Here is a 55338-nt window from a genome sequence, read left to right as displayed (position 1 = left end):
CAGCCGTAGGTGAGGCCGTGGCAGGCAATGCCGTTGCCGGCGGCGGAGTCTACGGCTTTGCCAACCGCATGCTCATCCCTGCAGGGCTGCACCACATCCTGAACTCCGCCGTCTGGTTCCTGATCGGCGACTACACCGACGCCTCCGGCCAACTGGTCCGCGGCGACCTCAACCGGTTCTTTGCCGGCGACCCCAGCGCGGGCATCTTCATGACCGGGTTCTTCCCCATCATGATGTTCGGCCTTCCGGCTGCCGCCTTGGCCATCTGGCGCCACGCCAAGCCTTCGCAGAAGAAGATTGTGGGCGGCATCATGCTCTCCACCGCCCTCACGGCATTCCTGACCGGCATCACGGAACCGCTCGAGTACTCCTTTATGTTCGTTGCCTTCCCGCTCTACATCGTCCATGCTGCCCTGACCGGAACCTCCATGGCCCTGGTCAACGCGCTGGACATCCACCACGGGTTCACGTTCTCCGCCGGGCTGATCGACTTCATCCTCAACTTCGGCAAGTCGGAGAACGGCTGGCTCCTAATCCCCATCGGCCTGGGCTACGCGGTGATCTACTACTTCCTCTTCTCCATCGTCATCAAGCGCTGGAACCTGCGGACGCCCGGCCGGGAGGACGACGAGGTCACCGTGGAGACTGACGCGGCCAAGTAAGCCGCAGGCCAGCCGCCACCCAAAAGCCACAGCAACCGAAAGCACTGAACATCATGGAAATCGTCATCCTTCCCGCTCCCGCAGATGTGGCCCGCACTGCCGCAGACGCCATCGAACAGCAGGTCCGCAGCGGCCCGTCCGTCCTTGGCCTGGCCACGGGCTCAACACCGCTCGGCACCTACCAGGAACTCATTGCGCGGCACCGAAACGGCGGATTGAGTTTTGCCGGGGCGCAGGCCTTCCTCCTGGACGAGTACGTGGGCCTGCCCAGCACGCATCCCCAGTCCTACCATGCGGTGATCCGGGAGGAGTTCGTGGACAGTGTGGACTTCCCCGCGGGCGCTGTCCACGGCCTGGACGGTGTAGCGGAGGATCTCGAAGCCGAGGCAGGCCGGTACGAGGCCGCGATTGCGGCAGCAGGCGGGGTGGACATCCAGATTTTGGGCATCGGAACGGACGGGCACGTGGGTTTCAACGAGCCGATGTCCTCGCTGGGCTCGCGGACCCGGATCAAGACACTGACCCAGCAGACACGGCAGGACAACGCCCGCTTCTTCGAGGATCCGGCGGATGTTCCGGACCATGTGCTGACCCAGGGGCTGGGCACCATCCGCGAAGCCCGGCACCTTCTGCTGCTGGCCATGGGCGAGGCCAAGGCAGAGGCGATCGCGGCGGCCGTGGAAGGTCCGGTGGCGGCGGTGTGCCCTGCCTCCGCGCTCCAGCTCCACCCGCACGTCACCGTCCTGCTGGACGAGGCTGCGGCGTCCAGGCTGGCCCACCGCGAGTACTACCAGGACACGTTCGGGCGGAAACCTGCCTGGCAGGGACTTTGAGCGCGGCCCCGGGCACGCCCCGGACGCCGCAGCTCGAGCTGGCGGTGGAGAGTGCCGAGGGCGTGCGGTTAGCAGCATCGGTGGGCGCCGCGAGGGTGGAACTTTGCGCGGCCCTCACCGAAACTGACGGGATCACCCCGAGCATCGGAACCGTGGAGCAGGCGTGTGGGGTGGGTCTTCCGGTCCATGTGCTGGTCCGCCCCCGCCCGGGCAGCTTCGCCTACAACGCCGAGGAGCTTGAGGTGCTGGAGCGCGACGTCGTTGCGGCGCTGGCTGCCGGGGCCGCCGGCGTCGTGGTGGGCATGTTGGCGGACGACGGCGGACCCGACGTTGCAGCGCTTCGTCGGGTTTCAGACGTGGCACGCAACCACAGTCCAGCTGCGGAGGTGACGTTCCACCGGGCGTTCGACGCGGCTCTCGCCGCAGGCGTGGACCCTGCCGATGCACTTGCCCGGCTGCACGATGGCGGAGTCAGCCGTGTGCTGACCAGCGGCGGAAGCGCCGACTGCACGGCGGGACTGCCGATGCTGGCCCGGCTGGTGGAGCTGGGACGGGACCACGCGCCGTCGTTACAGATCATGGCTGGAGGGGGCGTCCGGCTGGAACTGATGTCCGCGCTGGTCCGCAGCGGAGTCCATGCCGTTCACACTTCGGCGCGGAACTACGACCATTCCACCGGGACCAGGGCGAATGCCGCTGATCCCTTACTCGCTGCCAGTATGGCAGCAGCGCTTGCAGCAGGAGGCTGACCACTTATGGGCGAGGAACTGATACTTCGGGGCCGGATTGTGTCCGGGAGCATGGACATCGAGGACGGCCTGGTAGCGGTGGACGGCGGGCACATCACCTACGCCGGACCGGCGTCGGGCTTCCGTGGGGAGGCTGCAGGGGACGTGGGTGCGCCCGACGGGAATGCCGCCGACGGGAGTGCCGCCGGAAAGGGTGCGGGCCACATCCTGATGCCGGGCCTGGTGGACCTGCACTGCCATGGCGCCCACGGGTCGGATTTTTCGGAAGGTTCCGTGGAGGGCGCCCGTGCTGCTGCCCGCTACCTGCATGGGCGGGGCACCACTACGCTGCTGGCCAGCCTGGTGACGGCAGCGCCCGCAGACCTGCTTCGTAGCCTCAAGGCGCTGCGGACGGTAACGGAGGAAGGGCTGGTCGCGGGGTCACACCTGGAGGGCCCCTTCCTCTCACCGGGGCAGTGCGGGGCGCATGACCCCTCGCTGCTGCTGGAACCTGATGCGGGGCTGATGGCCGAACTGCTCGAGGCGGCGGGCCCTTCCCTGGCTTCCATGACGCTGGCCCCGGAACTGCCGGGCGCCGGGGAACTGGCGGACCTGCTTTCTGGCCGCGGCGTCATTCCGTCCCTGGGGCACACCGCCGCAGATCACCCGGCCGCCGCCTCGTTTTTGGAGCGGGCTGCCGCAGGGCTTTCTTTGGCGCCCGCGCTTGCCGCAGCACCGGAGCCTTCCGTGGAGCCAGACCCTTCCGTGGAGCCAAGCCCGGAAACGGCACGCGGGGGCCGGCGCCCAACCGTCACGCACCTCTTCAACGCGATGCCCAGCCTGCACCACCGCTCCCCCGGCCCCGTCTCCGCGTGCCTCAGCGCCGCCCGCGCCGGGAACGCCGTCGTCGAACTCATTGCCGACGGCGTCCACCTGGCTCCCGATACAGTGAAGACGGTGTTCGAGCTGGTGGGAGCAAACAACATCGCGCTGGTTACCGACTCCATGGCTGCCACCGGCCTGCAGGACGGCCACTACAAGCTGGGTACGCTGACGGCAACAGTTGAGGGAGGCGTAGCGCGGGTAAACGGCACGGGCGCCATCGCCGGCGGCACGGCCACGCTCCTGGACGTTGTCCGCACCGCCGTGGCAGCCGGCGTTGCGTTAAGGGACGCCATCACATCAGCCAGTGCGGTGCCGGCGGCGGTCCTGGGATTGTCGCTGCAGGCGGGTGACCTGCGGGCAGGGATGCCAGCCGACATCGTGGTGGTCAACACCGAACTGCAGCTGGCAGGAGTCCTGCGCCGGGGCGAGTGGGTCACGGGGCTGCAGTCCTCCGTCTAGCCGCAGGCACGGTTCGGAATGTTGGAAATTTTGTCTGACTGCCCCGTTTGGCGGCTATGCACTCCTCAAAAGTCAGTGCCTGCGTAGATGACGCTGGGGTGCGGACAGGGGCAAGCGGCCGCGAGACAACCGCGGACGGACTGTTTACCGACGCGCCCACTGCACTGGTCACCCCATCAGCCGCACGCACTCAAAATGTCAGTGCCTTCGTGGATGATGTTCATATGGGACACGGCGTGGATGGGACAGCAGCAATGGAGGGCATTCAGGCCTCTGTTGATGTCCTCGATGCGCTGTTCCTTGAGGATGCGTCCTTGGAGGATGCAGCGGCAGCCGCTGCCGGGGTTGACGTGCTGCAGCGCAAGTACGAGCTCCGTTTGGACCGGTTGGCGGCCGTGGCGCGGCTGGAAGCACAGCTCGCTGCGCTCAAGGCCCGGGACGCAGCCCAGGCCGTCGACATCCAACACGCGATGACCCCGCCCGAGGCGCCCGTGCACGAGCGGACCTATGCCGAGATGTCAGCGGTGGAGGAAATCGCTGCCGTCCTGGCTATCAGCGCCCCGGCCGCCGGGGCGCTCGTCACCCAATCCCGTCAGCTCTGCTCCCTGCCGCTGGCACCGGCCCTGGACGCCCTCTCCGTCGGGACCATCTCCTGGCAGCACGCCAAGATCATCGCCGACGAAACCGACAGCCTGGGCCCCGCCGGCGCCGCGAACCTGGTCGCCCATTTCCTGGACCCGGACGCCCCCAACCCTGCCCGCGGAGCCGCCGCCGGCACACTGGTCCCCTCCCGGTTCCGGACCAAAGTCCGCAACTGGCGCGAACGCCACCACCCCGAATCCCTCGAAAAACGCCACACCAAAAGCGTCGCCGACCGGAGAGTAGAGCACAGCCCAGACCGCGACGGCATGACCTGGATCTCCGCCTGCCTCCCCGCCCACCAGGGCTTAGCCATCTGGAACAGGATCACCGCCCTCGCCCGCGGCGCCCAAAGACCGGACGAACCCCGCACCCTTACCCAACTCCGGACCGACATCCTCGCCCACCTGCTCCTCAGCGCAGCACCGGCCCTCAACCCCGCCCCGGAAACCAGCGAACACACCAACAAAAACGGCTCCGCCGACGGTCCCGACAACGCCATCGGCCTGGCATCCCTGGCCGCAACAAACACCAGCACCAACACCAAGACCAGCACCAACACCAACACCGGCACCGGCACAGGCACCAAGACCGGCACCGGCACACACGATCCCGCGGGCCCTGCCGACGACAAGGGGTACGCCGGTCACGGGCGGTACGCCGACATCGCCACAGTCCCGGTCCCGAACGCCCAGGTCCTGGTCACCGTCCCGGTGTTCGCACTGCTGGGCCTCACCGACGAACCCGCGACACTGGACGGCTACGGACCCATCCCCGCCTCGATGGCACGGCAACTCCTCGCCGACGGCGCCACCTCCTTCCACCGGGTCCTGGTGGATCCGAGGGACGGGGCACCACTGGAAATCGGACGGACCGGCTACCGTCTCACCAAAGCCATGAAGCAGGCACTACAGCTGCGGGACGGAAAATGCACTTTCCCCGGCTGCAACAACAACACCCCGGACAACCACACCGACCACCTCCACGCCTGGCACCACGGCGGAACCACCGGAATCACCAACCTGGCCCAACTCTGCCCAAAACACCACCGCCTCAAACACCACGGCACCTGGACACCCACAACAGCAACCCAACCACACCGACCACCTCCACGCCTGGCACCACGGCGGAACCACCGGAATCACCAACCTGGCCCAACTCTGCCCAAAACACCACCGCCTCAAACACCACGGCACCTGGACACCCACAACAGCAACCCAAAACGAACCACCCGGCTGGATCTCGCCCACCGGGAGACACTACAAAGCTGAACACCCCGACTGGGAACCACCAGTATGGCCACCCGGATTCCGGCAGGCTGAAAAGAGCTACTTTGAGGCGGTTCTTGTGGATTACGTAGTTAGCTAAGGGCTCTCTCGCGCTGGTGGGTGCGGGCTTATGGCGGCTGTGTCCGTTTCACGCCCAAGCAGCCCGGTTCAGCCGCACGAAGAAACTCAGTCAGCGCCGGGAAGGTTCACTTCCACCAGCCCGCCCGTGACGCGGGTTTCAAACCGCGGCTGCCTGGCAGTGGCCGGCCCTGCCTGCACCTCGCCGGACCGCAGTGAGAAGGTGCTGCCGTGCCACGGGCAGACCACGCACGGGTCGCCGTCGTCATTATTGTTGGCGCCCTTTAGCTTGCCCTCATGAAGGGGACCCGAGAGGTGGCTGCAGACGTCGGACAGCACGTTGACCGTCTGCGCCTCCCTGAAAACGAGCAACGGCAGTCCGGCCACCACCCGCTTGTGGAGCTTGCCCTGCGGCAGGTCCTCCAACGGGGCGAGGGCCTGCCACCCGCTGGGGAAGCGGTGGGGAATGTCCTCGCTGTGGTTCACACCGGCCGCCTGGCGGTAGCTGAGATGACCGCCCAGGAAGCCGCCAAAACTGACCACTCCCAAGCCCGTGTAGGCGAGCACCTTGCCTGCGCCCTGCTGGCCATTTGCCCGCGCCACCAGCGAAGCGCCGTAGAGACTAACGGCGGTAATGTTGGCTGCCGCATGGACCAGGCCCACCCGCTGCTGCTGGCTGTGCAGCTGCGACCAGTCCATAAAACCTGCCACCGCGGAAGGCACGGCAGAGGCAGTTCCGACGCCGACCAGCACCATTGCTGCCCGGTCATTGCCCGGCAGCGCATCGAGAACGGCAGCTGAAATCCACGAACCCAAGGGAACCTGAACAGCGAGTGGATGAACCGGGTGGCCGATGGGCACTCCGTGCAGGATGTCGCGGGCCCACTGCGGACGGATCGTGCGTTTTACTACTTTCCGGACCTTCTTGGCCACGGGATCGAGCCACTTGGCATCTTCCAGCCGGGCAACAAGTTCAAGTGCAGGCAGCGGTTTCATGTGAGTCCCTTACCCCGTTCGTCAAAGTCCAGTCGATTCTCCAGATCCAGCCGATTGTCAAGGTCCAGCCGATGCCCGAGAGCCTAGCTGCTGGCGCACGCGAGGGACAGGGGTGCGCGGCAGCAGCGCCACGCGATGGGCGCGGTTCAGCGCAGCGGCGACCCCAGCACGGTGAATTGGTGGCCGCCCATCTCAGCGGAGAGCAAGGGCATCGCCTCGGCGATGGCTGCCCGCACACCGTCCAGCTGAAGGGAGGACCGGTGCGCTTCCGGTGACTCCCAGAGTTCGGACACAAACACCGTGTCCGGCGCCTCGTCATTGACGCCCACCTCGTACAGCAGGCAGCCTGCCTCCTTCAGCCCGGCCATGGGCCGGAGCAGGATTGACACAACGGCGTCGCGCTGGCCGGGATTGGTTCCGAGACTTCCCACATTCGCAAAGGTCATGGAGACAGTGTGCAGCATAGGGCCGACAAGAAACGGGAAACTATCGCGCCGTCGTCGTACGTCCGCCCGCTCCCGGCTGATGTCACACCGCTGTGGTTGGATGGAGTTCTCTTATCGGGGATGGAGGCGGACATGGAAGTCTGGACGGGGAGCCCCTATCCGCTGGGCGCCACCTATGACGGCAGCGGCACGAACTTCGCGGTGTTCAGCGAGGCGGCGAGCGCCGTCCATCTGTGCCTCTTCGACGACGACGACGCGGAGCATCGGATCAGCCTGGAGGCCGTGGATGCCTTCGTCTGGCACTGCTACCTCCCGCATGTCCTGCCGGGCCAGCTGTACGGCTACCGGATGGAGGGCACCTATGATCCCGCCCGCGGCCTCCGCTTCAACCCGCACAAGCTCCTGCTCGACCCCTACGCCAAGGCAACCACCGGCGATATCACTTGGGGCCAGCCGATGTTCTCCTATAACTTCGGCGACCCCACAACCTTCAACACGGAAGACTCCGCCCCCAACACGATGAGGTCCGTGGTGATCAGCCCGTTCTTCGACTGGCAGCACGACCGCCCGCCGCGGATCCCCTACAGCGACAGCCTGATCTACGAAGCCCATGTGAAGGGCCTGACCATGAGCCATCCGGAGGTGCCGGAGCGGGAACGCGGCACTTACGCCGGCATCGCCCACCCCGCCGTCATCGAACACCTGAAGAAACTTGGCGTGACGGCGATCGAACTGATGCCTGTTCACCAGTTCGTCCAGGACAGCACGCTGAAGGACAAAGGCCTCAGCAACTACTGGGGCTACAACACCATCGGCTTCTTCGCCCCGCACGAGAGCTACAGTTCCAGCACCAGGCCGGGGCAGCAGGTGCAGGAATTCAAGGCGATGGTCCGCTCCCTGCACGCCGCCGGCATCGAGGTGATCCTCGACGTCGTTTACAACCACACCGCCGAAGGAAACCACCTGGGACCCACACTGTCCTTCAAGGGCATCGACAACCAGGCGTATTACCGGCTGGTTGACCATGAGAAGCAGCATTACCTGGACTACACGGGCACGGGCAACACCATCAATGTCAGGCACCCACACGCCCTGCAGCTGATGATGGATTCGCTGCGGTACTGGGTGCTGGAGATGCATGTGGACGGGTTTCGCTTTGACCTCGCCTCTGCCCTGGCGCGCGAGTTCTACGAGGTGGACCGGCTGTCGAGTTTCTTCGACCTCGTCCAGCAGGATCCCGTGGTGTCCCAGGTGAAGCTCATCGCCGAGCCATGGGATGTGGGCCCGGGCGGGTACCAGGTAGGCAACTTTCCGCCCCTTTGGACAGAATGGAACGGCAAATACCGCGACGCCGTCCGCGACTTTTGGCGCGGCGCACCGGCCACACTGGGTGAGTTCGCCTCCCGTCTGGCAGGTTCCTCCGACCTTTACGAAAGCTCGGGACGCCGGCCCGTGGCATCCATCAACTTCGTCACAGCCCACGACGGTTTCACTATGCGCGACCTGGTCTCCTACAACTCCAAGCACAACGAAGCTAACGGCGAAAATAACAACGACGGCGAGTCCCACAACCGCTCGTGGAACTGCGGGGTGGAAGGACCCACCGCGGACAGCGGCATCCTCGCGCTGCGGGCGCGCCAGCAGCGAAACTTCCTGGCGACGCTCCTCCTTTCCCAGGGCGTTCCCATGGTGCTGCACGGCGACGAACTGGGACGCAGCCAACTGGGGAACAACAACGCCTACTGCCAGGACTCGCCGCTCTCGTGGATCAACTGGGAGGAAGCGGACCAGCCCTTGGTGGAGTTTCTTGCCGCCGTCTCCAGGCTGCGCCGGGAGCACCCCACCTTCCGCCGCAACAGATTTTTCCAGGGCCGCCCCGTCCTGCGTGGCCTCGGCCAGCCACTGCCGGACATCGTCTGGCTCGACAAGGATGCTTCTGCCATGGTTCCCGGCGACTGGGACAACCCCCTCGCGAGGGCCCTGGGTGTGTTCTACAACGGCGCGGCGGTGGGCAAGGACCACCGCGGCCGCATGATCCGTGACCACAATTTCCTGCTGTACTGCAATTCAGGCGACGATCCGGTGGTTTTCACGCTGCCCAGCGCGGAATACTCGCCCAGCTGGGAGCAGCTCATCGACACAGCCGGTGAACACGCGGACACGGGCCTCCTCCACGCCAATGAGACCGTGGAACTGGTAGGAAAGTCCCTGCTGGTGCTTCGGGCCTACACCACCCCGCCGGAGAAACCCGACCACTCCGTCTCCGCTTCCTTAGCGCTGCTTACAACACCGGAACAGCGGGAGTCACCCAAGACGGAGGTCACTGGGCGCGGATAAATCCAGGGCGGCTCCGCCATCTGGGCGACCTGGACGAGATGGCCTTGCCGGCCCGGCAGATCCTGGCCGCCACCCTTGGCCGGACGGCGGAGCAGGTCCGACCGTATTGCTTGCGCTGACGATTGCCTTGGGCAAAACAGGCGCCCTGGAAGCACTGCGCAGGAGGCGCCAGGCCGGTACCACGGCCTGACCGTTGGAACGCCTGTCCTGGCCAAAAGCAGTCAGATCAGCGCGTGCATCCCGTGGCTTCTCGGCCGGCCGAACGAGGCGGCGCCCAGGAATTCGACGGCGACGAAGGGCTCATCCCCCACCACCCATTCGTCGTGGCCGGGAGGAAGCGCATACGTGTCGTTCGCGTGGATCATGGACCGCCCACCCTCGGCCGTTTCAATTTGCAGTTGCCCTGAGATGCAGTAGCCGAGGTGGTGGTGCTCGCAAAAAGTTGTCAGCTCGGCCGGCTTGGCGGATTCCGACCAGCGCCAGCCCGGCGCGAGGATCAGCCGCGCCACCGAGTAATCATCCACGGTCACAAGATCGAACTCCGCCTTGTCAGGGCAGCGCTTCCTGTCAGGAACATCAAACGACTTAACTGCTAGAGCTCTGATGAAATTTGCGGTCATTCGGACACAGCCTATGAATGGAGGTGGACGTCCGGCGACGAGCCGGACGATCTGTTCGGATACCGGCGAGCGGTTAAGAATGTCGAGACCAAGTAGCTGCGTGCGCCTTGCCCCCGGCGCACACCCGTTCACCAGAGCGTGCTGGCGTATCTATAACCGTAGCCCTGCGGCACCTGAAGTCAATGGTCAGCAGGTGCTGTGCGGCTGTGGGCCTAACGGCCTCAAGTTCTTTGGGGCACGGCCGGCGTGCCACGAGTGCCCAGCGAACCGCCAGTGCACTCCTTTCGTTTCAGTCCCCTTGACTCCCCCGCCCCTCCTTCCCTACACTTTTCATAAAGCAGAATCTAAATTCCACAAAGCGGAAACGGCGGCCAGGCCGGTAAGCAAGGGAAGATAGATCAAAGCCCCTCCTTGGAAGGACCTACGATGACGTACACAGTGAACTGCTCCATCCTCCTCACGGAACTGCCCCTGCTCGAGCGCCCCGCCGCAGCCAAGGCAGCAGGCTTTGACGCTGTCGAGTTCTGGTGGCCCTTCGAAAGCTCCGTCCCTTCCGACGCACAGGTCGCCGGATTCGAGAACGCCATCAAGGATGCCGGCGTCCAGCTCACCGGCCTGAACTTCAACGCCGGCAACATGCCCGGCGGCGACCGCGGCCTGGTGTCTTGGAAGGGACGCTGCTCCGAGTTCAAGGACAACATCGACGTTGTTGCGGGCATCGGTGAGCGCCTTGGCTGCAAGGCCTTCAACGCCCTTTACGGCAACCGGCAGGACGAATTCACCCCCGAGGAGCAGGACGAACTGGCTGTCAAGAACCTCGCCGCAGCTGCAGATGGCGTCGCCAGGATTGGCGGAACCGTCCTCCTCGAACCGGTCAGCGGCGCACCCAAGTACCCGCTCCTCACGGCTGACGACGCACTCAAGGTCATCGCCCGCGTGAACGCGGAGGCCGGCGTCGGCAACATCAAGCTCCTCGCCGACTTCTACCACCTGTCCGTCAACGGCGACGACGTCGAATCCGTCATCGAAAATCACGCCAAGGACTTCGGCCACATCCAGATTGCCGACAACCCCGGCCGCGGTGCCCCCGGCACCGGCACCCTCCCGCTGGGCGAGTGGATCGCTCGCAGCCGCGAACTCGGCTACGAAGGCTACATCGGCCTCGAGTACAAGGAACCGCAGGAAACCGCCTTCAGCTGGGCCATCCGCCAGCGCATCAGCCAGTAATCTTCACCCCGCCCAACTGAGTAGCGCCAACTGTCGTTTTGAAGCCTCATAACGACAGATAGCGCTACCTAGTTGGGTCCGGCTTCCCCAATCACCACTCAGACTTCCAGAAAGAGAACCATCATGAGCAACGTTGCAGTTATCGGCCTCGGAATCATGGGCCTGCCCATGGCCATCAACCTGGTCAAGGCCGGCCACAGCGTCACCGGCTTCAACCGCAGCCAGGACAAAATCGACAAGCTCGTCTCCGAAGGCGGCAAGGGCGCCACCAGCATCGCGGACGCCGTCAAGGATGCCGACGTCGTCATCACCATGGTCCCGGACTCCCCCGATGTTGAGGGCGTCGTCAGCGGCAAGGACGGCATCTTCGCCAATGCGAAGAAGGGCACCTTGTGGATCGACGCCTCGAGCATCCGCCCGGACGTCGCCAAGCGGCTCGCCGATGAAGCCCGCGAAGCCGGCATCCGCCCCTTGGATGCCCCGGTCTCCGGCGGCGAACAGGGCGCCATCGACGCCGTCCTCTCGATCATGGTCGGCGGCGACAAGGAAGACTTCGACGCCGCCTCGGACGTCCTGAACGCCGTCGGCAAAACCATCGTCCACGTCGGCCCCTCCGGCTCCGGCCAGACCGTCAAGGCAGCCAACCAGCTGATCGTCGCCGTCAACATGGAGGTCCTCGGCGAGGCCATCGCCTTCCTCGAGGCCTACGGCGTGGACACCGACGCCGCCCTCAAGGTCCTCGGCGGCGGCCTGGCCGGCTCCAAGGTCCTGGACCAGAAGGGCCAGAAGATGCTGGACCGCAACTTCGACCCCGGCTTCCGCCTCGCCCTGCACCACAAGGACCTGGGCATCGTCACCTCCGCCGCCCGCGAAGCCAACGTCGCCGTCCCCCTCGGCGCCGTCGTCGCACAGCTTGTCGCCGCCACCGTCAACCAGGGCGACGGCGGCCTGGACCACTCGGGACTCTTCAAGCAGGTCCTCCAGCTCAGCGGCCGCGAGTAACCCCGGCCGCCAGCCACCCAGCACACAAAGTTTTTGTCCAGATACGCAGGCTTTCACGTCCTCTAAGTCTGCATATCTGGACAAAACTCCCTTCAGCACACCCAAAAACAGACTTTCCCCCGAACAGACTTAAGTAGGAGCACACCATGAGCAAGATGCGTACCGTTGATGCAGCGGTGGCCATCCTGGAAAAGGAAGGCGCCATCGAGGCGTTCGGCCTGCCAGGCGCCGCGATCAACCCCTTTTATTCCGCAATGCGGGCCCACGGCGGCATCCGCCACACCCTCGCCCGCCACGTTGAAGGCGCCAGCCACATGGCCGACGGTTTCAGCCGCGCCAAGGACGGCAACATCGGCATCTGCATCGGCACCTCCGGCCCGGCCGGCACCGACATGATCACCGGCCTCTACGCCGCCTGGGCCGATTCCATCCCGATGCTCTGCATCACCGGCCAGGCCCCGGTTGCCAAGCTGCACAAGGAAGACTTCCAGGCCGTGGACATCGAGTCCATCGCCAAGCCCGTCACCAAGATGGCCATGACCATCCTGGAGCCCGGCCAGGTTCCCGGCGCCTTCCAGAAGGCCTTCCAGCTGATGCGTTCCGGCCGCCCCGGCCCCGTCCTGCTGGACCTGCCCATCGACGTACAGCTGGCCGAGATCGAATTCGACATCGATACCTACGAGCCCCTGCCCGTCGAAAAGCCCAAGGCCTCCCGCAAGCAGCTGGAAAAGGCCCTGGACATGCTCACCGTCTCCCAGCACCCGCTGATCGTGGCCGGCGGCGGCATCATCAACGCCGGCGCCTCCGCGCAGCTGGTGGAACTGGCAGAGACCCTGAACATCCCGGTCATCCCCACCCTGATGGGCTGGGGCACCATCCCGGACGACCACCAGCTCATGGCCGGCATGGTGGGCCTGCAGACCTCGCACCGCTACGGCAACGAGAACTACCTGCAGAGCGACTTCGTGATCGGCATCGGCAACCGCTGGGCCAACCGCCACACCGGCGGCCTGGAGACCTACACGGCAGGCCGGAAGTTCGTGCACATCGACATCGAACCCACGCAGATCGGCCGCGTGTTCTCGCCGGACCTGGGCATCGCGTCCGACGCCGGTGCGGCGCTGGCCGGGCTGGTTGAGCTCGCCAAGGAGCGCAAGGCAGCAGGGTCCCTGCCGGACTACAGCGCCTGGGTTGCCGAATGCCAGGAGCGCAAGGCCTCTCTGCACCGCAAGACGCACTTCGAGAACATCCCCATCAAACCCCAGCGCGTGTACGAGGAGATGAACAAGGCCTTCGGCCGCGACACCATTTACGTGTCCACCATTGGCCTGTCCCAGATCGCCGGCGCGCAGATGCTGCACGTGTTCGGCCCGCGCAAGTGGATCAACGCCGGCCAGGCAGGTCCCCTGGGCTGGACCGCTCCGGCGGCCCTCGGCGTCGTTCGCGGCAAGCCGGACGAGACTGTTGTTGCCCTCTCCGGTGACTACGACTTCCAGTTCATGATCGAGGAACTGGCCGTGGGCGCGCAGTTCAACCTCCCGTACATCCACGTTGTGGTGAACAACTCCTACCTGGGCCTGATCCGCCAGTCGCAGCGCGGCTTCAACATGGAGCAGAACGTGTCCCTGGCGTTTGACAACATCAACTCGCCGGAAACCAATGGCTACGGCGTGGACCACCTGAAAGTGGCCGAGGGCCTGGGCTGCAAGGCCGTTCGGGTGGAGGACCCCAATGACCTCGCCGCCGCGTTCGACAAGGCCAAGGCACTGATGGGTGAATTCCAGGTTCCCGTGGTGGTGGAAGTGATCCTGGAAAAGATCACCAACATCTCCATGGGCGTGGAAATCAACGCCGTGAACGAGTTCGAGGAACTGGCCGAGACCGCTGCCGACGCCCCCACCGCCATCCTGGCATTGCAGGGCTAAACATGCGCATCATCATTGCCCCGGACAAGTTCAAGGGATCCCTGTCCACGACGGAGGTCTGCAGCCACCTGGAAAAGGGGCTGCAGCGCGGGGCGGGCGGCAACCTTGACGTGGTCCGGATTCCAGTAGCCGACGGCGGTGAGGGCACCCTCGACGCCGCCGTCGGCTCCGGCTTCATCCGCCGCAGCGCGGTGGTTACCGGACCAACCGGCGAACCGGTAACGGCCGAATTCGCTGTCCGGGGCAATGAAGCGGTCATCGAAATGGCGGCGGCCTCGGGTTTGGCCCTGCTCCCCGCCGGCGCACTGGTAAACGGACGGCCAGGCTCGACGGCGGCCGCCACCGCCACCAGCCTGGGCACCGGACAGCTGATCACCGCCGCCCTTGACGCAGGCTGCAACCGCATCGTCCTGGGCGTGGGCGGCAGTGCCAACACCGACGGCGGTGCAGGCGTCCTGCAGGGGCTCGGCGCCAGGTTCCTTGATGCCAAGGGCATCGATATTCCGCCCGGGGGTGCCGCCTTGGCCAGCCTGGACCGGATCGACTTCAGCGGGTTTGAACCCCGGCTGAAGGACACACGCTTTGTGCTGGCGTCCGACGTCGACAATCCCCTGCTCGGCGCCCAAGGCGCCGCGGCGATTTTCGGCCCGCAAAAGGGCGCCACACAACAGGACGTCGACATGCTCGACGCCGCCCTGGCCAGGTTTGTCGAAGTCCTGGCCAGGGAAATCGGTCCCGACGGCCCTAATAACAGGGCCATCAAGGCAGCGGAAGCCCCGGGCGCCGGAGCGGCAGGAGGCGTTGGCTACGCCGCCATCGCCGTACTCGCCGCAACCCGCCGCCCGGGCATCGACGTCGTCCTGGAATTCACAGATTTGAAGCAGAGGCTGGCCGGCGCCGACCTGGTGATCACCGGCGAAGGCAGCCTGGACGAACAGAGCCTGCTGGGCAAGACGCCCATGGGTGTTGCCCGGGCAGCCGCAGCCCAGGGTGTCCCGGTGATCGCGGTATGCGGCCGGACCACGCTTGGACCGGGCCAGGCAACCGCTGCCGGATTCGAGGACGTTTACGCTTTGACCGAGCTTGAAAGCAATGTAGACAGGTGCATAGCAGAGGCAGCGCAGCTTCTGGAGCAGCTGGGCACCCAGATCAGCGGAAGGCTGGCGGCGAACACGCTGTCCCGTCCCGCAACCACCAAGGAGGACCTCCATGTCTGAAGAACGTTTTGACCTGGTCATCCGCGGCCAGCGCATCCTCACCACCGCCGGCCTGGCACCCCGCGAAGTGGGCGTCCGCGGCGGAAAAATCGTGGCCCTCGAACCGCTGGGCAACGGCCTGGCCGGCGCCGAGGTCATTGAACTCGCCGACGACGAAACCCTGATCCCCGGGCTGGTGGACACCCACGTCCATGTCAACGAGCCCGGCCGCACCGAGTGGGAAGGGTTCGCCTCCGCCACCCGTGCTGCCGCTGCCGGCGGGGTGACCACCATCATCGACATGCCGCTGAACTCCGTCCCGCCCACCACCACGGTGGAGAACCTCAAGCTGAAGCGCGAGGTGGCCGAGGACCAGGCGTTCGTTGATGTTGGGTTCTGGGGCGGTGCGATCCCCGGCAACAAGGGTGACCTGCGGGCCCTGCACGACGAAGGCGTCTTCGGTTTCAAGTGCTTCCTGCTGCACTCCGGTGTGGACGAGTTCCCGCACCTGGACGCGGATGAGATGGAGGAGGACATGGCCGAGCTGAAGTCCTTCGATTCCCTCATGATCGTCCACGCGGAGGACTCCCATGCCATCGACCGCGCGCCGCATCCCGGCGGCGACCACTATCAAACCTTCCTGGCCTCCCGCCCCCGCGGCGCCGAGAACAAGGCCATCGCCGAGGTCATCGAGCGGGCCCGCTGGACCGGTGCCCGTGCGCACATCCTGCACCTCTCGTCGTCGGACGCCCTGCCCATGATTGCGTCCGCCAAGCGCGACGGCGTGAAGCTGACCGTGGAGACGTGCCCTCACTACCTGACGCTGATGGCCGAGGAAATCCCCGACGGCGCCACCGCCTACAAGTGCTGCCCGCCCATCCGCGAGGCCTCCAACCGGGAGCTGCTGTGGCAGGGCCTGCAGGACGGCACCATCGACTGCATCGTCTCGGACCATTCCCCCTCCACCCTCGATCTGAAGGATCTGGAGAACGGTGACTTCGCCGTCGCCTGGGGCGGCGTCTCGTCGCTGCAGCTGGGCCTGTCCCTGATCTGGACCGAGGCACGGCACCGCGGCATTCCGCTGGAGCAGGTGGTGTCCTGGATGGGTGAGAAGCCGGCAGCGCTGGCCCGGCTCTCCAAAAAGGGCCAGCTGGCCCTGGGATACGACGCCGACTTCGCCGTGTTCGCCCCGGACGAGGCGTTCGTGGTGGACGTGTCCAAGCTCAAGCACAAGAACCCCATCACCCCCTACGACGGCAAAGCCCTCTCAGGAGTGGTCCGCAAGACGTTCCTGCGCGGCGCCGTGGTGGACGGCCAAACCCCCACGGGCAAGCTGATCCGCCGCGGCGGAGTCTAGGGACGCGCCATGGCAGTGGAAGCCCACCATCCGCGGACGGTGGCACGGCCGATGTTAGCCGTCCGGGGTGCTGCCGCGCCGGCGGCGGCTGCCCGGGGCCTCGCCGTGTGGGTGGTTCCCGGGGAAGGCACCAGCCCGGAACTCCTCGCCCGCGCCGCCGAACTGGTCCTTGCCCGGGCCCTCGAAACTGCTCCGGAGGCGGAAGTCCATTGGCCTGCCGCCGGAGCTCCCACGTCCGGGGTCTCCGCCACGGCGGAAGGAGCCGCAGACGACTCCTCTCAGCCTCCCTCCGCGGCGGAGAACCCCGGCGGTCCAGGCCAGGCACACAGCGATGACGACGGCGGCACCCGGCTGCCGCCGTCGGCCGGTCCCGTCAGCCGGGTTGCCGTGGACCTGGCTGCCGACGCCGTGCTGCTGGACGGCCGCCCCGTGCCGCTGACCGGCGTCGAGTTCAAGGTGCTCCGGTACCTGGTGACCCACCTGTCGCGCACTGTGGGCAGGGAGGAACTCCAGCAGTTCCTGGACTCGTTCGAAACCCCCGGCGCCTCGGCCCGGTCCATCGACGTGTACGTGGGCCGGATCCGGCGGAAACTCGGAAATGCACGCCATGCCGTGGCCACTGTCCGGGGCGGCGGGTACCGGTTTGTGCCGGGGCAGCGCGCAACCGTCCGCGGCCCGGCGGAATACTGCATATGACGCCGGAGTTGTATGACTGAGCGGGAAGCCGCTTCACTTGATGTTTTGCCAGTAACTGACAAAGTCTTCCAAAGGAACGCCATGAGCCAGACCCTGACCACCAAGCTTCAGCCCGGAACCCAGGCCCCTGATTTCACCCTTCAGGACGCCCAGGGCCGCGAGACTGCCTTGGCCGACTACCGTGGCAAGAACGTCATCGTGTACTTCTACCCCAAGGCCGCCACCCCCGGCTGCACCACCGAGGCCTGCGACTTCCGCGACAGCCTGGCCTCCCTGCAGGGCAAAGGCTACGAGGTCATCGGCATCTCCCCCGATGCACCGGAGGCCCTCGCAGGCTTCACCGGCGACTTCTCCCTGACATTCCCGCTGCTGTCCGACCAGGACCACGCAGTCGCCCTGGCCTACGGCGCCTGGGGCGAGAAGCTGGTCAACGGCGAAATCACCGAGGGCATCGTCCGCTCAACCGTGGTGCTGGATCCCGAAGGCAAAGTCACGCTGGCCCAGTACCAGGTCAAGGCCGACGGTCACGTTGCTGCGCTGAAGGAAGCCCTGGGAATCGAGCTCTCCCCCGGACGCTCTCTCACTTAACGCGCGTTTTCGCGGGACGCTCTCGCACTTAACGCGCATTTTCACGGGACGCTCTCGCACCTAACGCGCCTTTTCCCGGGACGCTCTCGCACTTATGGACCAGTCCATACGGCGGGAGCGTCCCGGCGTTAAGGGCACAATCGCGGCGGCAAGCCATCCTGCTGCTTTGGCGCCCTACGCGTCCGTGTCCGCCGTAGCCTTAGCCTCTGCGGCCGCCTGCTGATATTCGGCCGACACCCGCCGGTACACGGGGGTCAGGAAAGCCAGCAGCGCGGCGATGACCATAATGATCCCTGCGATAAGGAACACCAGGGCAATGCCGCGGGAGGTGCCCTCGCCCAGCAGCGGGGTCAGCTGGGCCGCGCCGTCTGCCGACCGTGCGTAGGGAATGATCCAGAACTGGGCGATCGGCGCAATCAGGAAGGACGTGATAGGCGCCGCCGCAGACTCAAACGCCATGGCGAAACCGAACACCCGGCCCTGCCGTGGCAGCGGAACCACCTGCTGGATCACCGTCTGCTCGGCGGCCTCCACAACGGGGACCAGCGTCAGGTACAGCCAGATTCCGACGACGTACAGCCATGCCCACTCCCGGAGGGTGAACACGGCGCCGAGGACTCCCATGACGACCACCGCAAGGAGCAGGGTGCGCAACGGGTTGGCCCCGAGGCCAAACTTGCCGATCAGCGCCCCGCCGATCAGGAATCCGCTGGAGCCTACAGCCAGAAAAACGCCCCAGAGTTCCACAGGGAACATCTCCAGGCCGTAGGGGTCCATGAGCGCCATGTAGACGCCGCCGATGAAGTTGTTGAACGTGGAGAACAGGATCAGGGCGAACAGGCCGGAAATGGCCAGCACCGCTGCGTAGGCGCCGCGAAGGTCGAACCCGCCGTGCGCATCGGTGGCCGCGACCTGCGTCTCCTCAGGCATGCGGAGGGTGAGCAGGTGTGCGAAGGCGAGCGCCGTGAGCATGAGGGCGACCACGATGGTCCACCCCATGCCCAGCAGCCCCACCGACAGCCCTGACAGCACGGAAGTGATGAGGAACATCAGCCCCTGCACCATCCCCACCAGGCCGTTGGCGTTGGCCCGCCGGTCCGGCTCGATCAGGATGGTGACAGTGGTGGACAGCGCGATGTTGCGCAGGTTCTCCACCACCGCCCCGATCAGGATGACCAGGGTGAACACCCAGAACCAGGGCTGGGCCAGGTCCAGCAGCGACGACGCGGGCGTCAGGAGGAACATCACCCCGGACAGCACAAACATCACCAGGGTGAAGGCGGCGGCGAAGCGCATCACGGCCAGCTTGCGGTAGCGGTCCACGAAGGTGCCGAAGCTGATGCTGGAAAGGGCAATCAGCAGCATGTATGCGCCGCCCACCACCCCGGTGGCGATTACGTTGCGCGTTTCCAGGTACACCCAGAACGTCAGTGCGAACCACAGGTAACTGGTGGTGATGTTGGCGAGAGCGGTGTTCACCAGGATCCCGGTGAAGGTGCGGGACCTTTCTGCCGGGCTGCGCACGGAGGTGTCGACGGCGTCCGGGTCCGCCAGGTGCGGGGCTTCCCCGTCCTCACCAGGAGTGGAGGCCAGGGCCACGTCCTCGCCAAGCCCTGCCCCGCCGTCGGAAGCCGCAGCAGCCCTGCCCCGGGCCGGTTCCTGCTCGGTCATGCGTCCCAGTGTAGTGAGGACTGACCGGAGCCGACAGGGTGGAAACTAAGCTCGTAAGGGAGGGCATTCAGCTCCGCGGGCCACGAAAGGACGAACCATGGCGGACGATCCGATGGAAGAAGCATTCTCCGCAGTGGGTGCAGAGCAGTCCCGGTCCGGGGTTGACCACCGCCTGGTGCTGCTGTTGACCCGGCTGTTCGCGGCCGATGACGCCACCATCGAGCTCACCGTTGTAGTTGACGGCACTGTCATCTCCGGGTCCGTCGTCTCGGAGCAGGCATGGGTGCAGCGGCAGAATGACCAAATCCGCATCGGCAGCCCTGCCATCGCTGACGCTTTCGAGGCCCTGGAGCCGAGAGTGGGGTTGACGAGGCAGGACCGGTACATCCACTTCCTTGAGCCTGTACTGCTGTCAGGGGGAGTCCACGTGCGTATGCCAGCAACCAGGGTGGACCTCCGCAAAGTCGCGGCGTGGAGCATCGGACGTGTTGCTGTGGATTAAGAGCCTCCGTTGCCCCGTCCGGGGTCCGGTGACAGGATGGCCGCATGGCGATCGAGGTCCGTCCGGCCACCGAGTTCGAGGACGTCAGGACGATGGTGGGGCCCAAGCGGCCCGACGCCAACGTCTGCTGGTGCCTGAGCTACCGGATCCCGTCCAAACAGAACCAGGCCTTGCACGGGACGGAGCGCGGGGACCTGATGAAAGAGCTGGTGGCCCAGGATCCCCCGCCGGGGGTTTTGGCGTACGACGGCGGCGAGGTAGTTGGGTGGGCAGCGGTCCACCCCCGTGCCGACACCAGTTTCGCCGGCAACCGGAAGATCCCGCACGTGGACGATCTGGAGGTGTGGTCGGTGTGGTGCATCCGGGTACGGCCGGGCCATCGGGGCAAGGGCATTTCCCACCACCTGCTGAAGGGTGCGGTCGAACTGGCGCGCAGCCATGGGGCAGCAGCCGTGGAGGGCTACCCAGTGGATAACGGAGGGCGGAAAGTCGACCTCACCATGGCCTACGTGGGCACCCGAAAGCTTTTCGAGGACGCCGGCTTCACGAAGGCCGCGGACACCGAATCAGTCCTCAACGGCTTCCCGCGGGTGTTGATGCGGCTGGACCTGACAGGTTGATGGTCCTGGATCAGCGTGTCAGGGCTTTTTCCACCATTTGCCGGGCCAGTCCTCGTCGATGGCCCACAATGCCAGAAGCAGCGCGTCGACTGTCATAAGTCCCGCGATGAGGTACGCCCAACCTGTCCACCAACCCATAACAATTTCCTGACCCGGTAACCCCCAGCCACTCGATTGCTCCCAAGTGTGGCACCTAAACCGCCGCTGCGGAACGCCCCAAATCCACACTCTTGAAAAGTGCCTCCAGCCTGTTGTGCGCCTCCGTTTCCAGCTTGAGGCGGCGCGTCAGCTTCTCCACCTGCACGGACATCTCCGCGCCGACAGGAAGCCGGTCACCCGGCCAGCTGGATGCCTCCCTCGATTCGGCCAGCGCCTGGGCCAGGGCATTGGCGGCGGCACGCACTTTCCGTGAGTGGAAGTAGACACGCAGCAGCGCCCTGCCCTTGTCCACAGCTGCCTGCAACAGGTCGCCGGGCACCGGTTCCCCTTCTGATGTCAGGGGTTTCGGTTCTGAGCCAGCCGGCACTGCTGGGGCCGGTTCAACAGCGGCCCCGCCCGCCGTCGTCTGGTTTTTCTTGTTGATGTATCCCATGGCTGCTCCGCCTTCCTGCAAGCCGTGCAGCCTCCGGACGGATCGTCTGTGACCCTCGTATTGGAAGAAGCTGCTCCCTGTCTTCGAGTGTCCCGGGCCTTCCTCAACGTCCAGGCAAGCGGGTCCCAAGATTTACGCAAGATCTCCCCGGCCGGCCCGCCCCGCGCCGCCGTCGCCGCCGGCGCCGCCGTAGCCGCCGTCGTGAGCAAGGAAACAACCGCGAATCCATCCCTGTGAAGCGCTGTGACACGGCCGCTGGCGGTTTGTAGGGTAGAAGTAGAGTTATGGTCTCTCCCTCCGAAATCCGTCGTGCCGTTGTTATTGAGGACGACCCGGACATCCGCGGCCTGCTGGTCCGCGTCCTGGTTAAGCAGGGCTTCGACGTCACCGAGGCCGACGCCGGCCTGCCCGGTGTGGAGGAAGTCCGCCGCCGCAAGCCAGATCTGGTCACTTTGGACCTGAACCTGCCGGACATCGACGGCCTGGAAGTCTGCAAGATGCTCCGCGAATTTTCGGATGCCTTCATCGTGATGCTCACGGCCCGCGCCGACGAACTGGACAAGCTGACCGGCCTGGACAACGGAGCCGATGAATACATCAGCAAGCCGTTCAGCCCCCGGGAACTGCAGTCCAGGATCAACGCGCTCTTCCGCCGCAGGCCATCCGCCGCCGCGGACTCCGCCGCCCGCGATGACCTGGAGCGCGCCACGGAGGTCCAGCAAAGCCTCCTTCCCAAGGAGGACATCCGCGTGGAGGGCTACGACGTGGCCGGCATGTTCCGCCCGTCCCGCAACGTGGGCGGCGACTTCTATGACTGGTACCAGACGCAGGACGGACTCCACCTGACCTTCGCCGACGCCATGGGCAAGGGCATGGGTGCCGCGCTCATCGCAGCAACGGTGCGCGCCGTCATGCGCTCCACCGGTCACCGGCAGGACCTGGACGGGGCATTCGCCACCGCCAGCAAGGCCATCGCCACGGACCTGGACTCCTCCAACTCCTTTGTCACCTTGTTCCACGCGAGGCTGGACGCGGCGTCCGGAACGGTCAGCTATGTCGACGCCGGGCACGGGCTTGCGCTGCACGTCCGGTCCGGCGGCACGGGTCACCGCCTCCCTTCCGGCGGCCCGCCGGTGGGCGCCTGGGAAGGGAGTTCCTGGCCGCAGTCATCACTGGAGCTCGCCCCGGGAGATTCGCTGGTGGTGGTCAGTGACGGCGTGCTGGACGTCTTCGGCTCCGTGGAGGACTTCACCGAAGCCGTGGGCCGTGCCGCCCAAAGTGGGGATTCTGCGCAGGGAGCCAGCGCCGCGATCCTGGCACTCGCCCCGGCCGAGACAGCGGAGGATGACGTCACGGTGGTTGTGGTCCGCCGGCTGCCGGAAGATGCAACCGCATGACCCGCTTCTGGACCCGCCTGGTGGTGGTCCTGACGGTCATCACCGGCGTCAACTACATTGCCTGGCGCTGGGCTGCCTCCCTCAACTGGGACGCGTGGTGGATCGCCGTGCCGCTGGTGGTCGCCGAAACCTACAGCCTGATCGATGTGATGCTCTTCGGCATGACGGTTTGGAAGCTGAAAATCCGCAAGGGCGCGCCGCCGCCCCCGCATGACGCCACCGTGGACGTCTTCATCACCACCTACAACGAAGACCTGGACATGGTGATGACCACAGCACTGGCCGCCCAGAAGATCCGGCATCCGCACAACACCTGGATCCTCGACGACGGCGCACGGCCCGAGCTGAAGGCCCTCGCCGAGCAGCACGGCCTGGGCTATGTCACCCGCAGCGAGGACTGGACCTCGAACGTCCCCCGGCACGCCAAGGCCGGCAACCTGAACAACGCCCTGATGCAAACGCACGGCGAGTTCCTCCTGATCCTGGACGCGGACCAGATCCCCGAGCCGGACATCCTCGAAAAAACGCTCGGCTACTTCAACAACCGCCGGGTGGCGCTGGTCCAGACACCGCAGTACTTCAGCAACGTGCCCGCCGATGACCCCCTCGGGAGCCAGGCACCGCTTTTCTACGGCCCCATCCAGCAGGGCAAGGACGGCTGGAACGCCGCCTTCTTCTGCGGCTCCAACGCCATCCTGCGCCGCGAGGCCTTGATGCAGCTGGGCCTGGTGGGCTACGTGAAGGAAACCCAGAAGAGCATCCGACGGGCGCTGGCCGCCTCCCGTTCCGCCATCAAGCAGGCCCGGAAGTCTGCGGACGTGGAGACGCCGCTGGTGGTCCAGGTGCTCGACGAGGTGGAGGCAGCCACGCGGGAGGCGCAGCACGAACTGGACGCCGGCCAGCCGCTCAGCGAAATCACCTACCGCGTCCGCAGGCGCGTGGACGCGGCCGTGCAGACCCTGGTGATGGCCGACGTCGAAGCCCTCCAGGCCGACCTCGAAGAAATCGCCGCCATGGAACTGGCCCATGTGGGCGAGTCCGGCGTTCCGGTGGTGGCCGACGACGCCGTGCAGCGCATGTCCGCCCGCGACTGGTCACCTCTCGGAGTCCTGGAATCCGTGCAGGCCGTCCTGGACGCGCTCTCGGTGGAACGCAACGACGAAGCCCAGCCCGTGATGCCGCTGGCCACCATCTCCGTCACCGAGGACATGGCCACGGCCATGCGCATGCACGCCATGGGCTGGGAGAGCGTCTACCACCACGAGGTCCTGGCGTACGGCCTGGCACCGGAGGACCTCAAGACCATGCTCACCCAGCGCCTCCGCTGGGCCCAGGGCACCATCCAGGTGCTGCTCCGCGAAAATCCGCTCGTCCAGAAGGGCCTGAAGCTGGGCCAGCGGCTGATGTACTTCGCCACCATGTGGACCTACCTCAGCGGCTACACGGCGGTCATCTACTTCGCCGCCCCCATCATCTACCTGCTGCTGGGCATCCTGCCGGTTACGAGCCTGAGCTGGGACTTCTTCATCCGGTTCATCCCGTTCATGGTGGTCAACCAGCTGTTGTTCGCCGTCGCCGGCCGGGGCATTCCCACCTGGCGCGGCCAGCAGTACAGCCTCGCCCTGTTCCCCACCTGGATCAAGGCGTGCTCGACGGCGGCCCGCAACGTCTGGTTCGGCCGTCCCCTCGGGTTTGCCGTCACCCCCAAGGCCCGCCAGAGCGGCGGACCCGGCTGGAGCCTGATCCAGCCACAGATCGTGGTGTCCGTGCTGCTGGCCGTGGCTGCCGTCGTCGGAATCATTCGGCTGGCGAACGGCCTTGCCGAACCGCTGGGCACCCTGGTGAACGTCGCCTGGGTCATCTTCGACCTGGTGGTCATGAGCATCCTGGTCCGCGCAGTGCTTTATAAGGGTTATGAACCGGCCGCAGAGCCGGCTGTTACAGAGAGGAATGCCGATGGAGTTTAGCTATGAGGTCAAGGACTCGTATGCGGAGGTCAAGGCGGAGGGGCGGCTGAACATGGTCTCTGCGCCCAAGCTCCGCGAGTTTGTTACCGGCGTCATCGCCGATGGATCCAACCGGATTGTGGTGAACCTGGAGAACACGGCCTTTATGGACTCCTCCGGCCTCGGCGCGCTCATCGGCTGCCTCAAGGCGGCACGGCAGGCAGGCGGGGACCTGCGGATCGCAGCGGTTCAGCCGCAGGTGAAAATGGTCCTGCAGCTGACCAGCATGGACAAGGTCCTCACTGCCTACGGATCAGCCGAAGAGGCGTTCAGCAATGACTGAGGTCCTGGCATCCCGCAGCTTCCGCGGGCTGGCCGCCGGGGACGCGATTGAGTCCGTCCACAATGATCTCGACAGCCTGTGGCTAGACGTCCCCTTCGTGCAGGACATGGACCAGATGACGTTCACGACGGCGGTGATCGAGTCGGCGTCGAACATTGTCCAGCATGCGGAGCCGGCCGGGCAGGAGCCGGTGGAGCTGGGCGTGGACATCGAAGTGCGGCCGACGCTGCTGCAGGCGCGGGTCAGTGCCTATCACGCCAAGCCACCGTTCGGCCCGATGGAACCGGCCAGGCCGGGCGAGGAGGCCGAGTCCGGCCGGGGGCTGGCGCTGATCCAGGCCCTGGTCACCACGGTCACTTTCGAGCGGCAGGACGGCACGAACACCTGGGTCCTGTCGCGGACCTCGCAGCAGGACTAGAACCCTCAGCGAGGGTGGGGCGGTGGTGGTGCTAGTTCGGGAACGTCACCGAAACGGTGGTCCCGCCGCCCGGAGTGTCACTGATGGTGAGCTCTCCACCGTGCGCCTGCGCGATCCGGCGGCACGTGGCCAGGCCCAGCCCTGTCCCGGGACCGTCGCCGGGGCGGTTCAGCCGCACCAAAGGCTCTACCGCCCGGGGGCGGTCGGCGGGGAGGATGCCCTTGCCGTTGTCGGCGACGTGGACGGTGAGTCCGCGGGGGCAGCTTGTGGCGGTGACAGCCACACGAAGGTCCCGCTGGGAGTCCCGGTAGTTCAGGGAGTTGGCGAGCAGGTTCTGCACCATGGTGCGCAGTTGCGACCGGTCGGCATACAGCTGGGCATCCTCGCACAGGATGCCGCTGCCCAGGCCGAGGCTCACACCGAGGTCCTGGGCCGCCTCTGCCGTCACAGCCAGAAGTGACACCCGTTCGCGGTTCAGCTGCCCGTTTGCCCGGGAGTAGTCCAGTACATCCTGCAGAGTGCCCAGCATCCGCTGCCCGCCGCTGCCGATGAGCTGCAGGTACTCCTTAACCGGATGGTCCTGGGGAATTTCGGGATCATCCTCGGCCAGCTCCACATAACCAAGGATGGTGGTGAGCGGAGCACGGAGGTCGTGGCTGACGCGGCCGGCAAACTCGGCCAGCATCTCATTGCTGCGCTCCAGCTCGGCCAGGGCCTCATTGAGCTGCAGGGTGCGGTGCTGCAGCTCGAGAAGCTCCACTACCTGCTGCGCCAGCACCTCCAGTACATCAATCTGCTCGCGCCTGGGAAGTTCGGCGCCCTCGGAGAACACGCACAACGAGCCGAGCACCAGCCCGCTGGCGGTCCTTAACGGCACGGAGGCGTAGAAGCGGACGTCGGCTATCTCCCCTGTCACGAACGGGTTTGCGGCAAACCGGGGGTCCTGCGAGGCATCCCGCACCACTGTGGTTCCTGGTTCAAGGAATACGCTGGCGCACATGGAGTCTTCGCGTGAGCACATGCCGGCATCGGTCCCGGAGGCGGCGATCTGCAGCTGATGGCTGGACGTGATGATGTTGACAACGCTGTAGGGCACCCCGCAGAGCGAGGCGGCCAGGCGCACCAGGTTGTTGAGGGCACCACGGGCCTGTTCGTCAACCAGTTCCGGAATCTGTCCCGCAGCGTCCGGGAGCAGCCCATAATCCCGCAGCTCAAGGTCCCGCGGATCCTGATCGGTCAGCATTTGCATAGCTGTCGCGTCCATATTCTTCTTGAGCCCCCAGCATTATCGTCGAGCCGAAAGCTCTTCCGCGATGATACCCGTCCGGCCAGACGCCTGCGGTAGTCTCTTGACACCACCCCCACGCTCAACTTCAATATTACGTATGCTGAAATAACAGTTCCATGATGCGGAAGCCTCAAGCTGGCGTTGCCGATGCTTGGGTGCCGAAGTCCGGCCTCCGCATAGCCGTCACCATGGATGCCAGCATTTGTCACCGAGGAACCAGCCAGCATGAAGCTTGCCGAATTCAATATCGCGGACCCTGCAAGGGCTGCGGAAACCCTCAGGCCCTGCATCGACGTCCAGCGCTGGGTGGACGCAGTTGCCGCCGCCCGGCCCTTCCCCACCAAGGAGGCCCTGCTCGCTTTCGCTTCCGTTGCCGCCAACCCCTTTACATCCGAAGAGGTTGAGTCCGCCATGGCGCATCACCCGCGGATCGGCGAACGGCCGACGGCGGCCACCACCGAAGCGTCCATGTCCCGTTCCGAGCAGGCAGGGGTAGATCCGGCGGACACCGCGCTGGCAGAGGCTTTGGCCCAGGGAAACAGGGAGTACGAGGAAAAGTTTGGCCGTGTCTTCCTGATCCGCGCCGCCGGCCGCACGGCCCCGGAAATCCTGCAGTCCCTGAAGGAGCGGCTGGAAAACCCCCCGGCCGAAGAAGACACCATCGTGGCCCAGCAGCTGCGCGAGATCGCCGTACTGCGGCTTGAAGGACTGATTACCGAATGAGCGTCTCCCACGTCACCACGCATATCCTCGACACAGGCGCCGGGCGCCCGGCGGCAGGGGTCGCCGTCGTGCTGTACAAAAACGACGGCGGCAGCTGGCAGGAACTGGCCGGCTCCACGACCGACGCCGATGGCCGCGCGAAGGATCTGGGCCCGGAGCGGCTGGAACCCGGACACTACAAGCTCAACTTCGCCACCGGGAGCTACTACGCCGGCCTGCAGACCGCCACGTTCTTCCCGGAGGTTGACCTGGTGTTCGAAGTCACAGGCCCCGAGCATTACCACGTCCCCCTCCTGCTGAGCCCGTTCGCATACTCCACCTACCGCGGCAGCTGACCCACCCCGTTGCCCTATCACTAATGGTCCCCAGTCCGCGGTTTTGGCAACCGTAAGTGATAGGTCAACGGCGGAAATGTAGGCTTGATGCATGCCTTCTGAACAACCCTCCGCCGAGCGCCGCGAAATCACCGTCCGCCGTGCGCCCAAGTACGTCCCGTTCCTGATTCTGGGCGCACTGGTGGGTATCGCCGCTGCGGCAGTAGTGGCCTACGGCCTGCCGGAAACGCCCAGCTTCGACGCCGGCTCGGTCTTCGGATTCTTCCTGGTGCTGTTCGCGGCCGCCGGCGCGGTCCTGGGTGCCGTAGTAGCGCTCATCCTGGACCGGCGAAGCGTCAAGCGGCAGCAGCGGGCCGTCGTGGAGTCCGTCCCGGACTCTGAACCGGATACGGATCCGCAGCCCTAGCCCCGGTCATAAACGGGCGGCCGGAAAAGTCCTACCCCATGTCGTGAGATAATCGACCAGTGGCACGCGGCGATGGAAAACTTTCCCATGATCTTCTCCCTGGCGAAAAAGGCCCGCAGGACGCCTGTGGCGTTTTCGGAGTCTGGGCACCAGGTGAAGAAGTAGCAAAACTAACCTATTACGGGCTGTATGCACTGCAGCACCGCGGTCAGGAGTCCGCTGGTATAGCCACCAGCGACGGCAACCGGATCAACGTCTACAAGGACATGGGACTCGTTTCCCAGGTCTTCGACGAGACCACCCTGAACACCCTCACCGGGCACCTGGCAGTGGGCCACTGCCGCTACTCCACCACCGGAGCCAGCCACTGGGCCAACGCCCAGCCCACCCTCGGCGCCACCAGCACCGGGACCGTGGCCCTGGCGCACAACGGCAACCTCACGAACACCGCCGAGCTCAACGCCATGATCCAGGAACGCAACGGCGGCCAGCTCACCGGCGAGATGAAGCAGGGCAACACCTCGGACACCGCCCTGGTCACCGCCCTCCTGGAGGGCGAGCCGGGCAAGTCCCTCGAAGAGACTGCCATCGAACTGCTGCCCAAGATCAGGGGCGGCTTCTGCTTCGTCTTTATGGACGAAGGCACCCTCTACGCGGCCCGCGACACCTTCGGCATCCGCCCGCTGGTCCTGGGCCGGCTGGAACGCGGCTGGGTGGTCGCGTCCGAGCAGTCCGCACTTGCCACCGTAGGCGCCAGCTTCATCCGCGAGATCGAGCCCGGCGAGTTCATCGCCATCGACGAGCAGGGCGTGCGCTCCCAGCGTTTTGCGGAGCCGACGCCGGCGGGTTGCGTTTTCGAGTACGTCTACCTTGCCCGTCCGGATGCCGCCATCGCAGGCCGCTCCGTGTACGAGTCCCGGGTGGAAATGGGCCGCCAGCTGGCCCGTGAAAACACGCAGGTAGCGGACATCGTGATTCCCGTTCCGGAATCCGGCACCCCTGCCGCCGTGGGCTACGCCGAGGAATCCGGCATCCCGTTCGCCCACGGGTTCGTCAAGAATTCCTATGTTGGACGTACCTTCATCCAGCCTTCGCAGACGCTGCGCCAGCTGGGTATCCGGCTCAAGCTCAACGCCCTCGAGTCCGTGATCCGCGGCAAGCGCGTGGTGGTGGTGGACGATTCCATCGTCCGCGGCAACACGCAGCGCGCCATCGTCCGGATGCTCCGCGAAGCCGGTGCCGCCGCAGTCCACGTCAAGATCTCCTCCCCGCCGGTGCAGTGGCCCTGCTTCTACGGCATCGACTTCGCCTCCCGCGCCGAGCTCATTGCGAATGGTGCAACCATCGAGGAGATCTCGCAGGCCATCGGCGCAGACTCGCTGGCCTACATCTCTGAAGACGGGATGATCGGCGCCACCCGGCAGCCCCGGGAGCGCCTCTGCACAGCGTGCTTCACGGGCAAATACCCCATCGAGCTTCCGGGCTCGGACAAGCTGGGCAAGAACCTGCTGGAACGCACGGACCTAGGTGGCCTGAAGCCCTCGCCGTCCGCCCTTCCGGGCCAGACTGCCGCCCTTGCCGTGGACCCTGCAGTGGATCCGGCGGAAAAGTCCGGCGCCACGGGCTGTGATCCGGGACCGGACTCGGAGTTTGAGAACCTGCTGACCGAAGCCGACCTTGTGCCAGAGATTCATCACGCAGTCACCACCCCCGACGCTGACAAGAAAGAGTCCGTATGACTTCCGCTGCCCCCGCCTCCGGCAACACCGCCGGGAACACTGCCGGCATCACCTACGCCTCCGCGGGCGTCGATGTTGAAGCCGGCGACCGCGCCGTCGAGCTGATGAAGGGTGCCATCAAGGCCACCCACAACTCCTCGGTGATCGGCGGGGTGGGCGGCTTCGCCGGCCTCTACGACGTCTCTAAGCTCCTCACTTACAAGAAGCCGCTGCTGGCAACTTCCACCGACGGCGTAGGCACCAAGGTGGCCATTGCCCAGGCCATGGACATCCATGACACCATCGGGTTCGACCTGGTGGGCATGGTGGTGGACGACATCGTCGTGGTAGGCGCGGAACCCCTCTTCATGACGGACTACATCGCCTGCGGCAAGGTGGTGCCCGAGCGCATCGCCGACATCGTCCGCGGCATCGCAGCAGCCTGCTCCGTGGCCGGCACCGCGCTGGTGGGCGGCGAAACCGCCGAGCACCCCGGCCTGCTGGGTGAGCACGAGTACGACGTCGCCGGCGCAGCCACCGGCGTCATCGAGGCCGACCACCTCCTCGGTCCGGACCGCGTCCGCGCCGGTGATGTCGTGATCGGCATGGCGTCCTCGGGCCTGCACTCCAACGGCTACTCCCTGGTGCGCCGCGTGATCAACCACGCCGGCTGGGCGCTGGACCGCCAGGTTTCCGAGCTGGGCCGCACCCTGGGTGAGGAACTCCTGGAGCCCACGCGCGTCTACGCGGCGGACTGCCTGGACCTTGCCCGCACCTTCCCCGTCACCGGTGAATCTGCGGTCCACGGCTTCAGCCACGTGACCGGTGGCGGCCTGGCCGCCAACCTGGCGCGCGTGCTCCCCCAGGGCCTGGTGGCCACGGTTGACCGCTCCACCTGGGAGCTGCCGGCCATCTTCAAGCTGGTGTCCGAACTGGGCAACGTGCCGCTGGCGGACCTGGAGCGCACCCTGAACCTGGGCGTGGGCATGGTGGCCATCGTTTCCGCCGACGTTGCTGACGCAGCCGTTTCCCGCCTGAACGACCGCGGACTGCCGTCATGGATCATGGGCACCGTCACCCAGGACTCGGATTCAATCCTGAAGTCCGGCCCGGATTACGTACAGGGCGCCAAGGGCGTGGACGGCGGCGCGGTGCGCCTGGTCAACGCCTACGCCTAGGACTGTACGGAATGCCGGCGGGTGCCTCGAGCACCCGCCGGCTTTTTTGTGCCAGGATCCCAAAATCCGCCATCACCTCCTGCAAAACATCAGGCAACCCTCCATCACCTCCTGCACAACGGCGCCGGGGCGGCAAAGCTCGGGAGGTTGGGAAAGCCGGCTGCCTCCCGCACCGCGACGGCACCGGAAACCGCAGAAATGACCTTGCTCGGGACGCCCCATCACCTCCTGCAACGTAAGCCCAGACGCACCATCAGCTCCCGCAACTTCAGCCCGGACGCCCCATCAGGTACTGGGCGGGGTTCGACGGCGGTCCTGCCGCGGGCAGTCTGGGGGCAGCGGTTTGATGCAGAACGTGATGGGGCGTTCGGTGATTTGGGGCAGAACGTGATGGGGCGTTCAGCGATGTGATGAAGAAGGTGATGGGGCGTTGTCGCGGAGCCCGTAACTTGGGCCACGGACAGCAAAAACCCGCTGCCTGCACCGTGATTCCGGTTCAGGCAGCGGGCTCAATAACTGAGTCAGCACCGATGATCCACTGAATCATGGGTGCCAAAAAAGAAGCGCTGCACTAAAAGCTGGAAACCGCAGAACTGCCTGCTGCATCCGTTCGTGCTGCGGCGTCACAGGGCTGCCCGGTTACGGCAACAGCACCTTGCGACAACTAGCCGATCCGACGGGTGTCTACCTCGTCGTCGTCTTCTTCCAAATCATCCGCGTACTTATCCACATAAGCCGAATAGTCCGGTTCAACCGGCTCATTCGCGTAATGGCTCGTGGCACGACTACCTGGACCCGTCAGCTCACGCTGAAGTGCCGAGTAGTCAGTGTTCGGGGAGTAGTACTTGATATCCCGAGCCTGCTTGGTAGCTTTTGCCTTTTGACGGCCGCGCCCCATGGCGTGACCCCCTTTTGTACTTGGACCGGAGGTGGTCACCTTGGCGTAGGTGAGGCCCCGGAATGTTTGGTCAATTTGTCGTACACCTAGATTACATGCTTTCTGCTGGCCCTGCTTGCCAGCTGCAGCGCCCTGCGGCCACGCCGGGTACTATCCCTGCCCTTCCAAGGCCAGAATACGGCTTTTTTCTTCGGTAGAGTCGACTCAGCAGCTACTGACAATGGCCGGGAATCCGGCTGCCCACGGGGAGAAAACGGCAGGAGGAGGCGCCCAGTGAACCATAGTGACGTTCCGCCCAAACCGGCTTCGCCGCCCACCGCCGGCCTGCCCACGGTTCCTGCGGCAGAGTACGGAGTTCCAGCAGCCAAACCGCCGGCAAGCAACAAGGACCAGGAGCGGGACCTGGGCGAGGCGTTCGAGCAGGACCACGCCGTTATCCCTGACGGACCCGAAGCCGGCCGCGGCAGCGTCAGCCAGCAGACCCTGTGGAAGGCGTTCTTCGTCGTCGTCCTCTTAGCCGTCATCGGCTCACTGGTCTGGCTTGGCATGTGGCTGAACAGCAACGGGAACCAGGAAGCCTCCGCAGGCTCGGTTCCCGGGATCCTCGAAACCGCTGTCACGCCCCCTGCTACCCCACTGCCGCTCCCCCGCGAGGCGGAACCTGCCGCCTACGCCTTGGGTGACTGCTTCAAGGACTTTGACCCGGAGGCGCTCAAAACCACCGTCGTGCCGTGTGACACCGGCCATTCCGCACAGCTGGTTGCCGTGTTCCACTACCCGGAGGGCGAGGACTACCCGGGCGCGGAAGCACTCAAGGCCAAAGCCCTGGAAGCATGCCAGGCGGCAAAGCTGGGCCCGGCCACCAACCAGTACACGCTGACCTTTGAGCGCAGCTTCCCCAGCTCCACAAGTTGGGGCGCCGGGGACCGCAGACTGCACTGCTACGTCACTTCCCCCGGCGGCAACAACGTTAACGCGAGCGTGCTGCCCTAGACGCTTGGGTCACTGGGGCAGCACGCTTGTGACCAACCTTCGGTCCTAGTCCTTCCGGCGGACCACCAGCCCCGTTCCAGGAACAGCGCCGCCGTTGGGCCCGGACAGAGCCTCCAGCCCTTCGATGGTGAGTTCATCCACATCGGTGGCCGTGTCCACCAGCACGGTGTCCCCGTCAGCGATCTCGCCGGACAGGATGGCTTTGGCCAGGCGGTCGCCAATCTCGCGCTGGACCAGCCGGCGAAGAGGCCGGGCACCGTAGGCCGAATCGAAGCCGGACATGGCGAGCCAGGCACGGGCACCGTCGGTGACGTCGAGGGTCAGCCGGCGCTCGTGCAGTCTCCGGCCGAGTTCGGCCACCTGCAGTTCAACGATGCGGGCGAGCTCTTCCACTGACAGCGGATCGAACAGCACCACTTCATCCAGCCGGTTCAGGAACTCCGGCTTGAAGGAGGCGTTGACGGTGGTCATCACGGCGTTCCGCTTGGCTTCGGCATCCAGCGAGGGGTCCACCAGGAACTGGCTGCCCAGGTTGGACGTCAGCACCAGGATCGCGTTGCGGAAGTCCACGGTGCGGCCCTGGCCGTCGGTGAGCCGGCCGTCGTCGAGCACCTGCAGGAGGATGTCGAAGACCTCGGGATGGGCCTTCTCCACCTCGTCCAGCAGGATCACGGAGTAGGGGCGGCGGCGGACGGCTTCGGTGAGCTGGCCGCCCTCCTCGTAGCCCACGTATCCGGGAGGCGCACCCACGAGCCGCGCGACGGAATGCTTCTCGCCGTACTCGGACATGTCGATCCGTACCATGGCGCGTTCGTCGCCGAACAGGAAGTCCGCCAAGGCTTTGGCGAGCTCCGTCTTACCGACGCCCGTGGGGCCCAGGAACAGGAACGAACCCGTAGGGCGGTTGGGATCGCTGATGCCGGCGCGGGCGCGGCGGACAGCGTCGGAGACCGCGGTGACAGCCTTCTTTTGGCCGATCAGGCGCTTCCCGAGCTCCTCCTCCATGTGCAGCAGCTTCTGGCTTTCGCCCTGCAGCATGCGGCCGGCAGGAATGCCGGTCCAGGCGGAGATAACCTCGGCGATATCGTCGGCCGTCACCTGTTCGGCCACCATCTGCGCGGACTTGTCCGTGACGGCGGCTTCGGCCTCCGCGGCAGCGTTGAGCTCGCGCTCCAAGGCAGGGATCTCGCCGTATTGGATGCGCGACGTCGTCTCCAGGTCGCCTTCACGGTAGGCCTTGTCAGCGGCGCTGCGCAGTTCGTCCAGTTTCGCCTTGAGGTCACCCACCCGGTTGAGGCCGGCCTTTTCAGCCTCCCAGCGGGCGTTCAGGGCGGCGAGTTCCTCTTCCCTGTCAGCCTTGTCCGCACGGAGGGCGGCGAGGCGCTCCACGGACGCGGCGTCAGTCTCGCCTTCCAGGGCCAGCTCCTCCATGGTGAGCCGGTCCACGGCGCGGCGGAGCTGGTCAATCTCCTCCGGAGCGGAGTCGATTTCCATGCGCAGCCGGGACGCGGCCTCATCCACGAGGTCAATGGCCTTGTCCGGCAGCTGGCGGCCAGAGATGTAGCGGTTTGAAAGCGTCGCAGCAGCCACCAAGGCAGAGTCGGCAATAGCCACCTTGTGGTGCGCCTCGTAGCGTTCCTTCAGGCCGCGGAGGATGCCGATGGTGTCCTCCACACTGGGCTCCCCCACGTACACCTGCTGGAAACGGCGCTCCAGGGCAGGGTCCTTCTCGATGTTCTCGCGGTACTCATCCAGGGTGGTGGCGCCGATGAGCCGCAGCTCGCCGCGGGCCAGCATGGGCTTGAGCATGTTCCCGGCGTCCATGGAGGACTCGCCGGTGGCACCCGCACCCACCACCGTGTGGATTTCGTCAATGAAGGTGACGATCTGGCCTTCGGAGTTCTTGATCTCCTCCAGCACAGCCTTGAGGCGTTCCTCGAACTCACCGCGGTACTTGGCGCCGGCCACCATCGAGGCAAGATCCAGTGCGATTAAGGTCTTGCCGCGCAGGCTTTCCGGCACGTCCCCTGCCACGATGCGCTGGGCCAGGCCCTCCACCACGGCGGTCTTGCCGACGCCCGGCTCACCAATGATCACGGGGTTGTTCTTGGTGCGGCGGCTCAGGACCTGGACGATCCGGCGGATCTCCGTATCGCGGCCAATTACCGGGTCCAGCTTGCCCGACCGGGCCATGGCGGTGAGGTCCGTGCCGAACTTTTCCAGGGACTGGAAGGTGTTCTCCGGGTCCGGGCTGGTGACTTTCCGGTCGCCGCGGACACCGGGCAGGGCGGCAAGCAGGGCCTCGTGGGAGGCGCCGGCGTCGCGCAACAACCGGGCCGCCGCGTCGCTTCCGGCCGAGAGCCCCAGCAGGAGCACTTCGGTGGACACAAAAGTATCGCCCAGCCGGTCGGCTTCCTCCTTGGCATTCTGGATGGCCTGAAGCGCAGGCCGGGACAGCTGGGCCTGCTGGCTGGAAGCGCCGGAGGTGGCCGGCAGCGCTTTGATGGCACTGCTCGCCTGGACGCTTACGGCGTCCGGGTCCGCGCCGGTGGCTCGGAGCAGCGCCACGGCGACGCCTTCACGCTGGTCCATCAGCGCCTTGAGCAGGTGGGCCGGCTCCACCTGCGGATTGCCGGCCGTGGAGGCGTTCATGGCTGCAGCCGAAAGAGCCTCCTGGCTCTTGGTGGTGAATTTGACGTCCAAAGAGAGCTCCTTTCAGGGTCTTTTGTTTGGGTTGAGTCTACTACGCTCAACTTTGGTGGGGGTACTTTTTATTTCCTGTTTGCCCACAGCGAAAGGAGGCAGTGCAGCGAAGCAGGACGGAGGACTCGACCGGCCGCCCCGTTTCCAAGGCTGCCAATCCGCCCTAGGATCGCCTTGTGACCGGGGAGCACTGTGCCGCCGGCGCACGGCAGACGGGACATGCAGTGAAGAAGTTTGTTGTTCTCTACATCGCAGCGCAATCGGCCCAGGCCCAAATGGCCGAAAGCTCGCCGGAGGCAGCCCAGGAGGGCATGAAGGCCTGGATGGAATGGGCTGAGCGGGCAGGTGACGGGATCGTGGACATGGGGAACCCGTTGGGCGCCGGGAAGGAAATCACGGCAACCGGCACGGCAGACAGCAGCACCGGCGTGGCCGGTTACGGCATCCTCCAGGCCGAGGACCTCGCCGGCGCCCAGGAGCTGCTGGACGGCCACCCGCACCTCATGATGCCCGGCGCGAGTATCCAGGTTTACGAATCCCTGGACCTGCCGGGGATGTAGGCGCGGCCGGTCAGGCCGGGTAGATTGCCACGGCCGTGGCTTTGACGACGAAATGCACGGGCAGGCCGGGGACCAGGCCCAGGTCTGCCGAAGCGGCGGGAGTGATGTCCGCCGCCAGGCTTCCCGCCCGCACCCGGATGAGGTCGCCGTGCGGCTCAAGGTCCGTGATGGTCACCTCGAAATAGTTGCGGGGACTGCCGTGGGCATCGTCCAGGAACACGGAAACGGCCGACGGCGGGAACACGGCCACCGCTGCCAGGTCACCCTCGCCGGCCGGGCCCGGTTCCTCCGCGTGGCCGGCCACGGTCCGGCCGTCCGAAGTCCTGAGCCCGTCACGGGTGAGGGTTCCAGGAATCAGGTTCAGTCCCGCCAGCCCGGCCGCAAAGGTGCTGCGGGGCCGCTCGAGTACCTCCCGGGTGGGGCCTTCCTCTGAGATCCGGCCCCCTTCCAGGATGACTACCCGGTCCGCCAGCATCAGCGCGTCCAGGACGTCGTGGGTGATGATGATGGCCGGCCTGTCTGCGAGGACCCGTTTCAGCAGGCGGCGGAGCAGCGGCGCGGAATGGATGTCCAGCGCTGCCATGGGTTCGTCCAGGAGGAGAAGACCCGGATCAGCGGCCAGCGCCCTGGCCACCGCGACGCGCTGGGCCTGGCCGCCGGAGAGCTCGGCAGGGCGGCGGTCTTGGAGCTCCTGCGCTTCCACCTCGGCCAGCCAGCTGACTGCGTCGGCCCTCGCCTGGCGCTTCGCCATCCCGGCGCTCCGCGGACCGAAGGCTACGTTCTCCAGGGCGTTGAGGTGGGGGAACAGCAGGGGTTCCTGGGCAAGCAGTGCTGTACCCCGGTGATGCGGCGGCGTCCATCTGCTCCTGCCGGGCGAAAGGTCGAACAGCATCCGCCCGTTGAGCTCGGCCCGGCCGCTGTCCGGCCGCAGCAGTCCCGCGATCACGGCCAGCAGCGTGGACTTGCCCGCCCCGTTCGGCCCCATCACCGCTACCGTTTCGCGCGGACCGACCGTCAGGGCCACGTCGAACCCCCGCCCGGCCACAGCTGCCTCAAATGCGAACGTCACGCGGCGTTCCTCACCGGGGCGGCCGCCGCCGTCGTCGTCCGCTGCGACACCCAGCCGGCACGCCCGCCGGGCCGCCGGTACGCGAGCGCCACCACGGCCACCGCCACGGCCACCAGCACCAGGGAGAGGGCGACGGCGGCATCGGGGTCCGTTTCACGCTGCAGGTAGATTTCCAGCGGCAGCGTCCGGGTCACCCCCTGGAGGCTGCCCGCGAACGTGAGGGTGGCGCCGAACTCGCCCAGGCTCCGGGCAAAGGAGAGCACGGCCCCCGAGGCCAGCCCGGGCAGCACCAGCGGCAGCGTCACGCGGCGGAAGACCCGTCCCGGCGAGGCGCCGAGCGTTGCGGCGACAGCTTCGTACCGTTCGCCGCCGGTCCGCAGTGCCCCCTCCAGGCTCACTACTAAAAACGGCAACGCCACGAATGTCTGCGCCAGGACAACTGCGGTGGTGGAGAAGGCAATCTGGAGGCCGAGGACTTCCAAAGTGCTGCCCAGGAGGCCTTGGCGGCCGAACGTATAAAGGAGCGCGATGCCGCCCACCACGGGCGGCAGGACGAGCGGGAGCAGCACCAGCGAACGCAGCAGGCCCTGAAGTGGGAACCTCCCCCGGGCCAGAACGAGGGCCAGCGGTACACCGAGGAGGATGCACAGGGCGGTGCTGGCAGCGGAAGTCCGGAGGCTCAGGCCCAGGGCCGACACAGCGGACTCGGAGGTGACCAGCGGCAGGAAGTTGGCCCAGTTGACCCTCGCGACCATGGCGATCAGCGGCAGGACGACCACCAGGGCGGCCAGGACCGCCACGGCATGGATCCAACGCGGAACGCCGCTGTAAGCCTGGCGGCTCACGTCGAGCCCGGTCCGAAACCGGCGTCTGCTAACACTTGCTGCCCTTCAGGGCTGGCGACCAGTTCGAGGAAGGCGCGTGCATCTGCGCTGTTCCTGCTGTTGGACAGGACGGCGGCGGGGTAGCTGTTGACGGCACCTGCTGCTTCCGGAAAGGCAACGCCCTCCACCCTGCCTGCTGCGGACTTGAGGTCGGTGATGTAGACCAGCCCGGCGTCGGCTTCCGCGGAGACGACTTTGCCCAGCACGTCCGTCACGGAGTTTTCCTCGCTGACCGGGTTCAGGTCTGTTCCGGTCTGCTGTTCGATGGCGGCCACGGCGGCACCGCAGGGAACCTGCCGGGCACATTGCACCAGACGGGTTCCAGGTTTGGCGAGGTCCGCGAAAGAACGGATTCCAGCCGGATTTCCGGGCGGGACGGCGATGGCGAGCGTGTTGGTGGCGAAAATCTGCGGTTCGCCGTCCACCAGCCCGGCCTCCTGCAGTTTTTCCATGTTCCTGGTGTCTGCGGAGGCGAAGACGTCCGCCGGCGCGCCCTGATTGATCTGGGTGGCCAAGTCTGCCGACCCGGCGAAGTTGAGGGTGACGGTGGTGCCGGGGTGCCGGGCTTCAAACATCTTTGCCAGCTCCGTGAAGCTGGTTTTGAGGGATGCGGCAGCGAAGACGGTCAGGGTCCGGCCGCTACCATTGCCTGCGGCCTCGCCCTTGCCACTGCACGCTGCGAGCGCCGCGGCCATCAGCACCGCCAGCAGCAGGGCCGTGAGCTTACGGATCCTGTTCACAGCGCCTTGCCCTGGGGCGTTTCGATGATCACTGTGGTGGCTTTGACCACGGCGGTGGCCACGGAGCCGGGCTCCAGCCCCAGCTCCGTAACTGCCTCGCTGCTCATGAGCGACACCACCCGGAACGGCCCGCACTGCAGCTCCACCTGGGCCATCACCTTGTCCGCCGTGATGCCGGTAACCAGGCCCACGAACCTGTTGCGCGCGGAACTGCCGGTACGGTGCGGATCGTCCGGAAGCTGCGCGAGTTTCCGGGCGTGCCGGGCAAGTTCCAGCCCGTCCACAGCGAGCCGGCCGCCCTCGTCCTTCACGGGAGTGAGCGATCCGTTGTCCAGCCAGCGCCGCACAGTGTCGTCGCTGACACCTAGGAAGCGGGCAGCCTCAGCAACGCGAATAATGGTCATAGGGTCAGTGTAAGGCGCAGATACGGTAAAACCGCCCCGATTTGTGCCGCATCCTCGTATATTGCCTGGACGTTTCCCGCGGCTTGTTTGGCGCGTTCCTGCTGAGCGCGCCTGCACCCGCCCCAACTAGACTTCCTCCATGGCCATCTACATCGACCCGCCGCTCTGGCCTGCCCACGGGACCCACTTCTCGCATCTGGTGTCTGACGCGTCGCTGGCGGAACTGCACGAGTTCGCCGCCGCGGCCGGCATTCCGGAGCGGGCCTTCGACGGCGACCATTACGACGTTGCCGAGCGCCGCTTCGATGAGCTGGTTGTGGCGGGGGCCATTCCCGTGGAGGCCCGGATCCTGGTCCGCAAGCTGATCGGCAGCGGCCTGCGGATCCCTGCCCGGCAACGGAACAAGTCGCTCAAGGTTCCGCTGTTCAACCGCTGGGACGCCATCATGCCCGGCCACGACGCGCTGTTCCTGGACCTCCTGGACCGCTGGAGCGAGCCGCACCGCCGGTACCACGGCTGCACCCACCTGCTGTCGGTACTGGAGGCGCTCGACCTGCTCACCGATCCCGTTGACCCGCCACGCACGGTGCTGCTGGCCGCATGGTTCCACGACGCCATCTATCGGGGCGTGGCGGGGCAGGACGAAGAAGACTCGGCCCGCCTCGCGGAGGACCGTTTGGCGGCTGCCTGCCTTTCCGAGCCGGAGGTTGCGGAGGTGGCCCGGCTGGTGCGGCTGACATCGGACCATCGGCCCGGGCCGGGGGACGACGACGGCGCCCTCCTTTGCGATGCCGACCTTTCCGTCCTGGGCGGCGAACCTGACGAGTATGCGAGGTACGTGGCCGACGTCCGCCAGGATTATGCGCACATTGGCGACGCTGACTTCGCAGCCGGGCGCGCCGCCGTCGTACGCCACCTGCTGGAACTTGACCCGCTGTTCCACACTGGCCGGGCGCAGGAGCTGTGGCTGGACGCCGCCCACCGGAACCTGAAAGGCGAACTGGCGTGAACGCACCCACTTCAAACCCCCGCCACACGCTGACGGCAAGTGCCGCCCACCGGCAACTGCCGTACACAGTGCGGCTGGAATGGGGGCTCGACGGCGCCAGGACAGTAACGTCCGGGGCGGACCTCGCCGTGGTGGTGGACGTCCTGTCCTTCAGCACCTGCGTCAGCGTCGCCCTGGACCGGGGAGCCGTCGTTTTTCCGTTTCCCTGGAAGGACACCGGCGCGGAGGATTTCGCCGCCCGCCACGGCGCCCAACTCGCTGGGCCCCGCAACGGCGGCGGGCTGAGCCTCTCCCCCGCGAGTCTCCGGGCTGCGGGGTCCTTGGAACGGGTGGTCCTGCCGTCGCCGAACGGTTCCGCTCTATGCCATGAACTGGCGGGCGAGGTCCCGCTGGTGGCTGCGGTATCGCTCCGCAATGCGGCGGCAACAGCCGATTGGGTGATGGCCACCTTCGATGAAGGTGCCGTGATCGCGGTGATCGCCGCCGGCGAACACTGGCCGGACGGCACCCTCCGCCCTGCTGCGGAGGACCAGATCGGTGCAGGCGCATTTGTGGCGGGCCTGGTGGCTGCCGGAAAGGGCGGCTACGAGGCCGAAGACGGCAGGCACGGTTACTCACCGGAAGCCGTGGCGGCGATGGCGGTGTTCGAGGCGGCGGAACCGCGGCTCCGCGAAATGCTGCACGGGTGTTCAAGCGGCCGCGAGCTGGCGGGTGCCGGCTATGCCGACGACGTGGATATCGCCGCGGAATTGGATGACAGCGGCGCCGTGGCCCTCCTGGTAAACGGGGCATTCAGCCCCCGCTAAAGGATACGGTGCCCTGTTGGTCCGGCCGGACCAAGGGAATAGTTTCCGCCAGCCGGACCTTTACGGTTCCCGTTGCGGGATGCAACACTGCTCGGATGACCCTGCGCATCCAGTCCCTTTGCATCGATTCGACCGATCCGAAAGTGCCCGCGGACTTCTGGGAGAAAGCGCTGGGGTGGCGCCGGACCTACGAGGCGGACGACGAGATTGTGCTCGAGCCGCCGGCCGGCAGCCCCGAGGACGGGGTATCCCCGGATCTGCTCTTCCTCAAGGTGCCCGAGCGCAAGGAGGTCAAGAACAGGCTTCACCTGGACCTGAGGACCGCGACGCAGAGGTGGCAAGGCTCGAAGGCCTTGGTGCCAACGCGTTTCCGTCGGCCAGGGCCCGGAGGTCACCTGGGTGGTAATGGCTGATCCGGACGGCAATGAGTTCTGCGTCCTGCGGGCGCTGCGGCCGGATGAGCTGACGGAGTAGAGGCCCGTCAGCTCATCCGGCCGGGCCCGGGCTGCTTTCGGCAGTGAGGCGGGGAGCCGGGTTACCGGTAGGCCGTGACGAACGGCGCGCTGGTGGGCACAATCTGCTTGCCCAGCGGCATCAGGGACACCGGGATGAGCTTCAGGTTCGCGATGGCCAGCGGGATGCCGATGATGGTGACGGCCATGGCAAAGGCAGTGACCACGTGGCCGATGGCAATCCAGATACCCGCCACCAGCAGCCAGATCACATTGCCCAGCAGCGGGAACACCCCGGTGCCGCCGGGCTTGTCCACCACGGTGCGTCCGAACGGCCACAGCGTGTACGCCGCAATCCTGAAGGAGGCGATGCCCCACGGGATGGTGATGATCAGCAGGCAGCAGATTATGCCGGCCAGGAAATAGCCCAGCGCAAGCCAGAATCCCCCGAAAACCAGCCAGATGATGTTGAGCAGTGTCTTCATTCATCCATTGTGCCCCGGGGGCTCTGGCAAAAGGATGGGGGTTTGCCCTGACCGGCCCCTTAACCCGGCTGCTAGGCCGGGGCAGCAGCACCCTTCGCTGCCTGCACAAAGGCACGCACCTTAGCCAGGTCCTTCACGCCCCGGGATGCCTCCACGCCGGAGGAGACATCGACGCCCCAGGCGTGGGCTGCCGTAGAGGCGGTACCGACGTTGGCGGGGTCGAGCCCGCCGGCGAGCAGCCAATGCCGTCCTTGAAGAACCGGCAGGGCGGCCACGGAAGCATAGTCCCACGCCTCCCCGGAGCCCGGCACGGCGGCGTCGATCAGCAAAAGATCCTCGCCCCAGTCTTCGAACTCCTCCGGGGCGGCATCCATGGTGACTGCCCTGATCAGCTTCATGCCGGCGTCGTGCACGGTAGCGACGTCCTCGCGGGTGCGCGGGCCGTGCAGCTGGATCCATTCCAGCCCGGCAACGCGGGCGATCGCCACGGCGTCGGCCACCGGTTCGTGGCGGAATACTCCGATGGGCGAGACTCCCTCGGGGACCTCCGCCAGCAACGAGGACGCCTGGGACGGCGAGACAACGCGGGGGCTGGCGGTGAGGACGAAACCCACGGCATCCGCCCCGGCACTTACCGCTTCACGAACGGATTCGGGCGTACTGAGACCACACACTTTTACAAACATTCCCGGCTCCTTGAGGCTGTTTTTGTGTTATCCCCCCGGAGGAGAGTAGCAGGAAGGCTGGCCGCGGGATGTACGCGGGGGAATTAGGCTGGGCAGATGGAGATCATCCGCTTTGCAGACCTAAAGCCCGAACCCTGGCGGAACGGCGGCGGAGTGACGCGCCAGCTGGCCAGCCAGCCCGGCGCAGCTTCCACGCGGGACGGGGCCTGGGACTGGCGGGTCAGCATCGCAGACGTCAGCAAGGCCGGTGACTTCTCCGCGTTCCCGGGGATGGAGCGGGTGCTGACGGTGGTCGAGGGAGAGCTCCTGCTGCTGTCCGTGGACGGCGCCGAACATCCCCTCGAGAAGTACCGGCCGTTCCGGTTTCCGGGCGGGGCCAGCACGCATGCTTCCCTTCCGACCGGCGACATCCGGGACCTCAACGTCATCACGCGGGCAGGCCGCTTCAAGGGCTTTACGTCCATCATCGAGCTCTCGAAAAAGCGAGCCAAGCCCATCTTCGAAGGGCAACTGGGGATCCTGCTCCAGGGCCAGGCCACGGCAGCCGAAGGAACCGAGGAACCCGAGGCCCTGGCGCGGTACGACGCCGTGGTGGGCTCCGACGTCGACACCCCTGACGTCCTGGGCCGCGGTTTCCTGGCCGTCGTCTCGATCGACCCGGTGGAGGATGAGTCGGTGGAGGATGAGCCCGGCTCGGAATAGGCCAGCCTCGCCTTTGGGTAGCAGAGCCTTTCCACACTGGTGGCTCCCCGCAGCCGTCCCTAGACTCGGGCTATGACCACTTCAACATTCAATGCGCTCCTGTCCACCCAGATCGCCAACGAATTCACGGCATCGCAGCAGTACATTGCCGTGGCCACCTGGTTCGCCAACCAGGACCTCCCCCAGCTGGCCAGGTACTTCTACCGCCAGTCTGTGGAGGAACGGAACCACGCCATGATGATGGTGCAGTACATGCTGGACCGGGACATCGCCTTCACCATTCCCGGCGTCCCCGCAGTCCGCAACGACTTCACCTCGGTCACCGAGCCGCTGGCCCTGGCTCTGCAGCAGGAAAAGGAAGTCACCCGCAACATCGAGGACCTGTTCCGGGCCGCCCGCGGCGAAAACGATGCACTGGGCGAGCAGTTTATGCTCTGGTTCCTGAAGGAGCAGGTGGAGGAAGTCGCGTCCATGACCACGCTGCTGAACATCGCCGAGCGTGCGGACAACCTGTTCGACATCGAGAACTTCATTGCCCGCGAAACGGTCGGCGACGGCGGCCGCGACTCCTCCGCCCCGGAAGCTGCCGGCGGCGCGCTCTAACCCCTCCCTGCCCCAAGTAGGTAGCGCGAAGTGTCGTTTTGACGCTTCATAACGACACTTCGCGCTACCCAGTTGGGCTGGCGGGACAGTGGTGAGGTTCCGCACCATCGGTGGCCACCCGGCGTCGGGCGTTGCTACGCTGGAAAGGTAGGCTCCGCAAACGGGCCTCCGGACGACGGTTCAGTACCCGGCACGCGACAAGACTGGCCAAAGGATCTGTCATGCCGTGGTTAATCCTCATTCTTTCCGGTGCCCTTGAAGCCGTGTGGGCCGCAGCCCTGCACCGCACCTTCCAGGCTTCCGGCCGGCGCCGCATCGCCCCCGCCGCCCTCTTTCTGGTCTCCGTGGCCGCCAGTACCGGCGGCCTGGCCATCGCCATGCAATCGATTTCCACCGGGACGGCCTACGCCGTGTGGGTGGGCGTTGGTGTGGTGCTGACCTCCGCCTACGCCATCGTCACCAAGGTGGAACGCCCGACGGCGGCACGCCTCCTCCTGCTGTCCGGCATCGCGGTGTGCGTGGTAGGCCTGAAGGTGGTGGCGTAATGCTGCGGCGCTCGATTCCTTGGCTGGTGCTTCTTGCCTCGGCCGTTCTCGAAGCGGTGTGGGCCACCGCTCTCGGTTTGTCCGACGGCTTTACCGAGCCCGTTCCCACCCTGGTCTTCGCGGTGACGGCGACGTTGAGCATGCTGGGCCTGGGCATGGCCATCCGGACTATTCCCCTGGGCACCGCCTATGCCGTGTGGGTGGGAATTGGTGCGGCGCTGACGGTGGGTTGGGCCATGGCAACCGGCGTCGAGGCCTTCAGCGTGGTGAAAGTGATGTTCATCGCCGGGATCGTAGGCTGTGCGGCTGGCCTCAAGGTGCTGCCCGGCGGGGCCGACGCCTCCGAGCCGGAAACTGCCTCCCCAGCCCGCCGCTGAATGTCCCCATGATTCAGGCAGGCCGACGGCGTGGCCCCCGGGATCGCCGTCGGCTGTGGCCTTCCTGGAACAAAAGGTGGGGAGATTCAGTGGGCGGTCTAGGCTTTTGCCATGGACTCCCCCGAGATCACCCAGGCGATGGCAGCCCTCCGGGCAAGGCTCGTCCCGGGAACGCGGACCGTGCTGGGCATCGCAGGGGCGCCAGGCTCCGGCAAGTCCACCTTCGCCGAGTGGATCCGGCAGCAGTTCGAGCCCGGGCAGGCCGTGGTGGTGCCCATGGACGGCTTCCACCTCGGCAACGCCATCATCGACGGCACCCCGTTGCGGGAGCGCAAGGGAGCCATGGACACGTTCGACGCCGGCGGTTACCTTTCGCTGCTGCGCCGCCTGGTGCGCCGGGATGAGCCCGTGGTTTACGCCCCGGAGTTCCGGCGCACCCTGGATGAACCCGTAGCAGCCTCCATCGCGATCCCGGCCGACGTCCCGCTGGTGATCACCGAGGGCAACTACCTGCTGATGGAGCAGGAACCCTGGAAGGACATCAGGGCCCAGCTGGACGAGGTGTGGTTTGTGGACACGCCCCCTGAGCTGCGCCTGGCGCGCCTCGTGGAACGGCACGTCTCGTTCGGCATGGAACCCGCTGCCGCCGACGCTTGGGCAACCGGCCCGGACGAAGCGAACGCGGTGCTGATCCAAGCGACCCGCCCAGCTGCCGACCGGGTCATTCCCTGGCAGTAGGACCGGCGGAATGCAGCCACCGGGAGCGGGGTTCTTGGCTTGGACGGACGTGATCGACCTCTACTACATGCACCGCCGTGACCTCCGCGTTCCGATTGTGGAAACCGTGGAGGCCATGGCGGAGCTTGTGCAGCAGGGCAAGGTCAAGCACCTGGGGCTGTCGGAGGTGACGGCCCAGGAGCTGCTCGGCCTGCCCGTCGTCCCTATCCCCGGCACCCGCAAAACTCACCGGATCGACGAAACCTGGGTGCCTTGGCCCTGAAGCTGACCCCGGCGCAACTGGACGCACTGGCCGAAGCTTCGGACGCCGTCGTCGGTTCCCGCTCGGCGGATCCCAACTGGGTGTCGCAGGGCCGCGAGTAACCGGCGCCGGAAAAGTGTGTCCCTAGACTGAAGCCTATGGACTCACTTCTGTACGACCTGCCGGCACTGACCATCAGGCGGATCTCCGTCAGCGAGATGGACAACAACGTGTACCTGCTGACCGCCAAAGCCAGCGGCGAGCAGGTGCTGATCGACGCCGCGGATGACCTGCCGGCCATCCAGCAGCTGCTGCAGGATGCGGCTGCCGATACATCCGCTGCGCCCAGGCTTGTCCTGATCGCCACCACGCACCAGCACTGGGACCACGTGCGGGCGTTGAAGGAACTGGTGGCGGCCACGGGCGCGCCCACTGCTGCAGGAAAGGACGACGCCGACGCGTTGCCAATCGCGGTGGACCGGCACCTTCAGCACGGGGATACCGTGGCCGTGGACGGCTTCGAGCTGACGGCCGTCCACCTGCGCGGGCACACCCCGGGATCGATCGCGTTTGTGTACGAGGACCCGGAAGGCCCCACGCACATCTTTTCCGGCGACTCGCTGTTCCCCGGCGGGGTGGGCAACACGCAGAACGATCCGGAGCGGTTCGCCCGGCTTCTCACCGACGTCAGCGAGCGGCTGTTCGGGACTTACCCGGACGCCGCCGTCGTGCATCCGGGCCACGGCAAGCCGACCACCCTGGGTGCCGAGCGGCCGCACCTAGAGGAGTGGCGCGCCCGCGGCTGGTGAGGAACGCGGTGGTCGAAACCCGACAGGCTCAACCACCGGAGGTTTAGCGTGGGCCCACGCCGGCAGGGTTCCCTGGCCGAGCTTGCGAGGCGAGGGTGCCGGTGGGGATTAGCGGCTGCGGCGCTCGTTAGACGCCGGAGCCGAAGCACGGCGCGGGCCGCTGCGGGCGGGACGGCCGGAACCGCCGCCGTTGCCTGAACCGTAGGATCCGCCGGAGGTTCCGCCGGTGTTCGAGGACCAGACGGCCTTGTTGCCGCCGCTGGCTGCACCTGCACCTGCGGCGCGTGAACCGCCACTGGTCCGGGCACCTGCACCGGCTGCGGCGCGCTGGCCCGTTGCCGGACGGCCGCTGCGCTGTCCGCCGGAAGCAGCCGGACGGCCTGAGGAAGCCGGACGCCCTGTGCCCCCACGGGGAGCGTCGCTGCGGGTTACGCGTGAATCAGTGCGTCCGTCCGAACCGCGGCCAGCCGCTGCACGGCCACCTGCTGCGGGGACGTCGTTGCGGTGGGTCGAAGCTGCAGTGCCGCGGCCACGGGCGTTGCGTCGGGCGGCTGCTGCTGCGACGGCGCGGTCCTCGTTCTGCTCGGCAACGCGGTCAAACGCTGCGCGGGCTTCGGTGCGGCCCTCGAACGCTGCTGCCCGACGCTCGGCACGCGGAACATCGGTACGTGTGGGCTCGGCGGAAACCCGGCCGCGTCCACCACGGCCGCCACGGCCGCCGGCAGTGGGTGCAGCCTGGCGGCGGGCCCGCTTGCGCTCGGCGTTGGCTCCCGTTGAGGTGCCGCCGCCCTGCTGTGCGGCCTTCTTGGCCAGCAGCGCTGCGCGGGTGCGCGGATCGATCTTCTCAGCCATATCGCCCACGAGCTCGGCAACGATGGGCGAGCTCGCGGTGACGCGCTCGAAGTTAACCTCGACGCCGGCGGCCTTCATCAGCTTCTTCACGTCGGTCTGCTGCTCGGGGAGGGTCAGCGTGACCACAGTGCCGTCGGAACCGGCACGGGCGGTGCGGCCTGAACGGTGCAGGTAGGCCTTGTGCTCGGTGGGCGGGTCAACGTGGATCACCAGTTCGACGTCGTCCACGTGCACGCCGCGGGCTGCGACGTCGGTGGCCACCAGGACGCGAACGTCGCCGGAGGAGAACTCGGCGAGGTTACGGTCGCGGGCGTTCTGTGAGAGGTTGCCGTGCAGGTCGACGGCGGGGATCCCGGCGTCGGTGAGGGTCTTGGCCAGCTTGCGGGCGTGGTGCTTGGTCCGCATAAAGAGGACGCGGCGGCCGGCACCGGAGGCGAGCTCCACGATCAGCTGCTTCTTGACGGTCTGGTCGTTGACCACCAGGACGTGGTGCTCCATGGTGGTCACTGCTGCCTGGGGATCGTCCACGGAGTGCGTGAGCGGGTTGGACAGGTAGCGCTGGACAATCTTGTCCACCCCGTTGTCCAGGGTTGCGGAGAAGAGCAGGCGCTGGCCCTGGCTGGGGGTCATGTCCATGAGCTTCTTCACCACGGGCAGGAAGCCGAGGTCGGCCATGTGGTCGGCCTCGTCCAGGACGGTGATTTCCACGGCCTCGAGGGTGAGGATGCGCTGGCGGATCAGGTCCTCCAGGCGGCCGGGGCAGGCGATGACGATGTCGACGCCGGCACGCAGGGCCTTTTCCTGGCGGGCCTGGGAGATGCCGCCGTAAATCACGGTGGTGTTCAGGCCGGCGGCCTTGGCCAGCGGCTCGATGGTGGCGTTGATCTGGGTGGCCAGCTCGCGGGTCGGTGCCAGGACCAGTCCCATGGGGCGGCCGGGCTTGCGGAAGTGCTTGGCTTCACGCTCGGCAAGGCGTGCCACCAGGGGGATGGCGAAGGCGATGGTCTTACCGGAGCCGGTGCGGCCGCGGCCCAGGACGTCGCGTCCTGCCAGTGTGTCAGGGAGGGTCTTGACCTGGATGGGGAACGGCTCGGTGATTCCCTGGGCGCTGAGGGTGTCGGCAAGGGCTTTGGGCGTGCCGAGGGCAGCAAAAGTAGTCAAAGTTCAAAGGTCTTTCAGGCGGTATCCGTACGGATATCGGCCCCCGACGCCGGTTGGCCCAGGGGGTTCGCCGAAGAAAAGTCAGGTGATCAACCAGCCTGCTGCCGCTTATGCAAAGCGACGGCCGGGACCAAATGGAACGCGTTCATCGACGCAGGATGTGCCTCTCACATGAAAAAAGCCCCGTCCCCTAAATGAAGGGATACATGGGCATCACTGCACATCAAGTTCCACCAGTCTAGCATCCTCCGCACACCCCGCTTCTCCACCCCTGCCCTGTCCCCTCCCAACTAGGTCGCGCTAAGTGTCGTTCTCGGCCTCCAAAACGGCACTTAGCGCTAGTCACTTGGGCGTTGCGAACGCAGCCTGTGCGGGGCAGGGTTGAGGCATGAGCGAACACACGGCCCACCAGCATGGACATGAGCCAACGCATGACGGCGGCCCCGGCCTTTCCGGGGACAGCGAGGGCCAGGGGATCCGGGACGCGGCTTCCCTGTGGGACGAGCGGTACCGCAGCAAACCCCAGATCTGGAGCGGCAAGCCAAACCCCCAACTGGTCCGGGAAGCGGGCGGGCTGCGGCCTGGACATGCGCTGGACCTTGGCTGCGGCGAAGGTGCTGACGCCATCTGGCTCGCCCAACACGGCTGGACCGTCACCGCCGTCGACGTTTCAGCCGTGGCGCTGGAACGTGCGCACGGGCACGAGAAAGCCGCGCTGGCGCGCGAGAGCGTGCATGCAGCCGAAGGCGCCATCGCCAGCCGCATTCACTGGCAGCAGGCCGACCTCGCGGAATGGCGGCCCGGGGAAACGTACGATCTCGTGACCTCACAGTTCCTCCACTCCCAGGAACTCGCCTGGCAGGGCCCCCTTTGCACGGCCGCCGCGGCAGTCAAGCCAGGGGGAACCCTGCTGGTGGTGGGGCACCATCCGCACCGGCTGCCGCCCTGGGGCGGGGCGCACACCCACGACGGGATGTTCTACACCGGGGAGCAACTGGTCCAGGAGCTGGGGCTTGACGGGCCCGAATGGCAGCTGGAAGTGCAGACCAGCCGGGAGCGGCCGGTCACGGGGCCGGACGGCCAGCACGCCACCATCGCCGACGTGGTGGTGCGCGCCAGCCGGCTCCCCTGACTGGACAAGAACTCAAAGGGTTTTGGCGGCGACCCGAGGCGCGATGGCGGCCGCGGCTACCGCGACCACGGCGGCGAGGCCAAAGACGCCCGCGAAGGATTCCGTCGTCGTAAAGGCCGCGAAAACGATGCCGGTGGTGGCCAGTGCGAGCGCGCCGCCCAGGGAGTCGGAGATGGACATGGCCGAGCTGTTGAAGCCCTCGTTGTCCTTCGTGGACAGCGCCAGGGTCATCACGCTCAGCCGCGGATAGAGCAGGCCCATGCCGCCGCCGGCAAAGATCCACCCCGCGATCGCGACGGCGGCCGGCCAGTGCAGCGCGGTGGTGGCCAGGGCAAGGACCACAGCGCCCAGAACCATCAACGAACCGATGCGGACGGCGCGGCGGTGGGACAACCGCGCACCGAGCCGCGCCTGGACTGCCGACGCACCCGCCCAGGCCAACGCTCCACCCGTAAGGGTGAGCCCGGCAAAGGTGGGCGAAAAGGCATACTGCTCAATCAGCAGGTACGGCAAATAGACTTCGGCGCCGAAGAATGCGGCAGAGGCAAGCCCGCGGACCAGGATCACGCTTGGCAGGCCGCGCCAGGCGATAAGCGTGCGCGGCGGCACCAGCGGCCGCACGGCCACCAGGGCAACCACGACGGCGGCCACCGCCAGCAGTACCGGCGCGGCGGGGAAACCGGGAAGCGTGACCTCCCGCGACAGGTTGAGCCCCAGTACGGCAAGGGCCGCCAGAGTGGCCCAGGCCAGGCGGCCGAGGGCCCACGGGGCGGGTGGTTGCCCTGACAGGGCTGCCTGTTCCTTGGCGGACGTCATCCCGCGCAGCACCGGCACGATCATCACCAGCGCCGGAATGACCAGGCCCACCACACCCAGGAACACCCAGTGCCAGCTCAACACCTGCGCCACAATTCCGGCTGCGAAGGGCCCCACCAGGGACGGGATCACCCAGGCCGCGGAGAAGGCAGCGAAAATCTTGGGGTGCAGCAACCCCGGATAGATACGGGCCACCAACACGTACAACGCAACGGTCAGGGCACCGCCGCCCAACCCCTGCACCAGCCGGCCCGCCACCAGCAGCGGCATGGAGACGGCGGTGCCCGCGATCAGCAGCCCCGCCACGAACAGCGCTACCGACGCATACAGGGGAACGGTGGGTCCCCTGCGGTCGGACCAGTTTCCTGCAGCTACCATGCCGATCACGCCTGTTGCCAGCGGGCCGGCAAACGCCAGCGCGTAGAGGCCCGCACCATTCAGCTCGCGGCTGACCACGGGCATGATGGTGGTCACCGCAAGGGATTCGAACGCCGCCAGGAACACCAGCGCGCAGGCACCGACGGTCACCCACAGGTATGGCCGCTGCAGTATGCCGGCGTGGGGATCTGCGGCTGAAAGGGTTGTCTCGCGCACGCTTCTGGCCCGATTCGTTGCTTGTCTTTCGGGCCAGCATAGCGGCCGGCAGCGACAGGGCTTGCGCTTCCTGCAGGCTCACCCGGCGCTGGCCACCGCCGCGGGGACGATGACCCGTCCCGTGGCCGTGGAATCCTGGTTCAGCATCCAGCCCACCCGTTTGACGGTACTGAGCATCACCACGCTTTCCACCAGTTCAATCCCGGGGATCCGCTGCTGCAGGGCGAGTTCCGCGTTCATCACATCAGCGAGCGACTGCAGCCACATAATGATCACGAAGTTGGTGCGGCCAGTGGTGGAGGCGCTAAGGCGGACGTTGCGGAGGCCCCGAAGCTCGACGGCGGCCGCCTCATGCCTGCCTGCCGGTACGTTGGCGAACCACTGGCACGTTACGGGGTAGCCGGAAAACTTTTGCGCAACTTCACAGCGGAAGGAGAGCACCCTGCTCGCGAGGACGCGGTTCAGCTGGCGCTGCACTGTGGCAGGATGCCTGTCCAAGGCCCGGGCGACGTCGGCCGCCGTCGCCCGCCCGTCCCTTGCCAGGAAGGGCAGCAGCGCCAGGTGGCTTTCGGGCAAAGGTTCGACGACGGACTCCGGTGGCGCAGATCCTGCCGCTTCCGGCCCGGCCTTGACCTGCAGCGCAGCAACCTGCGCCCGGTCCAGTACGTTGAGGCGCCAGGCGTAACCGCCGGAGTGCAGCCTGGTGCATAGCGACGTCTGGTACTTCAGCAGGCCATCGATGTCCTTGAGGCGGGAGGCCACCGCAGTGGTGAACTCCTCAAGGGACGGGGTCAGGACTGTCAGCATCAGGTCCCGGTTGCTGGCCGCTTCCTCGATGGTGACGATCTCCGGTACGGCAGCCAGGGCTTCCGTCACCTCTTCTCGGCGGTGCATCTCGCAGTCGACGTCCACGAAGGCCAGGCACATCTGCTTCGGATCGCCCATCAGGTGGGCCGTCACCCATGCGGCACCCGACCGGCGTACCCGTTCCCACCGCGCCGCCAAGGTGGTGGCGTGCACGCCCAGGATTTCGCCTGCATCCGCCCAGCTCACCCGGGGCGCGATCTCAAGCGCGTTGATGAGGGCGAGGTCCTCCTCGGTCAGTTCCATGGTGTCCATTCTTCCGCACGGCTGCATAAATCGAGGAGCAGGAGTATTACGCTTGCATTTTTCCAGCAGTTCCCGCACTTGTGAAGCAGGTCACGCCAGACTGGAAGCAGTCCATCTTTTGGAGGAGCAGAAATGACCATCACATCCGCGGCCAGGGAACTCCAGCCGGAACTGACCCGGTTCCGCCACGCCATGCATCAGGAGCCGGAGATCGGCCTCGACCTGCCACGGACGCAGGAAAAGGTCCTTCAGGCGCTGGACGGACTCCCCTACGAAATCACCCTGGGCAAGGATACGACGTCGGTCACGGCCGTGCTCCGCGGCACCGGCGGCGCCCCGGGCGCGGGGGCCGGGCAGGGACAGAAAACCGGGCAGGGAGAGGAGGCCGCGCCGGCCGTCCTGCTTCGCGCCGACATGGACGCCCTGCCGGTCCAGGAAAAGACCGGTGTGGACTACACCTCCCGCCTGGACGGCGCCATGCACGCCTGCGGCCACGACCTCCATACCGCGATGCTCACGGGTGCCGCTACCCTCCTGGCCGAGAACCGGCACAACCTGGCCGGGGACGTGGTCCTGATGTTCCAGCCCGGCGAGGAAGGGTTTGACGGCGCCAGCTACATGATCCGCGAGGGTGTGTTGGACGCGCCGGGCCGCCGGGTGGACGCCGCGTACGGCATGCACGTGTTTTCCGCCCTGGAACCGCACGGCACCTTCACCACGAAGCCAGGAGTGATGCTCAGCGCCTCCGACGGCCTGGTGGTCACCGTGCTCGGTGCAGGCGGCCATGGTTCGGCCCCGCACGCGGCCAAGGATCCGGTGACTGCGGCCGCCGAGATGGTCACCGCGCTGCAGGTGATGATCACCCGCCAGTTCAACATGTTCGATCCGGTGGTCCTCTCCGTCGGCGTCCTCCACGCCGGCACCAAGCGGAACGTCATCCCGGAAACCGCGCGGATCGAAGCCACCATCCGGACTTTCTCCGAGGCTTCCCGGGAGAAGCTGATGGACTCCATTCCCCGCCTCCTGCAGGGGATCGCGTCCGCTCACGGCCTCGAGGTCGACGTCGACTACCAGCAGGAGTACCCCCTCACCATCACGGACGAGGACGAGACCCATACGGCCGAGAACGTCATCACGGAGCTGTTCGGTGATTCCCGGCTGTCACGCTGGGCCACTCCCCTCAGCGGTTCGGAGGACTTTTCCAGGGTGCTGGCGGAAGTGCCCGGCACGTTCATCGGGCTCAGCGCCGTTCCCCGCGGCGTGGACCATGCCGCCTCCCCGTTCAACCACTCACCGTACGCAACGTTCGACGACGGCGTCCTGGCGGACGGTGCCGCCCTCTACGCGGAACTCGCTACGCAGCGCCTCGCCGCGCTCTCGCAATCCCGCACCAACAACTCCTGATCCACCCTTCCAGGAAGAGAACTGAAATGACCACTGTCGTGAACCCGCAGCGCAGCGCGCGCGCTGCAATGCGGAAAACCATTGTTGGTACCGGGATCGGCAACGCCGTTGAGTGGTACGACTGGGCGATCTATGCAACCTTCACCCCCTTCATAGCCAGCCAGCTGTTCAGCAAGGCGGACCCGGCGTCGGCCGTCCTGTCCACGCTGGCGATCTTCGCCGTCGGCTTCGTTGCCCGGCCCTTCGGCGGATTCCTGTTCGGCTGGATCGGTGACCGGGTGGGCCGCAAGACGTCCATGACCCTGGCCGTCGGCCTGGCCTCGCTGGGCAGTCTGATGATCGGCATCGCGCCGACGTTCGCAAGCATCGGCGCGTGGGCTTCCCTGATGCTGCTGGTGGCCCGGCTGGTCCAGGGCCTGGCGCACGGCGGTGAGCTGCCGTCGTCGCAAACGTACCTCTCGGAGATGGCGCCGAAGGAAAAGCGCGGGTTCTGGGCCACCCTGATCTACACATCAGGCACGGTGGGCATCCTGTTCGGCACGCTCCTGGGCGCCGTGCTGAACATGGTGCTCAGCACGGAAGCCATGAACGCCTGGGGCTGGCGCATCCCCTTCCTGATCGGGGCGGCGCTGGGGCTGTACGCACTGATCATGCGGTCCCGGCTGCACGAGACCGAAGCCTTCGAAAGCGAGTCCGTGCGCGAAAAGCGGGCCCCGATCTGGCCGCAGATTGTCCGCCACCGCAAGCAGGCCATGCAGGTCATCGGCCTGACCGTGGGCCTCACGGTGATCTACTACATCTGGGGTGTGGTGGCGCCGAGCTACGCCACCACCGCACTGAAGATCGACCGCGGCGAGGCCCTGTGGGCCGGCGTCATCGGCAACATTGTGTTCATCGCGGCGCTGCCCTTCTGGGGCAAACTCTCGGACCGCATTGGCCGCAAGAAGGTGCTGTGGTCCGGTGCCATTGGCTCTGCCGTGATGCACTTCCCCATGACTTGGCTGCTGAAGGACTCTGCGTGGCAGCTGGCGGTTGGCATGTCCGTGATGCTGATCTTCATCGCCGCGAGCGCCGCGATTGTGCCGGCCGTGTATGCCGAACTCTTCCCCACCAGCATCCGCACCGTGGGCGTGGGTGTTCCGTACTCCATCTGCGTAGCGCTCTTCGGCGGCACCGCCCCCTACCTGCAGCAGTGGCTGGGCACCACCCTGCAGCTGCCCGATCTGTTCAACGTCTACGCCGTGCTGCTGCTGGTGGTCAGCGCCTTGTTCGTCTTCACCATCCCAGAGACCAAGGGCAAGGACCTCACGCACTAGCTCCCCCAAGTAAGTAGCAGTAAGTGTCGTTATGAACGCTCATAACGACTGTGAGGATTGGGGTGGCTGGTCCGGGACTGGCTGGCAGAGTTGGTACTGGCCGTTCCGCGCTGTGGTCGTGACTCACAGAACGATTGGCCCCCGATTGGGGTGTCCTGTAAGTGACTTGT

General features: G+C 66.3%; 55 protein-coding genes, 2 pseudogenes and 1 riboswitch (1 of these 58 running past the window's edge). Of the genes and pseudogenes, 40 read left to right on the top strand and 17 right to left on the bottom strand.

Going from position 1 to position 55338, the window contains the following annotated elements; genetic code table 11:
* From M8J71_RS04205 to M8J71_RS04185, 5 genes and pseudogenes are all read left to right on the top strand, one after another.
* A protein-coding gene (locus M8J71_RS04205) for a PTS transporter subunit EIIC (RefSeq protein WP_256246740.1) crosses the window boundary here: on the top strand, positions 1-662 show its 3' portion. It extends 589 nt beyond the left edge of the window; 662 of the gene's 1251 nt are visible here — the last part of the coding sequence; the start codon falls outside the window, past its left edge; its stop codon occupies positions 660-662.
* A gap of 53 nt (positions 663-715) precedes the next feature.
* The gene (nagB, locus tag M8J71_RS04200) at positions 716-1495 is read left to right on the top strand and encodes a glucosamine-6-phosphate deaminase (RefSeq protein WP_256246739.1); all 780 of its coding nucleotides are present in this window, start codon (positions 716-718) and stop codon (positions 1493-1495) included.
* Positions 1492-2244, top strand: coding sequence for a copper homeostasis protein CutC (locus tag M8J71_RS04195; protein ID WP_256246738.1), 753 nt, complete (start codon positions 1492-1494; stop codon positions 2242-2244). Before nagB ends, M8J71_RS04195 begins: the two co-directional genes overlap by 4 nt.
* Before the next feature lie 6 nt (positions 2245-2250).
* Positions 2251-3567: an N-acetylglucosamine-6-phosphate deacetylase gene (locus M8J71_RS04190; protein WP_256246737.1), complete on the top strand. Its 1317-nt coding sequence runs from the start codon at positions 2251-2253 to the stop codon at positions 3565-3567.
* A 395-nt stretch (positions 3568-3962) separates the two neighbouring features.
* Positions 3963-5574, top strand: a pseudogene (locus M8J71_RS04185) (DUF222 domain-containing protein).
* Between the two features lie 86 nt (positions 5575-5660).
* Here the strand turns inward: M8J71_RS04185 and M8J71_RS04175 are convergent.
* The gene (locus M8J71_RS04175; RefSeq protein ID WP_256246736.1) at positions 5661-6548 is read right to left on the bottom strand and encodes a Rieske 2Fe-2S domain-containing protein; all 888 of its coding nucleotides are present in this window, start codon (positions 6546-6548) and stop codon (positions 5661-5663) included.
* 146 nt (positions 6549-6694) lie between these two features.
* Complete coding sequence (locus tag M8J71_RS04170) at positions 6695-6994, bottom strand: putative quinol monooxygenase (RefSeq protein WP_256246735.1); 300 nt, start codon at positions 6992-6994, stop codon at positions 6695-6697.
* Positions 6995-7126: 132 nt separating this feature from the next.
* On the opposite strand from M8J71_RS04170, the gene glgX reads away from it, so the two are divergent.
* The gene (glgX, locus tag M8J71_RS04165; RefSeq protein WP_256246734.1) at positions 7127-9331 is read left to right on the top strand and encodes a glycogen debranching protein GlgX; all 2205 of its coding nucleotides are present in this window, start codon (positions 7127-7129) and stop codon (positions 9329-9331) included.
* 221 nt (positions 9332-9552) lie between these two features.
* Here the strand turns inward: glgX and M8J71_RS04160 are convergent, their stop codons facing one another.
* Positions 9553-9951: a cupin domain-containing protein gene (locus tag M8J71_RS04160; RefSeq protein WP_256246733.1), complete on the bottom strand. Its 399-nt coding sequence runs from the start codon at positions 9949-9951 to the stop codon at positions 9553-9555.
* Between the two features lie 426 nt (positions 9952-10377).
* Between M8J71_RS04160 and M8J71_RS04155 the strand changes: the two genes are divergently transcribed.
* From M8J71_RS04155 to bcp, 7 genes are all read left to right on the top strand, one after another.
* On the top strand, positions 10378-11178 hold the full coding sequence (locus tag M8J71_RS04155) for a hydroxypyruvate isomerase family protein (protein WP_256246732.1): 801 nt from the start codon (positions 10378-10380) through the stop codon (positions 11176-11178).
* A 123-nt stretch (positions 11179-11301) separates the two neighbouring features.
* Positions 11302-12180, top strand: coding sequence for a 2-hydroxy-3-oxopropionate reductase (locus M8J71_RS04150; protein WP_256246731.1), 879 nt, complete (start codon positions 11302-11304; stop codon positions 12178-12180).
* A 146-nt stretch (positions 12181-12326) separates the two neighbouring features.
* A complete protein-coding gene (gene gcl / locus M8J71_RS04145) occupies positions 12327-14105 on the top strand; it encodes a glyoxylate carboligase (RefSeq protein WP_256246730.1) in 1779 nt (592 codons plus the stop codon).
* A 2-nt stretch (positions 14106-14107) separates the two neighbouring features.
* Positions 14108-15322: a glycerate kinase gene (locus M8J71_RS04140; RefSeq protein ID WP_256246729.1), complete on the top strand. Its 1215-nt coding sequence runs from the start codon at positions 14108-14110 to the stop codon at positions 15320-15322.
* The gene (gene allB / locus M8J71_RS04135) at positions 15315-16658 is read left to right on the top strand and encodes an allantoinase AllB (protein ID WP_256246728.1); all 1344 of its coding nucleotides are present in this window, start codon (positions 15315-15317) and stop codon (positions 16656-16658) included. The genes M8J71_RS04140 and allB overlap by 8 nt, the downstream gene beginning before the upstream one ends.
* Positions 16659-16667: 9 nt before the next feature.
* A complete protein-coding gene (locus tag M8J71_RS04130; RefSeq protein ID WP_256246727.1) occupies positions 16668-17354 on the top strand; it encodes a winged helix-turn-helix domain-containing protein in 687 nt (228 codons plus the stop codon).
* An 81-nt stretch (positions 17355-17435) separates the two neighbouring features.
* Complete coding sequence (gene bcp / locus M8J71_RS04125) at positions 17436-17942, top strand: thioredoxin-dependent thiol peroxidase (RefSeq protein ID WP_256246726.1); 507 nt, start codon at positions 17436-17438, stop codon at positions 17940-17942.
* 174 nt (positions 17943-18116) lie between these two features.
* Here the strand turns inward: bcp and M8J71_RS04120 are convergent, their stop codons facing one another.
* On the bottom strand, positions 18117-19613 hold the full coding sequence (locus tag M8J71_RS04120; protein WP_256246725.1) for an MFS transporter: 1497 nt from the start codon (positions 19611-19613) through the stop codon (positions 18117-18119).
* 97 nt (positions 19614-19710) lie between these two features.
* Between M8J71_RS04120 and M8J71_RS04115 the strand changes: the two genes are divergently transcribed.
* Together M8J71_RS04115 and M8J71_RS04110 are read left to right on the top strand one after the other, a co-directional pair.
* On the top strand, positions 19711-20115 hold the full coding sequence (locus M8J71_RS04115; protein ID WP_256246724.1) for a hypothetical protein: 405 nt from the start codon (positions 19711-19713) through the stop codon (positions 20113-20115).
* 44 nt (positions 20116-20159) lie between these two features.
* On the top strand, positions 20160-20735 hold the full coding sequence (locus M8J71_RS04110) for a GNAT family N-acetyltransferase (RefSeq protein ID WP_256246723.1): 576 nt from the start codon (positions 20160-20162) through the stop codon (positions 20733-20735).
* Positions 20736-20928: 193 nt separating this feature from the next.
* Here the strand turns inward: M8J71_RS04110 and M8J71_RS04105 are convergent, their stop codons facing one another.
* Positions 20929-21327, bottom strand: a complete 399-nt coding sequence (locus tag M8J71_RS04105; RefSeq protein WP_256246722.1) for a hypothetical protein — start codon at positions 21325-21327, stop codon at positions 20929-20931.
* Positions 21328-21375: 48 nt separating this feature from the next.
* Here M8J71_RS04105 and M8J71_RS04100 point away from each other — a divergent pair, with 48 nt between their 5' ends.
* Genes M8J71_RS04100 through M8J71_RS04080 form a run of 5 tightly spaced genes read left to right on the top strand, consistent with a single transcriptional unit; the run spans position 21376 to position 25431 of the window.
* The gene (locus tag M8J71_RS04100; RefSeq protein ID WP_256246721.1) at positions 21376-21564 is read left to right on the top strand and encodes a hypothetical protein; all 189 of its coding nucleotides are present in this window, start codon (positions 21376-21378) and stop codon (positions 21562-21564) included.
* Positions 21565-21611: 47 nt separating this feature from the next.
* Entirely contained in the window at positions 21612-22724 is a 1113-nt protein-coding gene (locus M8J71_RS04095; RefSeq protein WP_256246720.1) for a PP2C family protein-serine/threonine phosphatase, read from the top strand.
* Entirely contained in the window at positions 22721-24691 is a 1971-nt protein-coding gene (locus M8J71_RS04090; RefSeq protein WP_256246719.1) for a glycosyltransferase family 2 protein, read from the top strand. The genes M8J71_RS04095 and M8J71_RS04090 overlap by 4 nt, the downstream gene beginning before the upstream one ends.
* Positions 24681-25013 carry an STAS domain-containing protein gene (locus M8J71_RS04085; protein ID WP_256246718.1) on the top strand — a complete coding sequence of 111 codons (333 nt, stop codon included), beginning with the start codon at positions 24681-24683 and terminating at the stop codon, positions 25011-25013. The genes M8J71_RS04090 and M8J71_RS04085 overlap by 11 nt, the downstream gene beginning before the upstream one ends.
* The gene (locus tag M8J71_RS04080) at positions 25006-25431 is read left to right on the top strand and encodes an ATP-binding protein (protein ID WP_163165861.1); all 426 of its coding nucleotides are present in this window, start codon (positions 25006-25008) and stop codon (positions 25429-25431) included. The genes M8J71_RS04085 and M8J71_RS04080 overlap by 8 nt, the downstream gene beginning before the upstream one ends.
* A gap of 31 nt (positions 25432-25462) precedes the next feature.
* Here M8J71_RS04080 and M8J71_RS04075 read toward each other — a convergent pair whose 3' ends face one another.
* Positions 25463-26695: a sensor histidine kinase gene (locus M8J71_RS04075; RefSeq protein ID WP_256246717.1), complete on the bottom strand. Its 1233-nt coding sequence runs from the start codon at positions 26693-26695 to the stop codon at positions 25463-25465.
* A gap of 249 nt (positions 26696-26944) precedes the next feature.
* On the opposite strand from M8J71_RS04075, the gene uraD reads away from it, so the two are divergent.
* The 5 genes from uraD to purM all read left to right on the top strand — a co-directional run bounded on the left by uraD (position 26945) and on the right by purM (position 31079).
* Positions 26945-27442, top strand: a complete 498-nt coding sequence (gene uraD / locus M8J71_RS04070) for a 2-oxo-4-hydroxy-4-carboxy-5-ureidoimidazoline decarboxylase (RefSeq protein ID WP_256246716.1) — start codon at positions 26945-26947, stop codon at positions 27440-27442.
* The gene (uraH, locus tag M8J71_RS04065) at positions 27439-27777 is read left to right on the top strand and encodes a hydroxyisourate hydrolase (protein ID WP_256246715.1); all 339 of its coding nucleotides are present in this window, start codon (positions 27439-27441) and stop codon (positions 27775-27777) included. The genes uraD and uraH overlap by 4 nt, the downstream gene beginning before the upstream one ends.
* A gap of 91 nt (positions 27778-27868) precedes the next feature.
* A complete protein-coding gene (locus M8J71_RS04060; RefSeq protein WP_163165856.1) occupies positions 27869-28183 on the top strand; it encodes a hypothetical protein in 315 nt (104 codons plus the stop codon).
* A gap of 59 nt (positions 28184-28242) precedes the next feature.
* Entirely contained in the window at positions 28243-29922 is a 1680-nt protein-coding gene (gene purF / locus M8J71_RS04055) for an amidophosphoribosyltransferase (RefSeq protein ID WP_256246714.1), read from the top strand.
* Complete coding sequence (purM, locus tag M8J71_RS04050) at positions 29919-31079, top strand: phosphoribosylformylglycinamidine cyclo-ligase (protein WP_256246713.1); 1161 nt, start codon at positions 29919-29921, stop codon at positions 31077-31079. The genes purF and purM overlap by 4 nt, the downstream gene beginning before the upstream one ends.
* Positions 31080-31743: 664 nt before the next feature.
* On the opposite strand, the gene M8J71_RS04045 is transcribed toward purM, so the two are convergent.
* A complete protein-coding gene (locus M8J71_RS04045) occupies positions 31744-31977 on the bottom strand; it encodes a DUF3073 domain-containing protein (RefSeq protein ID WP_050053419.1) in 234 nt (77 codons plus the stop codon).
* A 273-nt stretch (positions 31978-32250) separates the two neighbouring features.
* On the opposite strand from M8J71_RS04045, the gene M8J71_RS04040 reads away from it, so the two are divergent.
* Positions 32251-32970, top strand: coding sequence for a septum formation family protein (locus M8J71_RS04040; protein WP_256246712.1), 720 nt, complete (start codon positions 32251-32253; stop codon positions 32968-32970).
* A gap of 45 nt (positions 32971-33015) precedes the next feature.
* On the opposite strand, the gene clpB is transcribed toward M8J71_RS04040, so the two are convergent.
* Positions 33016-35673 (bottom strand): ATP-dependent chaperone ClpB, encoded by a 2658-nt coding sequence (gene clpB / locus M8J71_RS04035; protein ID WP_256246711.1) that lies wholly within the window; start codon positions 35671-35673, stop codon positions 33016-33018.
* Positions 35674-35849: 176 nt separating this feature from the next.
* Here clpB and M8J71_RS04030 point away from each other — a divergent pair, with 176 nt between their 5' ends.
* Positions 35850-36233, top strand: a complete 384-nt coding sequence (locus M8J71_RS04030; RefSeq protein ID WP_256246710.1) for a YciI family protein — start codon at positions 35850-35852, stop codon at positions 36231-36233.
* 10 nt (positions 36234-36243) lie between these two features.
* Here M8J71_RS04030 and M8J71_RS04025 read toward each other — a convergent pair whose 3' ends face one another.
* From M8J71_RS04025 to M8J71_RS04010, 4 genes are read right to left on the bottom strand one after another with little or no spacing between them, the layout of a single operon-like run.
* Positions 36244-37302 carry a sulfate/molybdate ABC transporter ATP-binding protein gene (locus tag M8J71_RS04025; protein WP_256246709.1) on the bottom strand — a complete coding sequence of 353 codons (1059 nt, stop codon included), beginning with the start codon at positions 37300-37302 and terminating at the stop codon, positions 36244-36246.
* On the bottom strand, positions 37299-38147 hold the full coding sequence (locus M8J71_RS04020; protein ID WP_256246708.1) for an ABC transporter permease: 849 nt from the start codon (positions 38145-38147) through the stop codon (positions 37299-37301). Before M8J71_RS04020 ends, M8J71_RS04025 begins: the two co-directional genes overlap by 4 nt.
* Complete coding sequence (gene modA, locus M8J71_RS04015) at positions 38144-38881, bottom strand: molybdate ABC transporter substrate-binding protein (RefSeq protein WP_256246761.1); 738 nt, start codon at positions 38879-38881, stop codon at positions 38144-38146. The genes M8J71_RS04020 and modA overlap by 4 nt, the downstream gene beginning before the upstream one ends.
* Before the next feature lie 41 nt (positions 38882-38922).
* Positions 38923-39330, bottom strand: a complete 408-nt coding sequence (locus M8J71_RS04010) for a TOBE domain-containing protein (RefSeq protein ID WP_256246707.1) — start codon at positions 39328-39330, stop codon at positions 38923-38925.
* A gap of 139 nt (positions 39331-39469) precedes the next feature.
* On the opposite strand from M8J71_RS04010, the gene M8J71_RS04005 reads away from it, so the two are divergent.
* The 3 genes from M8J71_RS04005 to M8J71_RS03995 all read left to right on the top strand — a co-directional run bounded on the left by M8J71_RS04005 (position 39470) and on the right by M8J71_RS03995 (position 41558).
* Positions 39470-40339, top strand: a complete 870-nt coding sequence (locus M8J71_RS04005) for a DUF4031 domain-containing protein (protein ID WP_256246706.1) — start codon at positions 39470-39472, stop codon at positions 40337-40339.
* Entirely contained in the window at positions 40336-41145 is an 810-nt protein-coding gene (locus M8J71_RS04000; protein ID WP_256246705.1) for a 2-phosphosulfolactate phosphatase, read from the top strand. The genes M8J71_RS04005 and M8J71_RS04000 overlap by 4 nt, the downstream gene beginning before the upstream one ends.
* A 95-nt stretch (positions 41146-41240) precedes the next feature.
* The gene (locus M8J71_RS03995; RefSeq protein ID WP_308292945.1) at positions 41241-41558 is read left to right on the top strand and encodes a VOC family protein; all 318 of its coding nucleotides are present in this window, start codon (positions 41241-41243) and stop codon (positions 41556-41558) included.
* Positions 41559-41680: 122 nt separating this feature from the next.
* Here the strand turns inward: M8J71_RS03995 and M8J71_RS03990 are convergent, their stop codons facing one another.
* On the bottom strand, positions 41681-42082 hold the full coding sequence (locus M8J71_RS03990) for a YccF domain-containing protein (RefSeq protein ID WP_256246704.1): 402 nt from the start codon (positions 42080-42082) through the stop codon (positions 41681-41683).
* A 71-nt stretch (positions 42083-42153) separates the two neighbouring features.
* Positions 42154-42768 carry a phosphoribosylanthranilate isomerase gene (locus M8J71_RS03985; protein WP_256246703.1) on the bottom strand — a complete coding sequence of 205 codons (615 nt, stop codon included), beginning with the start codon at positions 42766-42768 and terminating at the stop codon, positions 42154-42156.
* 96 nt (positions 42769-42864) lie between these two features.
* Here M8J71_RS03985 and M8J71_RS03980 point away from each other — a divergent pair, with 96 nt between their 5' ends.
* The 7 genes and pseudogenes from M8J71_RS03980 to M8J71_RS03950 all read left to right on the top strand — a co-directional run bounded on the left by M8J71_RS03980 (position 42865) and on the right by M8J71_RS03950 (position 46783).
* A complete protein-coding gene (locus M8J71_RS03980) occupies positions 42865-43470 on the top strand; it encodes a HutD/Ves family protein (RefSeq protein WP_256246702.1) in 606 nt (201 codons plus the stop codon).
* A gap of 72 nt (positions 43471-43542) precedes the next feature.
* Positions 43543-44073 (top strand): ferritin, encoded by a 531-nt coding sequence (locus tag M8J71_RS03975; protein ID WP_256246701.1) that lies wholly within the window; start codon positions 43543-43545, stop codon positions 44071-44073.
* Between the two features lie 146 nt (positions 44074-44219).
* Positions 44220-44285, top strand: a riboswitch (guanidine-III (ykkC-III) riboswitch).
* Between the two features lie 9 nt (positions 44286-44294).
* The gene (locus M8J71_RS03970) at positions 44295-44618 is read left to right on the top strand and encodes a DMT family transporter (protein WP_256246700.1); all 324 of its coding nucleotides are present in this window, start codon (positions 44295-44297) and stop codon (positions 44616-44618) included.
* Complete coding sequence (locus M8J71_RS03965; RefSeq protein WP_256246699.1) at positions 44618-44995, top strand: DMT family transporter; 378 nt, start codon at positions 44618-44620, stop codon at positions 44993-44995. Before M8J71_RS03970 ends, M8J71_RS03965 begins: the two co-directional genes overlap by 1 nt.
* Before the next feature lie 111 nt (positions 44996-45106).
* Positions 45107-45733: a nucleoside/nucleotide kinase family protein gene (locus M8J71_RS03960; protein ID WP_256246698.1), complete on the top strand. Its 627-nt coding sequence runs from the start codon at positions 45107-45109 to the stop codon at positions 45731-45733.
* A gap of 43 nt (positions 45734-45776) precedes the next feature.
* Positions 45777-46096 (top strand): annotated as a pseudogene (locus tag M8J71_RS03955) (aldo/keto reductase); the annotation flags it as partial.
* Positions 46097-46132: 36 nt separating this feature from the next.
* On the top strand, positions 46133-46783 hold the full coding sequence (locus M8J71_RS03950; protein WP_256246697.1) for an MBL fold metallo-hydrolase: 651 nt from the start codon (positions 46133-46135) through the stop codon (positions 46781-46783).
* A gap of 108 nt (positions 46784-46891) precedes the next feature.
* Here the strand turns inward: M8J71_RS03950 and M8J71_RS03945 are convergent, their stop codons facing one another.
* Positions 46892-48796 carry a DEAD/DEAH box helicase gene (locus M8J71_RS03945; RefSeq protein WP_256246696.1) on the bottom strand — a complete coding sequence of 635 codons (1905 nt, stop codon included), beginning with the start codon at positions 48794-48796 and terminating at the stop codon, positions 46892-46894.
* Between the two features lie 388 nt (positions 48797-49184).
* Here M8J71_RS03945 and M8J71_RS03940 point away from each other — a divergent pair, with 388 nt between their 5' ends.
* A complete protein-coding gene (locus M8J71_RS03940; protein WP_256246695.1) occupies positions 49185-49928 on the top strand; it encodes an SAM-dependent methyltransferase in 744 nt (247 codons plus the stop codon).
* Positions 49929-49940: 12 nt separating this feature from the next.
* Here the strand turns inward: M8J71_RS03940 and M8J71_RS03935 are convergent, their stop codons facing one another.
* Complete coding sequence (locus tag M8J71_RS03935; RefSeq protein ID WP_256246694.1) at positions 49941-51338, bottom strand: MFS transporter; 1398 nt, start codon at positions 51336-51338, stop codon at positions 49941-49943.
* Positions 51339-51416: 78 nt separating this feature from the next.
* Positions 51417-52448, bottom strand: coding sequence for an Lrp/AsnC family transcriptional regulator (locus tag M8J71_RS03930; protein ID WP_256246693.1), 1032 nt, complete (start codon positions 52446-52448; stop codon positions 51417-51419).
* A 132-nt stretch (positions 52449-52580) separates the two neighbouring features.
* On the opposite strand from M8J71_RS03930, the gene M8J71_RS03925 reads away from it, so the two are divergent.
* The gene (locus M8J71_RS03925) at positions 52581-53852 is read left to right on the top strand and encodes a M20 metallopeptidase family protein (protein WP_256246692.1); all 1272 of its coding nucleotides are present in this window, start codon (positions 52581-52583) and stop codon (positions 53850-53852) included.
* Positions 53853-53878: 26 nt separating this feature from the next.
* Complete coding sequence (locus tag M8J71_RS03920) at positions 53879-55168, top strand: MFS transporter (RefSeq protein WP_256246691.1); 1290 nt, start codon at positions 53879-53881, stop codon at positions 55166-55168.
* Positions 55169-55338: the final 170 nt, after the last annotated feature.

Source organism: Pseudarthrobacter sp. R1, from assembly GCF_024494415.1.
Taxonomy (GTDB): Bacteria; Actinomycetota; Actinomycetes; order Actinomycetales; family Micrococcaceae; genus Arthrobacter.
This window is presented reverse-complemented; position numbering and strand designations above follow the sequence as displayed.

What these genes read in the sequence shown, in the direction of transcription:
- M8J71_RS03970 (WP_256246700.1), top strand. Translation starts at nt 44,295, where the DNA reads ATGCCGTGGTTAATCCTCATTCTTTCCGGTGCCCTTGAAGCCGTGTGG.
- allB (WP_256246728.1), top strand. Translation starts at nt 15,315, where the DNA reads ATGTCTGAAGAACGTTTTGACCTGGTCATCCGCGGCCAGCGCATCCTC.
- purM (WP_256246713.1), top strand. Translation starts at nt 29,919, where the DNA reads ATGACTTCCGCTGCCCCCGCCTCCGGCAACACCGCCGGGAACACTGCC.
- M8J71_RS04090 (WP_256246719.1), top strand. Translation starts at nt 22,721, where the DNA reads ATGACCCGCTTCTGGACCCGCCTGGTGGTGGTCCTGACGGTCATCACC.
- M8J71_RS04160 (WP_256246733.1), bottom strand. Translation starts at nt 9,951, where the DNA reads ATGACCGCAAATTTCATCAGAGCTCTAGCAGTTAAGTCGTTTGATGTT.
- M8J71_RS04045 (WP_050053419.1), bottom strand. Translation starts at nt 31,977, where the DNA reads ATGGGGCGCGGCCGTCAAAAGGCAAAAGCTACCAAGCAGGCTCGGGAT.
- bcp (WP_256246726.1), top strand. Translation starts at nt 17,436, where the DNA reads ATGAGCCAGACCCTGACCACCAAGCTTCAGCCCGGAACCCAGGCCCCT.
- M8J71_RS03950 (WP_256246697.1), top strand. Translation starts at nt 46,133, where the DNA reads ATGGACTCACTTCTGTACGACCTGCCGGCACTGACCATCAGGCGGATC.
- M8J71_RS03930 (WP_256246693.1), bottom strand. Translation starts at nt 52,448, where the DNA reads ATGGAACTGACCGAGGAGGACCTCGCCCTCATCAACGCGCTTGAGATC.
- glgX (WP_256246734.1), top strand. Translation starts at nt 7,127, where the DNA reads ATGGAAGTCTGGACGGGGAGCCCCTATCCGCTGGGCGCCACCTATGAC.
- M8J71_RS03965 (WP_256246699.1), top strand. Translation starts at nt 44,618, where the DNA reads ATGCTGCGGCGCTCGATTCCTTGGCTGGTGCTTCTTGCCTCGGCCGTT.
- M8J71_RS04080 (WP_163165861.1), top strand. Translation starts at nt 25,006, where the DNA reads ATGACTGAGGTCCTGGCATCCCGCAGCTTCCGCGGGCTGGCCGCCGGG.
- uraD (WP_256246716.1), top strand. Translation starts at nt 26,945, where the DNA reads ATGAAGCTTGCCGAATTCAATATCGCGGACCCTGCAAGGGCTGCGGAA.
- M8J71_RS04110 (WP_256246723.1), top strand. Translation starts at nt 20,160, where the DNA reads ATGGCGATCGAGGTCCGTCCGGCCACCGAGTTCGAGGACGTCAGGACG.
- M8J71_RS04120 (WP_256246725.1), bottom strand. Translation starts at nt 19,613, where the DNA reads ATGACCGAGCAGGAACCGGCCCGGGGCAGGGCTGCTGCGGCTTCCGAC.
- M8J71_RS03940 (WP_256246695.1), top strand. Translation starts at nt 49,185, where the DNA reads ATGAGCGAACACACGGCCCACCAGCATGGACATGAGCCAACGCATGAC.
- M8J71_RS03985 (WP_256246703.1), bottom strand. Translation starts at nt 42,768, where the DNA reads ATGTTTGTAAAAGTGTGTGGTCTCAGTACGCCCGAATCCGTTCGTGAA.
- M8J71_RS04010 (WP_256246707.1), bottom strand. Translation starts at nt 39,330, where the DNA reads ATGACCATTATTCGCGTTGCTGAGGCTGCCCGCTTCCTAGGTGTCAGC.
- M8J71_RS04095 (WP_256246720.1), top strand. Translation starts at nt 21,612, where the DNA reads ATGGTCTCTCCCTCCGAAATCCGTCGTGCCGTTGTTATTGAGGACGAC.
- M8J71_RS04085 (WP_256246718.1), top strand. Translation starts at nt 24,681, where the DNA reads ATGGAGTTTAGCTATGAGGTCAAGGACTCGTATGCGGAGGTCAAGGCG.
- M8J71_RS03925 (WP_256246692.1), top strand. Translation starts at nt 52,581, where the DNA reads ATGACCATCACATCCGCGGCCAGGGAACTCCAGCCGGAACTGACCCGG.
- M8J71_RS03960 (WP_256246698.1), top strand. Translation starts at nt 45,107, where the DNA reads ATGGACTCCCCCGAGATCACCCAGGCGATGGCAGCCCTCCGGGCAAGG.
- M8J71_RS04115 (WP_256246724.1), top strand. Translation starts at nt 19,711, where the DNA reads ATGGCGGACGATCCGATGGAAGAAGCATTCTCCGCAGTGGGTGCAGAG.
- M8J71_RS04140 (WP_256246729.1), top strand. Translation starts at nt 14,108, where the DNA reads ATGCGCATCATCATTGCCCCGGACAAGTTCAAGGGATCCCTGTCCACG.
- M8J71_RS03995 (WP_308292945.1), top strand. Translation starts at nt 41,241, where the DNA reads ATGACCCTGCGCATCCAGTCCCTTTGCATCGATTCGACCGATCCGAAA.
- modA (WP_256246761.1), bottom strand. Translation starts at nt 38,881, where the DNA reads ATGGCCGCGGCGCTCGCAGCGTGCAGTGGCAAGGGCGAGGCCGCAGGC.
- M8J71_RS03980 (WP_256246702.1), top strand. Translation starts at nt 42,865, where the DNA reads ATGGAGATCATCCGCTTTGCAGACCTAAAGCCCGAACCCTGGCGGAAC.
- M8J71_RS04170 (WP_256246735.1), bottom strand. Translation starts at nt 6,994, where the DNA reads ATGACCTTTGCGAATGTGGGAAGTCTCGGAACCAATCCCGGCCAGCGC.
- M8J71_RS04175 (WP_256246736.1), bottom strand. Translation starts at nt 6,548, where the DNA reads ATGAAACCGCTGCCTGCACTTGAACTTGTTGCCCGGCTGGAAGATGCC.
- M8J71_RS04060 (WP_163165856.1), top strand. Translation starts at nt 27,869, where the DNA reads ATGCCTTCTGAACAACCCTCCGCCGAGCGCCGCGAAATCACCGTCCGC.
- M8J71_RS04155 (WP_256246732.1), top strand. Translation starts at nt 10,378, where the DNA reads ATGACGTACACAGTGAACTGCTCCATCCTCCTCACGGAACTGCCCCTG.
- M8J71_RS04130 (WP_256246727.1), top strand. Translation starts at nt 16,668, where the DNA reads ATGGCAGTGGAAGCCCACCATCCGCGGACGGTGGCACGGCCGATGTTA.
- M8J71_RS04105 (WP_256246722.1), bottom strand. Translation starts at nt 21,327, where the DNA reads ATGGGATACATCAACAAGAAAAACCAGACGACGGCGGGCGGGGCCGCT.
- M8J71_RS03990 (WP_256246704.1), bottom strand. Translation starts at nt 42,082, where the DNA reads ATGAAGACACTGCTCAACATCATCTGGCTGGTTTTCGGGGGATTCTGG.
- M8J71_RS04150 (WP_256246731.1), top strand. Translation starts at nt 11,302, where the DNA reads ATGAGCAACGTTGCAGTTATCGGCCTCGGAATCATGGGCCTGCCCATG.
- gcl (WP_256246730.1), top strand. Translation starts at nt 12,327, where the DNA reads ATGAGCAAGATGCGTACCGTTGATGCAGCGGTGGCCATCCTGGAAAAG.
- M8J71_RS04190 (WP_256246737.1), top strand. Translation starts at nt 2,251, where the DNA reads ATGGGCGAGGAACTGATACTTCGGGGCCGGATTGTGTCCGGGAGCATG.
- nagB (WP_256246739.1), top strand. Translation starts at nt 716, where the DNA reads ATGGAAATCGTCATCCTTCCCGCTCCCGCAGATGTGGCCCGCACTGCC.
- uraH (WP_256246715.1), top strand. Translation starts at nt 27,439, where the DNA reads ATGAGCGTCTCCCACGTCACCACGCATATCCTCGACACAGGCGCCGGG.
- M8J71_RS03920 (WP_256246691.1), top strand. Translation starts at nt 53,879, where the DNA reads ATGACCACTGTCGTGAACCCGCAGCGCAGCGCGCGCGCTGCAATGCGG.
- M8J71_RS04075 (WP_256246717.1), bottom strand. Translation starts at nt 26,695, where the DNA reads ATGGACGCGACAGCTATGCAAATGCTGACCGATCAGGATCCGCGGGAC.
- M8J71_RS03975 (WP_256246701.1), top strand. Translation starts at nt 43,543, where the DNA reads ATGACCACTTCAACATTCAATGCGCTCCTGTCCACCCAGATCGCCAAC.
- M8J71_RS04005 (WP_256246706.1), top strand. Translation starts at nt 39,470, where the DNA reads ATGGCCATCTACATCGACCCGCCGCTCTGGCCTGCCCACGGGACCCAC.